The sequence below is a fragment of the Lysinibacillus cavernae genome (assembly GCF_009724685.1).
In the GTDB taxonomy this organism is placed as follows: Bacteria; Bacillota; Bacilli; order Bacillales_A; family Planococcaceae; genus Lysinibacillus; species Lysinibacillus cavernae.
Genome location: NZ_WMEF01000005.1, coordinates 1 through 57,671, shown reverse-complemented (window position 1 = coordinate 57,671; position 57,671 = coordinate 1). Strand labels below are relative to the sequence as shown.

56 protein-coding genes and 1 pseudogene are annotated in these 57,671 nt (G+C 33.7%); 38 read left to right on the top strand and 19 right to left on the bottom strand.

Annotated features, from left to right (window positions below):
* Window positions 1-373: 373 nt before the first annotated feature.
* The 5 genes from GJU32_RS12245 (at window position 374) to GJU32_RS12225 (ending at window position 5,438) form a co-directional block, all read left to right on the top strand.
* Window positions 374-799: an acyl-CoA thioesterase gene (locus tag GJU32_RS12245; protein WP_155592237.1), complete on the top strand. Its 426-nt coding sequence runs from the start codon at window positions 374-376 to the stop codon at window positions 797-799.
* 11 nt (window positions 800-810) lie between these two features.
* Window positions 811-1,185, top strand: a complete 375-nt coding sequence (locus tag GJU32_RS12240) for a DUF423 domain-containing protein (protein WP_155592236.1) — start codon at window positions 811-813, stop codon at window positions 1,183-1,185.
* Between the two features lie 166 nt (window positions 1,186-1,351).
* Complete coding sequence (locus GJU32_RS12235) at window positions 1,352-2,683, top strand: SPFH domain-containing protein (protein WP_155592235.1); 1,332 nt, start codon at window positions 1,352-1,354, stop codon at window positions 2,681-2,683.
* A 14-nt stretch (window positions 2,684-2,697) separates the two neighbouring features.
* On the top strand, window positions 2,698-3,801 hold the full coding sequence (locus GJU32_RS12230) for a TFIIB-type zinc ribbon-containing protein (protein WP_155592234.1): 1,104 nt from the start codon (window positions 2,698-2,700) through the stop codon (window positions 3,799-3,801).
* 431 nt (window positions 3,802-4,232) lie between these two features.
* Entirely contained in the window at window positions 4,233-5,438 is a 1,206-nt protein-coding gene (locus GJU32_RS12225) for an EAL-associated domain-containing protein (protein ID WP_155592233.1), read from the top strand.
* Window positions 5,439-5,766: 328 nt separating this feature from the next.
* Here GJU32_RS12225 and speG read toward each other — a convergent pair whose 3' ends face one another.
* Window positions 5,767-6,291 carry a spermidine N1-acetyltransferase gene (gene speG, locus GJU32_RS12220; protein WP_155592232.1) on the bottom strand — a complete coding sequence of 175 codons (525 nt, stop codon included), beginning with the start codon at window positions 6,289-6,291 and terminating at the stop codon, window positions 5,767-5,769.
* Between the two features lie 287 nt (window positions 6,292-6,578).
* Between speG and GJU32_RS12215 the strand changes: the two genes are divergently transcribed.
* Entirely contained in the window at window positions 6,579-8,048 is a 1,470-nt protein-coding gene (locus GJU32_RS12215) for an aminoacyl-histidine dipeptidase (RefSeq protein ID WP_155592231.1), read from the top strand.
* A gap of 328 nt (window positions 8,049-8,376) precedes the next feature.
* Entirely contained in the window at window positions 8,377-8,568 is a 192-nt protein-coding gene (locus GJU32_RS12210; RefSeq protein ID WP_155592230.1) for a hypothetical protein, read from the top strand.
* A 76-nt stretch (window positions 8,569-8,644) separates the two neighbouring features.
* On the opposite strand, the gene GJU32_RS12205 is transcribed toward GJU32_RS12210, so the two are convergent.
* Window positions 8,645-8,986, bottom strand: a complete 342-nt coding sequence (locus tag GJU32_RS12205; protein WP_155592229.1) for a hypothetical protein — start codon at window positions 8,984-8,986, stop codon at window positions 8,645-8,647.
* Between the two features lie 283 nt (window positions 8,987-9,269).
* Between GJU32_RS12205 and GJU32_RS12200 the strand changes: the two genes are divergently transcribed.
* From GJU32_RS12200 to GJU32_RS12190, 3 genes are all read left to right on the top strand, one after another.
* Complete coding sequence (locus GJU32_RS12200; protein WP_155592228.1) at window positions 9,270-9,464, top strand: transcriptional regulator; 195 nt, start codon at window positions 9,270-9,272, stop codon at window positions 9,462-9,464.
* Between the two features lie 481 nt (window positions 9,465-9,945).
* On the top strand, window positions 9,946-10,800 hold the full coding sequence (locus GJU32_RS12195) for a malate synthase (protein ID WP_155592227.1): 855 nt from the start codon (window positions 9,946-9,948) through the stop codon (window positions 10,798-10,800).
* 743 nt (window positions 10,801-11,543) lie between these two features.
* The gene (locus tag GJU32_RS12190) at window positions 11,544-11,729 is read left to right on the top strand and encodes a hypothetical protein (protein WP_155592226.1); all 186 of its coding nucleotides are present in this window, start codon (window positions 11,544-11,546) and stop codon (window positions 11,727-11,729) included.
* Between the two features lie 355 nt (window positions 11,730-12,084).
* Here GJU32_RS12190 and GJU32_RS12185 read toward each other — a convergent pair whose 3' ends face one another.
* Window positions 12,085-13,530: an MDR family MFS transporter gene (locus GJU32_RS12185; RefSeq protein WP_155592225.1), complete on the bottom strand. Its 1,446-nt coding sequence runs from the start codon at window positions 13,528-13,530 to the stop codon at window positions 12,085-12,087.
* A gap of 143 nt (window positions 13,531-13,673) precedes the next feature.
* Between GJU32_RS12185 and GJU32_RS12180 the strand changes: the two genes are divergently transcribed.
* The 6 genes from GJU32_RS12180 to GJU32_RS12155 all read left to right on the top strand — a co-directional run bounded on the left by GJU32_RS12180 (window position 13,674) and on the right by GJU32_RS12155 (window position 20,124).
* A complete protein-coding gene (locus GJU32_RS12180; protein WP_155592224.1) occupies window positions 13,674-14,243 on the top strand; it encodes a TetR/AcrR family transcriptional regulator in 570 nt (189 codons plus the stop codon).
* Between the two features lie 368 nt (window positions 14,244-14,611).
* On the top strand, window positions 14,612-14,995 hold the full coding sequence (locus tag GJU32_RS12175; RefSeq protein ID WP_155592223.1) for a BlaI/MecI/CopY family transcriptional regulator: 384 nt from the start codon (window positions 14,612-14,614) through the stop codon (window positions 14,993-14,995).
* Window positions 14,992-16,593, top strand: coding sequence for a M56 family metallopeptidase (locus tag GJU32_RS12170; RefSeq protein ID WP_155592222.1), 1,602 nt, complete (start codon window positions 14,992-14,994; stop codon window positions 16,591-16,593). The genes GJU32_RS12175 and GJU32_RS12170 overlap by 4 nt, the downstream gene beginning before the upstream one ends.
* Window positions 16,594-16,819: 226 nt before the next feature.
* On the top strand, window positions 16,820-18,709 hold the full coding sequence (locus GJU32_RS12165) for an acyltransferase family protein (RefSeq protein ID WP_155592221.1): 1,890 nt from the start codon (window positions 16,820-16,822) through the stop codon (window positions 18,707-18,709).
* A 245-nt stretch (window positions 18,710-18,954) separates the two neighbouring features.
* On the top strand, window positions 18,955-19,149 hold the full coding sequence (locus tag GJU32_RS12160; protein ID WP_155592220.1) for a hypothetical protein: 195 nt from the start codon (window positions 18,955-18,957) through the stop codon (window positions 19,147-19,149).
* Between the two features lie 642 nt (window positions 19,150-19,791).
* A complete protein-coding gene (locus tag GJU32_RS12155; protein ID WP_230875032.1) occupies window positions 19,792-20,124 on the top strand; it encodes a hypothetical protein in 333 nt (110 codons plus the stop codon).
* 458 nt (window positions 20,125-20,582) lie between these two features.
* Here the strand turns inward: GJU32_RS12155 and GJU32_RS12150 are convergent, their stop codons facing one another.
* The gene (locus tag GJU32_RS12150; RefSeq protein WP_155592218.1) at window positions 20,583-21,026 is read right to left on the bottom strand and encodes a hypothetical protein; all 444 of its coding nucleotides are present in this window, start codon (window positions 21,024-21,026) and stop codon (window positions 20,583-20,585) included.
* 438 nt (window positions 21,027-21,464) lie between these two features.
* Between GJU32_RS12150 and GJU32_RS12145 the strand changes: the two genes are divergently transcribed.
* From GJU32_RS12145 to GJU32_RS12135, 3 genes are all read left to right on the top strand, one after another.
* Window positions 21,465-22,286 carry a MerR family transcriptional regulator gene (locus GJU32_RS12145; RefSeq protein ID WP_155592217.1) on the top strand — a complete coding sequence of 274 codons (822 nt, stop codon included), beginning with the start codon at window positions 21,465-21,467 and terminating at the stop codon, window positions 22,284-22,286.
* Between the two features lie 80 nt (window positions 22,287-22,366).
* A complete protein-coding gene (locus tag GJU32_RS12140; protein WP_155592216.1) occupies window positions 22,367-23,509 on the top strand; it encodes an agmatine deiminase family protein in 1,143 nt (380 codons plus the stop codon).
* Window positions 23,510-24,448: 939 nt separating this feature from the next.
* Window positions 24,449-24,841, top strand: a complete 393-nt coding sequence (locus GJU32_RS12135; RefSeq protein ID WP_155592215.1) for a RidA family protein — start codon at window positions 24,449-24,451, stop codon at window positions 24,839-24,841.
* A gap of 244 nt (window positions 24,842-25,085) precedes the next feature.
* Here GJU32_RS12135 and GJU32_RS12130 read toward each other — a convergent pair whose 3' ends face one another.
* Both GJU32_RS12130 and GJU32_RS12125 read right to left on the bottom strand, forming a co-directional pair.
* A complete protein-coding gene (locus tag GJU32_RS12130) occupies window positions 25,086-26,126 on the bottom strand; it encodes a DUF418 domain-containing protein (protein ID WP_155592214.1) in 1,041 nt (346 codons plus the stop codon).
* A 98-nt stretch (window positions 26,127-26,224) separates the two neighbouring features.
* Window positions 26,225-27,175, bottom strand: a complete 951-nt coding sequence (locus GJU32_RS12125) for a helix-turn-helix transcriptional regulator (protein WP_155592213.1) — start codon at window positions 27,173-27,175, stop codon at window positions 26,225-26,227.
* A 100-nt stretch (window positions 27,176-27,275) separates the two neighbouring features.
* On the opposite strand from GJU32_RS12125, the gene GJU32_RS12120 reads away from it, so the two are divergent.
* On the top strand, window positions 27,276-27,830 hold the full coding sequence (locus tag GJU32_RS12120; protein WP_155592212.1) for a dihydrofolate reductase family protein: 555 nt from the start codon (window positions 27,276-27,278) through the stop codon (window positions 27,828-27,830).
* Between the two features lie 574 nt (window positions 27,831-28,404).
* Here the strand turns inward: GJU32_RS12120 and GJU32_RS12115 are convergent.
* The 3 genes from GJU32_RS12115 to GJU32_RS12105 all read right to left on the bottom strand — a co-directional run bounded on the left by GJU32_RS12115 (window position 28,405) and on the right by GJU32_RS12105 (window position 32,746).
* Window positions 28,405-29,904 carry an SH3 domain-containing protein gene (locus GJU32_RS12115; RefSeq protein WP_155592211.1) on the bottom strand — a complete coding sequence of 500 codons (1,500 nt, stop codon included), beginning with the start codon at window positions 29,902-29,904 and terminating at the stop codon, window positions 28,405-28,407.
* A gap of 1,003 nt (window positions 29,905-30,907) precedes the next feature.
* Window positions 30,908-31,933, bottom strand: coding sequence for a serine hydrolase domain-containing protein (locus GJU32_RS12110; protein ID WP_196426678.1), 1,026 nt, complete (start codon window positions 31,931-31,933; stop codon window positions 30,908-30,910).
* A gap of 48 nt (window positions 31,934-31,981) precedes the next feature.
* A complete protein-coding gene (locus tag GJU32_RS12105) occupies window positions 31,982-32,746 on the bottom strand; it encodes a class I SAM-dependent methyltransferase (RefSeq protein WP_155592210.1) in 765 nt (254 codons plus the stop codon).
* A gap of 85 nt (window positions 32,747-32,831) precedes the next feature.
* Between GJU32_RS12105 and GJU32_RS12100 the strand changes: the two genes are divergently transcribed.
* Window positions 32,832-32,990: a hypothetical protein gene (locus tag GJU32_RS12100; protein WP_155592209.1), complete on the top strand. Its 159-nt coding sequence runs from the start codon at window positions 32,832-32,834 to the stop codon at window positions 32,988-32,990.
* A gap of 170 nt (window positions 32,991-33,160) precedes the next feature.
* Here GJU32_RS12100 and ku read toward each other — a convergent pair whose 3' ends face one another.
* Window positions 33,161-33,982 carry a non-homologous end joining protein Ku gene (gene ku / locus GJU32_RS12095; protein WP_155592208.1) on the bottom strand — a complete coding sequence of 274 codons (822 nt, stop codon included), beginning with the start codon at window positions 33,980-33,982 and terminating at the stop codon, window positions 33,161-33,163.
* A 227-nt stretch (window positions 33,983-34,209) separates the two neighbouring features.
* Here ku and ligD point away from each other — a divergent pair, with 227 nt between their 5' ends.
* From ligD to GJU32_RS12075, 3 genes and pseudogenes are all read left to right on the top strand, one after another.
* Window positions 34,210-35,418, top strand: a complete 1,209-nt coding sequence (gene ligD / locus GJU32_RS12090) for a DNA ligase D (protein ID WP_155592207.1) — start codon at window positions 34,210-34,212, stop codon at window positions 35,416-35,418.
* Between the two features lie 175 nt (window positions 35,419-35,593).
* A pseudogene (locus GJU32_RS23375) lies at window positions 35,594-36,046 on the top strand (spore germination protein).
* A 638-nt stretch (window positions 36,047-36,684) separates the two neighbouring features.
* Complete coding sequence (locus tag GJU32_RS12075; protein ID WP_155592205.1) at window positions 36,685-37,290, top strand: hypothetical protein; 606 nt, start codon at window positions 36,685-36,687, stop codon at window positions 37,288-37,290.
* A gap of 379 nt (window positions 37,291-37,669) precedes the next feature.
* Here GJU32_RS12075 and GJU32_RS12070 read toward each other — a convergent pair whose 3' ends face one another.
* A complete protein-coding gene (locus GJU32_RS12070) occupies window positions 37,670-37,867 on the bottom strand; it encodes a hypothetical protein (RefSeq protein ID WP_155592204.1) in 198 nt (65 codons plus the stop codon).
* Between the two features lie 154 nt (window positions 37,868-38,021).
* On the opposite strand from GJU32_RS12070, the gene GJU32_RS12065 reads away from it, so the two are divergent.
* The 3 genes from GJU32_RS12065 (at window position 38,022) to GJU32_RS12055 (ending at window position 39,404) form a co-directional block, all read left to right on the top strand.
* Window positions 38,022-38,183: a hypothetical protein gene (locus GJU32_RS12065; protein ID WP_155592203.1), complete on the top strand. Its 162-nt coding sequence runs from the start codon at window positions 38,022-38,024 to the stop codon at window positions 38,181-38,183.
* A 36-nt stretch (window positions 38,184-38,219) separates the two neighbouring features.
* The gene (locus GJU32_RS12060; protein WP_196426676.1) at window positions 38,220-38,705 is read left to right on the top strand and encodes a hypothetical protein; all 486 of its coding nucleotides are present in this window, start codon (window positions 38,220-38,222) and stop codon (window positions 38,703-38,705) included.
* A 243-nt stretch (window positions 38,706-38,948) separates the two neighbouring features.
* Window positions 38,949-39,404, top strand: coding sequence for a GNAT family N-acetyltransferase (locus GJU32_RS12055; RefSeq protein WP_155592201.1), 456 nt, complete (start codon window positions 38,949-38,951; stop codon window positions 39,402-39,404).
* Window positions 39,405-39,552: 148 nt separating this feature from the next.
* Here GJU32_RS12055 and GJU32_RS12050 read toward each other — a convergent pair whose 3' ends face one another.
* The 4 genes from GJU32_RS12050 to GJU32_RS12040 form a co-directional block, all read right to left on the bottom strand.
* Window positions 39,553-40,905, bottom strand: a complete 1,353-nt coding sequence (locus tag GJU32_RS12050; RefSeq protein ID WP_155592200.1) for a lytic polysaccharide monooxygenase — start codon at window positions 40,903-40,905, stop codon at window positions 39,553-39,555.
* 303 nt (window positions 40,906-41,208) lie between these two features.
* Window positions 41,209-41,376, bottom strand: a complete 168-nt coding sequence (locus GJU32_RS23175) for a hypothetical protein (RefSeq protein ID WP_196426675.1) — start codon at window positions 41,374-41,376, stop codon at window positions 41,209-41,211.
* A gap of 494 nt (window positions 41,377-41,870) precedes the next feature.
* Complete coding sequence (locus GJU32_RS12045) at window positions 41,871-42,812, bottom strand: ATP-dependent DNA ligase (protein WP_230875031.1); 942 nt, start codon at window positions 42,810-42,812, stop codon at window positions 41,871-41,873.
* 296 nt (window positions 42,813-43,108) lie between these two features.
* The gene (locus GJU32_RS12040; protein WP_155592199.1) at window positions 43,109-44,071 is read right to left on the bottom strand and encodes an MBL fold metallo-hydrolase; all 963 of its coding nucleotides are present in this window, start codon (window positions 44,069-44,071) and stop codon (window positions 43,109-43,111) included.
* 135 nt (window positions 44,072-44,206) lie between these two features.
* On the opposite strand from GJU32_RS12040, the gene GJU32_RS12035 reads away from it, so the two are divergent.
* The 5 genes from GJU32_RS12035 (at window position 44,207) to GJU32_RS12020 (ending at window position 48,213) form a co-directional block, all read left to right on the top strand.
* Complete coding sequence (locus GJU32_RS12035; RefSeq protein WP_155592198.1) at window positions 44,207-45,682, top strand: methyl-accepting chemotaxis protein; 1,476 nt, start codon at window positions 44,207-44,209, stop codon at window positions 45,680-45,682.
* 76 nt (window positions 45,683-45,758) lie between these two features.
* Window positions 45,759-45,893: a hypothetical protein gene (locus tag GJU32_RS23600; protein WP_274381817.1), complete on the top strand. Its 135-nt coding sequence runs from the start codon at window positions 45,759-45,761 to the stop codon at window positions 45,891-45,893.
* A 139-nt stretch (window positions 45,894-46,032) separates the two neighbouring features.
* A complete protein-coding gene (locus tag GJU32_RS12030) occupies window positions 46,033-46,506 on the top strand; it encodes a GNAT family N-acetyltransferase (RefSeq protein WP_155592197.1) in 474 nt (157 codons plus the stop codon).
* Between the two features lie 46 nt (window positions 46,507-46,552).
* Complete coding sequence (locus tag GJU32_RS12025; protein WP_155592196.1) at window positions 46,553-47,209, top strand: hypothetical protein; 657 nt, start codon at window positions 46,553-46,555, stop codon at window positions 47,207-47,209.
* Window positions 47,210-47,457: 248 nt separating this feature from the next.
* Entirely contained in the window at window positions 47,458-48,213 is a 756-nt protein-coding gene (locus tag GJU32_RS12020) for an SDR family oxidoreductase (RefSeq protein ID WP_155592195.1), read from the top strand.
* Between the two features lie 85 nt (window positions 48,214-48,298).
* Here the strand turns inward: GJU32_RS12020 and GJU32_RS12015 are convergent, their stop codons facing one another.
* Window positions 48,299-49,285, bottom strand: coding sequence for a YhdH/YhfP family quinone oxidoreductase (locus GJU32_RS12015; protein ID WP_155592194.1), 987 nt, complete (start codon window positions 49,283-49,285; stop codon window positions 48,299-48,301).
* Window positions 49,286-49,392: 107 nt separating this feature from the next.
* Here GJU32_RS12015 and GJU32_RS12010 point away from each other — a divergent pair, with 107 nt between their 5' ends.
* The 4 genes from GJU32_RS12010 (at window position 49,393) to GJU32_RS11995 (ending at window position 52,676) form a co-directional block, all read left to right on the top strand.
* Window positions 49,393-49,812 (top strand): MarR family winged helix-turn-helix transcriptional regulator, encoded by a 420-nt coding sequence (locus GJU32_RS12010; protein WP_155592193.1) that lies wholly within the window; start codon window positions 49,393-49,395, stop codon window positions 49,810-49,812.
* A 175-nt stretch (window positions 49,813-49,987) separates the two neighbouring features.
* Window positions 49,988-51,016, top strand: a complete 1,029-nt coding sequence (locus GJU32_RS12005; protein ID WP_155592192.1) for a DUF1835 domain-containing protein — start codon at window positions 49,988-49,990, stop codon at window positions 51,014-51,016.
* A 53-nt stretch (window positions 51,017-51,069) separates the two neighbouring features.
* Window positions 51,070-52,095 carry a serine hydrolase domain-containing protein gene (locus GJU32_RS12000; RefSeq protein WP_155592191.1) on the top strand — a complete coding sequence of 342 codons (1,026 nt, stop codon included), beginning with the start codon at window positions 51,070-51,072 and terminating at the stop codon, window positions 52,093-52,095.
* 26 nt (window positions 52,096-52,121) lie between these two features.
* Window positions 52,122-52,676, top strand: coding sequence for a tetratricopeptide repeat protein (locus GJU32_RS11995; RefSeq protein ID WP_230875029.1), 555 nt, complete (start codon window positions 52,122-52,124; stop codon window positions 52,674-52,676).
* 200 nt (window positions 52,677-52,876) lie between these two features.
* Here the strand turns inward: GJU32_RS11995 and GJU32_RS11990 are convergent, their stop codons facing one another.
* Window positions 52,877-53,083 (bottom strand): hypothetical protein, encoded by a 207-nt coding sequence (locus tag GJU32_RS11990; protein ID WP_155592190.1) that lies wholly within the window; start codon window positions 53,081-53,083, stop codon window positions 52,877-52,879.
* Window positions 53,084-54,141: 1,058 nt separating this feature from the next.
* Here GJU32_RS11990 and GJU32_RS11980 point away from each other — a divergent pair.
* Together GJU32_RS11980 and GJU32_RS23170 are read left to right on the top strand one after the other, a co-directional pair.
* The gene (locus GJU32_RS11980; protein ID WP_155592188.1) at window positions 54,142-54,462 is read left to right on the top strand and encodes a hypothetical protein; all 321 of its coding nucleotides are present in this window, start codon (window positions 54,142-54,144) and stop codon (window positions 54,460-54,462) included.
* Window positions 54,463-54,624: 162 nt separating this feature from the next.
* On the top strand, window positions 54,625-54,795 hold the full coding sequence (locus tag GJU32_RS23170; RefSeq protein WP_196426674.1) for a hypothetical protein: 171 nt from the start codon (window positions 54,625-54,627) through the stop codon (window positions 54,793-54,795).
* Between the two features lie 570 nt (window positions 54,796-55,365).
* Here the strand turns inward: GJU32_RS23170 and GJU32_RS11975 are convergent.
* Both GJU32_RS11975 and GJU32_RS11970 read right to left on the bottom strand, forming a co-directional pair.
* Window positions 55,366-56,316: a tyrosine-type recombinase/integrase gene (locus GJU32_RS11975; RefSeq protein WP_155592187.1), complete on the bottom strand. Its 951-nt coding sequence runs from the start codon at window positions 56,314-56,316 to the stop codon at window positions 55,366-55,368.
* 842 nt (window positions 56,317-57,158) lie between these two features.
* On the bottom strand, window positions 57,159-57,671 hold a 513-nt coding region (locus GJU32_RS11970), incomplete at its 5' end, for an IS110 family RNA-guided transposase (protein ID WP_155592186.1).

Sequence of the window (57,671 nt, the reverse complement as noted above, 5' to 3'; positions counted from 1 at the left end):
TTTGCATCAAATTCTTCTTGTGTTAAAATATGAGCTTCTATTAGTACAAATAAAAGCATTGGAATTTACAATAATTGAACATTTTAGAAATAAGAAGTCAGTGGTAATGTAGGTATTAATATGTTTTTGAGTCAAAGCTACTCATTCGAGTGACTTATGCTCGTGTATGTTTATTTAACTATTCATAAAGTGGTACCCCACTTAAAAGTAGTTATATGAGTTTATATGGAATTAAGTTACTCATTGGAAAAATCCATTTTAATTTAAATATCAAGAAAAGCATCCCTCTATTTTTCACCGTTCCAGTTTCCTTAGAGCAAAAACCCCACCAAATCAACACTTTTACGCTATAATGTAGGACGAGGTGAAGAAAATGTTTGTGAGTGAGAAACAGATTGAAATTCGATATGCAGAGACAGACCAAATGGGCGTTGTCTATCATGCAAACTACATCATTTGGATGGAGATTGGACGTACGCAGCTTGTGAGTGATGCAGGTTTTGAGTATGCTGCATTAGAAAAAGATGGCTATGTATCGCCTGTAATGGATTTATCGATATCCTATAAAGCTGCGATGCATTATGGTCAGGTGGCGACGGTGCGCACTTGGATAGAAAAGCATGACCGTTTACGGACAACCTATGGTTATGAAATTTTACATGAGGACGGCACGGTAGCAGCCACAGCTCAATCCGTACATATTCTTGCGCAGAAGGATACATTGCGTCCGGTATCTTTGAGTAAAATTGATCCTGCTTGGGATGCCAAATATAAAGAAATTGCCGTTGAGGCAAAATAGGAGAGCAATAGATGGAAATATTTTTAGCATTAGGCGCGATTTTGGCATGTCTTGGGGTTGTTTTAGGTGCTTTTGGGGCACATGCCTTGAAGGATAAGTTTGCATCACCTCATTATGCTGCCATCTGGGAAACTGCTGTGCAATATCAGATGTACCATGCTCTAGGAATCATTGGGCTTGGTATTCTATCCAATGAGGCACTTTTAGGAAGTTCTAGTCTGCTTTCTTGGGCAGGTTATCTAATGTTTACAGGGATTGTATTTTTCTCTGGTAGTTTATATGTACTAGCTGTGACAGGTGTGAAAAAGTTAGGTGCGATTACACCAATCGGTGGGGTGTTATTTATCGTGGCATGGGTGCTTGTTGTGATAGCAGCATTCTCTTAATAAATGGAATAAAACGAGACGGTTCCTTCTGATTTATGCCAGAGGGGCCTCTCGTTTTTTTACAAGCATACGAAGAAAAATGAAACAATTTGCCTGATTTTACGTATTACCTATTGTTTATCGATGATAAAATAGGCTAAACATCAATGTAAAGGTGGGAACGATTATGGGTTTATTAAAAGCGGGAGTTGGCGCATTAACAGGCGTTTTAGAGGATCAATGGCGTGAATATTTCTATTGTGAGGCATTATCCGCGGATGTTCTAGTGACAAAAGGTGTTAAACGTACTTCCAAACGAGGTTCAAATAAAGGGAATGACAATATTATAAGCAACGGTTCTATTATTGCTATAAATGAAGGGCAATGTATGATGATTGTTGAGCAGGGAAAGATTGTAGAATTTTCTTCAGAAGCTGGCGAATATGTTTATGACACATCAACAGAACCTTCGATTATGTATGGTTCAGACTTATCACAGGGGATTATGGAGACATTCAAGCAGATAGGGAAGCGTTTCACATTTGGAGGAGAACCTGCGAAAGATCAGCGAGTTTATTATTTTAATAAGAAGGAAATTGTTGGGAACAAATATGGAACTCCTGCACCGATTCCTTTCCGTGTCATTGATCGTAATATTGGGTTAGATATTGATATTGCTATCCGTTGTCATGGGGAATATTCTTATAAAATCATCGATCCATTATTATTCTATACAAATGTTTGTGGAAATGTTGAGCGTGAATATACACGTGATCTTATTGATAGTCAGTTAAAATCAGAATTAATGACAGCGTTACAGCCAGCTTTCGCACAAATTTCAGCAAGTGGCGTTCGTTATAGTGAAATACCTGCACATACGGTTGCATTAGCTGACGCCCTTAATAAGGTATTATCAGAAAAATGGCTTGTAACACGTGGTTTGGCTGTTGTATCTTTTGGCATTAGTACGCTTAAAGCTTCTGAAGAAGATGAAGCAATGATTAAACAATTACAACGCAATGCTGTAATGCGTGATCCAGGAATGGCTGCAGCTCATTTAACCAGTGCACAGGCAGATGCAATGATTGCAGCTGCTCACAATGATGGTGGAGCGATGGCAGGATTTATGGGAATGAATATGGCTGCACAAGCTGGTGGTGTCAATGCTAGTCAACTCTATCAAATAAACGAGCAAAATAAGCAAGTTGAAAAGGCACAAGCTGCGATGCAAAGTCAAACAGCGAAAGCTCCTGACGCTTGGACATGTGCGTGTGGTCATGAAAATACGGGGAAATTTTGTTCAAACTGTGGTGCTGCAAAACCAGTTGAAGAGGGCTGGACATGTACGTGTGGAGCAGTGAATAAAGGTAAGTTCTGCAGCGAATGTGGGACAAAAAAACCAGCAGAAGCTTTACTCTATGCATGTGATAAATGTGGATGGGCACCAGAGAACCCAGCAAATCCTCCTAAATTCTGTCCAGAATGCGGCGATGTTTTTGATGAGAATGACGTCAAGTAAGGAGATGATAACCCATGTCAACGCAAGAAGTTGAAAATGTCAAACAAGTGAAGCTTGACTTTGATGCTGAATGTCCGTCATGTAGTGCGTCGATTGAATTTAATCCTGCTACAGGTAAGTTGACTTGTCCGTATTGTGGCTTTGAGACTGAAATTGCTATGCCGGAGCAAGAAGAGGAAAAAGTTGCGCAGGAAATGAACTTCTTACAAGCAGAAGAACGTGGGAATTTCAATTGGGGCGTGGAGAAAAAAACGGTCATTTGTGAAGCTTGTGCGGCTGAAACGATCTATGATGCCTTGCAGGTTGCTGATAGTTGTCCTTACTGTGGTTCCAATCAAGTCATGGAGGCTAGTGCTGAAAATACGCTTGCACCAAACGGCGTATGTGCATTTGAAATATCGGATAAGCAAGCTGGGGAACATTTTCAAAAATGGATTAAAGGAAGATGGTTTACGCCGAAAGCTGCCAAAATAAGTGCAAAACCTGATGCCTTTAAAGGCGTATATCTGCCATATTGGACGTTTGATTCCAAAACAAGCTCTAGATATTCGGCGAGGTATGGTCGTCATCGAACGGTTACAGATAAAGATGGTAATACGCATACGGAAACCGATTGGTATTCGACAAGTGGCTTTTATCAAGAATTTATCGACGATCACTTAGTGAGTGCAACGACACGATACGATCGAGACATGATGCGGAAGATTGAACCTTTTAATCTCCTAAATAATAAGGCCTATAAACCAGAATATGTAGCTGGTTTTTTGTCAGAGCGTTACAGTGTTGGTTTGCAGAATGGATGGAGCCAAGCAAAAAGTGAAATCCATGATCATCTTAATGCGCAGATCACTTCCAAAATTCGGTGGGAAAACAGTGCAGATGTAGTATCAAATTTACGTTTTTCCACAAACCATGATGATATTACATACAAATATTTAATGTTACCGATTTGGCTGTCCGCCTTCCGTTATAAGGAGAAGATTTATCGCTTCATGGTCAATGGACAAACGGGTCGAGTAGGTGGAGATGCCCCTATTTCGCCACTACGCGTCACAATAGCTGTTATTTTTTCTTTAATAATAATCGCATTGATTTGGTATTTTTTTATATTTGAATAATAATAAGCAGTATGCCAGTAGGAGCCTAGAGCTGTCTTTTTGGTATACTGTTTTTTTCATGGAATTGTCCATAAGTAATGGGTAAATGACTGAATTATTCTGTATGGATAGGGTCATTATCACGAATTGTCATGGCCGTCACGGAAACATGTTGCATAAATTATAGTGAGAGAACAGCCTTGCATAAATGACATGTTGGTTAGTGCGAAAGCATAAAAATGACCAGATAGAGTAAAAAGCAACCGACAATGTCTGAAAGCCGAGGTAAAAAAATTAGGACAGATTTGCCATAAATTATGGTGAGTGAAGTTGCGATTTTACTTTAAACAACTTATTATACAGTCAGAGAGCTTTTTTAAAGTTATTGATGGTATATGTAATGTTATTTTTGAATAACAATAAAAAGGTTATTCATAATGGAGGTTTCGAAGATGGATGCAATTGAAGTGTTAACGAATTTAGATCAAATACATGGGTATTATCAACCGATATTTAGCGCAGACGCGCATACGGTGATAGCCTACGAAATTTCCGGACATCTACAAATTGAAGGGCAACAAATTAATTTAAAGGATTTCGTCAACAATGAAGATATCCCAGAAGAATATCGAATTGATATGGAACATAAAATTTTACATGCAGCATTAACCAAAATTGATGAGATTGCATCAGATGTTGATATTTACATTCCAAGTAATCCAAATATATTGATGCAAGATTTTGGTGAAAGTCATTTTAGTATTATTCAACAATATATAGGTGAAGAAGCTTTACACCGTATCGTACTTGTCGTATCAGAGCATCGTTTTATGGGAGATATTAATAAATTACATCACGCCCTACGTTATTTTACAACGTTTGGGGTGAAAATTGCTGTTCAGGAAGTAGGGGCGGAAAGTCATTTAGAGCATATTGCTTTATTGGCGCCGCAAATTTTAAAGGTCAATACACGTGATTTAAATTATGATTCTTGGTCAGCTCAATCCGACATGATTTCTGCAATTGGCAGCCTTGCTTATAAAATTGGGGCAAATCTTTTATTTGAAGATATCGAAACGGTTTATCAGCTACAATTTGCCTGGAAAAATGGCGGTAGATTCTATCAAGGCCCATACCTAGCTAATCCAGCGATGACCTTTGTCGATAAAGACATATTAAAGGAACGCTTTAAAAAAGAATGCCAGCAATTTATTACTTCAGAAAAGAAAATGCTGGAGGCGCAATATTTGCAGTTGAAAAAATTAAGAGAGGAACTGGAGGCAATAGTTCACCGTGTGAAACCAACGAGTGACAATATCCCACATTTAGAATATTTGGCTGAATTAATGGATAACTATTCCTTCCGACTATATATTTGTAATGAAGACGGTTTCCAATTAACACCGAACGTTATGCGAATAGAGGGGAACTGGGAATTACAGCCTCGAGCAATCAATAAAAACTGGAGTTGGCGCCCTTATTTCCTACAAACGATTATTAAAATGCGTAATGATCAAAGTGGAGAAATCTCAGAATTATATCGTGATATTGAAACAGGGGAAATAACAAGAACATTCTCCATCGCCATCAACGAACATGAATATTTGTTTGTTGACCTTTCCTATGATTATCTTTATGAGCACAGTATTTTTAGGTAAGCATTTAAACCCTTATTTATTAAGGGTGTGGGGTATAATCATTGATTGTACCCCACTTTGTACCCTAAAATTAAAGATTAAAGTGATTTAAATCGTTCTTTAATAATGAAAAAAATCGAATTGCCTTTATTTCCTCATCAGCGAAGGATTACGCATTTACCCTCATAACCTTTTCATGGGTATCCCCAATAATTTTTTCAACTGTTGTGTCAGCAGTTCCCTCAACAATTTGAATATTTCCAAATGTGTGGCGGATTTTATAAATCAGTAATTTTAAAAAATAGCAGCCTTGTTTTTATATCAAATATTTTTTCCTAGTACTACTGATTTAGGTAGGAGTTGTTTCACCATTGAACTCATATTGCATAATACACATACGGAGAACATCTCGATAAGAACCCTCAGTAAAAAATTCCTCCCTGAGTTCTCCTTCAATACTAAAGCCCGCCTTTTTATATATATGAATGGCTTTTTCATTTTGTTTATCGACTAATAAATATAATTTGTGTAGATTTAAAATATTGAATGCATAATTCATAGCTAGGAAAGTAGAAGTGTAGGCGTATCCTTGTCCTTGACAGCTAGGATCAATGATAATTTGAAATTCAGCATTACGGTGTATTAGATCAATTTCTACTAGTTCGACTAGTCCAATAATATTTTTTTCCTCTTCAACAATAAAGCGTCTCTCACTTTGTTTATGAATATGTTTTTCAAATAAATCTTGCAACTCAACAAAAGATTCATAAGGTTCTTCAAACCAATATGACATAATTTTAGAGTCATTATTTAATTTATGAACATATTTTAAATCTTCTCTCTCCAATGGTCGTAACTTTATACATTTTTTCATCTTATATTTCCTCCAAAATAAATAATTAAAACAATTGATTGTTCTTATAAAGATTTTAGAGTGTATAGTTACTATATAGTCAAATTAATTACATATAGGGATAGCCATTAAGGTGACTCATTGTAGGAGAAATTTCTAAGCAGGGCATTGATTCTATTATCTATTTTACAGCAAGAGTAAAAGATATTCACATATTTGCATATTTATGTTTACTTTAGAAATTGTATTTGTAATCATGGAAGTAGTCATTATCTATTGGTCGAAAAAAATAGAAAAGGGTGAGTAAAATGTATAATAGCTTGGTTGAATTAACAAAACATCCTGTGTTTCATTATTTTGCGGAGATATCTAATATCCCCCGTGGTTCGGCGAATGAAAAAGGGATTAGCGACTACTTAGTTCGTTTTGCTAGAGAACGTAATCTTGAAGTTATACAAGATGAAGCATTTAATGTAATTATCAAAAAAGCAGCCACATCAGGCTATGAAAACGTACCGACTGTAATTATTCAGGGGCATATGGATATGGTTTGTGAAAAAAATAAAGGCAACAGTCATGATTTTGATAAAGATCCTTTACAGTTAAGAATTGTAGGGGAAATGCTGTATGCTACAGATACTACTTTAGGTGCAGATAATGGGATTGCCGTCGCTTATTCCTTGGCTTTGTTGGATTCTTCTGACATTCCCCATCCTTCTCTTGAAATACTTATTACGACAGAAGAAGAAACAACTATGAGAGGGGCTCATGCAGTCGACCCAGTTCATCTCGAAGGTAAATTTCTTATTAATATTGATTCAGAAGAAGATAGAAAGTTGTTAGTAAGTAGTGCAGGTGGAGTTATTGTTACTCAAAAAATCCCTATTGTTTGGGACAATTCTCCAGAAAATGCTGTAACGTATTATTTGAGTATTTGTGGGCTACAAGGAGGACATTCTGGTATATCTATTGATAAAGGAAGAGGCAATGCCATTAAATTATTAGGGAGAGTCCTATATGATTTATCAAATGATTTTCCTTACTTTATACATGAAATTAAAGGGGGAGTAAAAGTAAACGCCATTCCCCGTGAAGCAGAAGTCATAATACAACTTCATCCAGATATAGTTGAGGAATTTTTCATAAAAATAGAAGCATGGAATAGAATGCTAAAAAATGAATTACAGACTTCCGATCCAAATATTAGTATTAGACTTGAACGGATTGATACTACTGTGGGAAAAGTTTTTTCAAAAACAACAAAGGAGAAAGCTATTGCTGCTCTCATGTTAATACCAAATGGTGTTCAAAGTAGAAGTATGGAAGTTGAAGGTCTAGTTGAGAGTTCAACAAATTTAGGAGTCGTAAATACATACGACACAGTGATAAAGTATGAAAGTGAAACAAGAAGTTCGATTAAAAGCCTAAAGGACTCAATAATTAATCAGGCACAGATAATCGCTGGTATGCTTGGCGGTGATTTATCTACGGATTCAGATTATCCAGAATGGCCATATCGTCCTGAATCAAAACTTAGAAACGTATTTGAAGAAGCTTATAAAGAGAAATATGGTACAGATATTGAAATCATTGCAGTACATGCCGGGATAGAATGTGGTATTTTAGTAGATAAAATTCCAGACTTAGATGCCATTTCTATTGGTCCTGATATATTTTATGTGCATACCCCTAATGAACATTTAAGTATTCCTTCAACAATACAAAATTGGGAATACTTTCTTTACACTTTGAAAAAAATGAAAAATTTTCATTGGTAAAACAAAGCCTTAATGGGCTTATCAAAACGGCTTGAATGAAAGTGTAACTTATGTAGAACTTTATGATTGATTCTTATCAAATGGATATAGAGGTGCAGAAGGCGGATTATATGGTTAAGTAAATGGGGTAGCGCCTAACTATGGAACATTATATATGTAATTTTTTCATGGAAAATAATTATAATAATATATACAAAAAATAGACAACTGTGTTAGTCTTCTGTTTATCTACTAAATCCATATACAACAAAATATATTCAAGGGAACAAAAATTGGAGGAAATATAAAGGGGTGGTCTTTATCACCAGGTGCAACAAAGAGGATTTTAATGTTTTCAGAGCCCTTTAATGAATCTAATGTTAAATATGGTATTACCAAAATATCCAGATTAAAATCAGTTGTTCATTTTGGTAACCCTGCGAAAATGGTGATAGAAGCAGTAATAAGAGATGGTAAAGCCATTGATACAGCATCAAAAGGAATTGTAAGTAAAGCTGATGAGACTTTCTATTACGAATAGTTATGCGAATTAAACTAAAACCAATCCTAAATAATAACTCGGAAAAGTTGTTATTTAGGGTTTTTTTAAAGTAAATTCATTCTTTATGGATAGTTATGAATTGAATATCATTTAAATCATTAGTAATGAGTTTTTTTTCTTTTGGTTTAAAAGTACAAATAATACTGTCAGAGAAAGTATCATTAATTGTTACATCAAAACTGGAAATGTGATGGAGTAGTTTTTGTAAGTTTACGATAAATTGTTGATCAGTAGGGTTAGAATACATTTCTTTTTGTATGAATTTAATTATTTCTGCTTTAATAAATTGAATATCTTCGTCAGTTGCAATACGACCAATTGTTTCGTTATTATTTTCGCTTAATATTCTTTCGATTTCTTCTTGAGTAAGATCCCTTTCAGCTCCTTCTTTAGTCATCTCATCACTCCTTAAAAAATGTTTAAATATACTATAGGTAAATAATTGAAATGTAAAGAGGTACCCGATGTTAAGGTACGCTAATCAAGTACTAAAAACACAGGTAGAAGAATTACTTATTAGCCATATGAACAAATGACCAGGCGCTCAATTGAAAGTGAGTACCAGGTCTTTTTTTATTTCCATAAATTTCATCTTGTCCAAATACAATTATTTTTTCTAATTAATATACAAACAAAGTTCTTGTGTAAATTAACATCTCACGTATTAGGAAGGAACTTAGATGAGAAAACAACTGATTAAAGAAATGCGACGTTCTAAAAATGGATCTGTAACAAAAAGACAAATAAAGGTCATAAAAATCGTTGGCGATTCATTGCAAGCATTCTGTTACATGAGACAAACAAAGCTTACGTTTTTAATCAGTCATGCTCTTTCTGCTGTTCCAGTTATTTATAAGCAGCGTGGCGTTGTATGAACTACGAAGGCATGCTAGATAGATCAATCATTTGTATAGACATGAAAAAATGTTAGAAGGGTTAGATATACTGAAAGATCCAATCACAGTTGTTGCCAATTTTAATCAACCAGGTAGTGGTGTTAGCAGCATCCTCAGTCATGAAAGAGCGATTCTCTTCACCGATTTTCATAGTATCTGATCAAAGTGAATTCAAAGAATAAATTTATATTTTACCCTATGGAAAAATAAGTTGTCAACAATAAATTTGTGAAATTATAAATAAATGTTATAATAGTCTTACAATTATTTTTTAAAATCGTATTTCGAATTCCGATGTCCTTTTTTGCAGATAGAATTTGGGTACGTTTTTTTAATATCCTTTTATAAGCCAAAGAAAAAATTAAAAAGTTATGAGCTTTTAAGGAAGTTAGTTGAATAAAAATATTAATTTACTATCTAATTGTAACCGGGCTTTTATTCCTTAAGGAGGACTAGAATAATGAATCTAATCAATAAGAAAGTTACTCACAAGCGTTTTGGCATAGGTAGTATAGTTAAGCATAATGATTCTAGTATTGAAATACATTTCGCATCGGAAAATAAAAAGTTTGTTTTCCCTGATGTATTTGGAAAGCATCTAAAACTACACGATAAAAGTGATGCTAAGTCACTTGAAGAAATTATACAAAAAAAGGAAAATGAACGTAAAGAGGAGGAATTGAAGAAGGAAGAGGAAAAAAAACTACAACGAAAAAAACTGGCACTTCGCTTGGAACATGAAAAACTTATGAAAAACCATAAACTTCATCCCTCATCACAAATGGTTTTTTGGTGTGACACGGAAGAAGAGTATAGTTCTTTTTCAGAGTGGAAAGTTTTTTCAGGAATATTGAAAAGTGGTAATAACAAAGGAAAGCCAAACAAGCCGAGCCGCTTGCACCCAAATAGCGCTGTACTATTAACAGCAATAGATTCCGGCATGCCTGAAAAAGACAGACGTATCTTAGGTGTCTATATGGTGAAAGAGGATTTTGTCGGTAAAATTTGTGAAGATGGATATATTCCTGCTCATTCAATATACAGAATTCAACTTACAAAACAGGAATCGGATCAGTTATTTTTCTGGAAGTATTATACAAATGAAAAATCCCCTGAAAAAATGATATGGAAAACAGGTAAATACCGTTATTTTGAAAATTTATGGATGGCTCAAATATTGCTTGATATAGTTTCATTGAAAGTTGACCCAAATGAACGAGAGCTGGCACAACAATTTTTTAAACATTTTTGTAAAATGAATCAAATTTCAGCTCAAGAATTACCAAAACCTAATGGTGTATTAATGCGTATTTAGACGTTAGCTCAAAGATTATACGAATGTCTAGCACCTAGTTTCATTTAAACAGTATGTTTGATTGTAACTGCTGGGATTGTATGTGTCATAGTTAACCTAATTTGAAATTTGAAATTAGAGGCAATGAACAGTTTTATATAAAAAAAGGAAGTCACTCATTCATAAAAATGAGTGACATATACATAAATTTATTTAATAATTTTAGTGTTAAAAATAATGAATACTTCGGGTGAAGAAACATACACTTGCCCGGATTTGATTTATATTAGTGGTACAAAACAGCAAAAATTACTGTACCACAAATGTACCCCAATTCATTTTCCTTTAATACCTTAAATGAGTATCGTAGGATATATAGTTTTTTTGAGAAAAAGCTATATTCTCAATGTTTTTAAAATCATTAAACCTTAATAACAAAATTGCCATTTATGAACACTTTAGGTAGTACTACAAATACTTATATAACAACATTTCAGGGGTACAAATTGCATAGTATCTATTGCATCTTTAAAGGATATTCTTGCGATTATGAGTGATAATGGTGTAATATAGCTTCAACAAATAACGCGAGCTTTGACATGAAAATTAATAACGTTAATTGTTAAGCATTAATAGGACAGTTACACTTTACAAAATAGTACAACATCAGATGACTGAGGATTTTGCAGTTCTGCATAATTCTCCTGAATTTTAGTATTTTAAAGTTGTAATTATTCAAGTTATAAACAAAAAGGACGGATCTAATGAAATATAATAAATCAATTATGCTAAAGCTTATCAATGAACATCGAGCGTTGCATGATGAATTAAAAAAGCTAAAATCTGAAATGGGTTTAGAGAAAAATTACGCAGTAAAGGCATTGTATCATTCATTCGTTGCAGAGGATGGTCCTTATATGAAAGAATACCAGGATTTAGAGCGATTATAAAAAAATCGTTGTGCCACTAACAAATGTTGGAAAGATAAGTAAAAATCTTTAGTTTATTTAAAACCACACTTTGGAGTGGTACGGAGAATCGTATCATAAGTAAGTGCAGTTTTTAGAGGAGTATCATTCAAATAAAGAATGATGCTCTTTAATTTTAGATAGAGATCTAAGTTAAAATAGTGATCAAGCCATTCATTTCGAGTGGCTTTTTATTTTTAGCGCCTTGAAATTCAAATAACCAAGCACTCATTAATGATATGGTCCCCTTAGATAAACAAATTTAATTTTTTAATTTGTCTACCTAGGGAGCATATCAAAATTTTGAGCCTGGGCTTTTAATTTAGTTATCTTGATATTAGTTTTTCTTTTTTTGATCTTTAATAAACAGTGATACTACTAAAGCAATTACTATTAAATATAACGCCATCATAAATGAATCGTGGAAGCCAGATGTTAATCCATTTATTTTTTCAATTGGATTGGAAGGATGGTTTGATTCTTCCATATAGGCGGATGTACCAGAGGACATCTTAGAAATCCCTAAAGCGGTGCCAATTGCGCCAGCTACTTGCGATAAGGTATTGAATATTGCTGTACCATGGGGATACAGATTAGGTGTTAATTGATTTAAACCAAATGTTTGAGAGGTCATGACAAAAATAATACCTAACATTAGCAAACTGTGCATAACAATAAGTTGCAAAACGGATGTATCTTTATCAAGAGTTGTAAATAAAAATACGCCTAACGCTACTAGAATAATACCAGGAATAATAATTGACTTGGCTCTGTACTTGTCGAACAAGCTTCCAGCAATAGGTCCCATTATACCACTGATAATACTTCCAGGTAGCATGATTAATCCTGATTTAAAAGCTGTTACCAATAAGACTGTTTGTAAAAACATAGGTAACAACGCCATAGTAGAAAACATAGTCATCATAACGATGAACATTATCACTACGGGTAAAGTGAACATTGGAAAGCTAAATGCTCGAAGGTCTAGTATGGGATTTTCAATTTTTAATTGCCGTATTGTAAAAAACAATAATGATAAAACGCCGATTATTATTGCTAATAAAACTTTTAAATCTGACCAGCCTAAGTCACCAGAAGCACTAAAACTATATACAATACCGCCAAAACCTAATGTCGATAATATAATTGATAAATAATCAACTTTTGGTCTCTTGAGCTCTGTAACATTTTGTAGATATTTAAATGCAATAAGGATTGATATGACCGTTAAAGGAATGACCATATAGAATAACCAACGCCATTCCAATGAATCAATAATAACACCTGATAATGTGGGACCGATTGCTGGTGCAAAAAGCATAACAAGACCAACTAGCCCCATCGCAGCGCCACGTTTTTCAGATGGGTAAATTATTAAGATCGTATTCATCAATAGAGGAAGCATTAACCCTGTACCAAATGCTTGAATTATTCGCCCTATTAATAAAAAGAAAAAAGATGGTGATAGGGCTGCTATTATAGTTCCTATTAAGAATGTTAGCATTGCAGATAAGAACATCTGCCTTGTAGTAAACCATTGCTGTAACAGTGCAGTGATAGGTACTAAAATACCAACAACTAGCATGTAGGCTGTTGTAAGCCACTGAATTGTAGACGCTGTTACATTCAATTCTGTCATTAAAACAGGTAAAGCGTTACCAAGCAATGTTTCGTTCAAAAGGGAAACAAATGCACCCAAAATTAATGCGAATATGATCGGACCTTGTTTTAAGTTTGTAAGATTAAGCTGATGGTTAGTAGGACTCGTGGATGACAGATTCATGAATGTTTACCTTCGCTTTCATATAATTTTATACACTATAGATAAACTACTGTATGTAAATTAATATATATATGTAGATTATATTTAGGAAGATTCAGATTAGTTAACATGTATAAATAAACTACAAATTAGGAGAAGTGTAGATGAAATTGAATGAAGAACAAATTGATTTGAGGATTAGACGTACACATAAATTATTATGGCAGTCATTGTATGAACTGATGACTGATTGTAAACAAAAATATAGTACGATTACAATCAATCAAATATGTGACCGTGCTATGGTTCATCGTACAACTTTCTACAAACATTTTGAGGATAAAAATGATTTATTGAAGGTTGGAATTTATCAACTAGGAGAAGAGATGGAAAAAATACCTATTAATGATAGGTTGACAAAACCTTTTAAAGTACTGGAACAGCTTTTAAATCACCAAGTATTAGGTGGGATTTTACAGGTGCAAATGCATGATAGTCAATTTATGGCATGTATACAAACCTTAAATGTTAAGAACCAAAAAGAAGAGAAGCATGAACTGTATCGACTTTTCAATGATTCTTCAATCCCTGAAGAAATAGTGATTGAATTCTACTCAGGGATTATTGAAAAGTTATACATTTGGTGGTTAAAGAATAGTGAAAGGGTAACTGCTGAAGAAATGGATCATTACTTTCATAAAATGATCAATCAAAATGTATTTGATTTAAAATAAATGCTGGAGATACATTGGTAATGTTGAATGGATACAAATATAACATGAGTTGACGTTGGTTGGTTAGTTTTGCAAGAGCAAGTCAATTCCAATTTTTAAAAGCCCCCAATTACATGGAGGCTTTTTATATTTTCAAGTATAAATTTAAAAGAAACTGCATATTGATTAATCTTTTTTTGAATGTAATAACGCTTAAAATGACATTATTCATCCTGCTTCATTTGGATTGAAAATTCATTTGAGGTATACAGATGATGGGTATTTTTGACCATTTTTTTCTTAAAGAATAATATCTATTGACTTTCATATTCTACAAATGCAGAATATGAAACAGAACGTTCTGCATTTGTAGAAGAAAGGGAGTCATAATGAAAAGATTACCAGATTCAGAATTAGAATTAATGTTGATTGTTTGGGATGCTACTGAAGCAGTAAGTAGAATCTATATTCAAGAACATCTAGAGAAAACAAAAGAACTAGCACCCACAACTATTCTCTCGTTCTTGTCTAGATTAGAGGCAAAAGGTTTTTTAAAAATTGAAAAAAGAGGCAAAGTAAACTTTTACAGTCCCCTTGTTACTCAAGAAGAATATGCAAACAATGAAAGTAAGACAATATTGGAGAGGTTTTTTGGTAATTCAGTTAAAAATTTTGTTGTGCATTTAAATAATGCAAAATCAGTAAATGAAGAGCAAATACAAGAATTAAAGGATTTTTTAGATGATTTACCTTCGGAGGATAAAAAAGAATGATTCAAAATTTATTTTTGAATATCTTAGAAATTTCCTTAATAATGTCGGTTGTTATCCTAATCATGTATGCAATAACCCCTATACTGGACAAAAAGTATGTTGCTAGATGGAAATATTATGTATGGCTAGTTATTACGATTCGCTTGTTAATACCAATTACATATACGATTCCTGACGCACCATTCCATGTTAGTGCAGTACAAATTTCACCTGAATCCAATCACCTAAATGAGTTGTTAACAAACGATATTATCAGTGATGAAATACAAAGTCCTAAAGTAATAGAAAATCAAAATGAAAAAAAGGAAAGTTTTTTTGATGAAATGTCACTATTACATATTGGTACAGTTCTATGGGTTGTAGGGGCATTACTATTTTCATTTTACCATGTATTTGGTTATATAATTTTTGTTAAGAACATTAAACGTTGGTCTATAGAAGCAGGTCCTAATGAGAGGAAGATATTTTCCGAGTTAAAAGGTAGTCTGGGAATAAAAAGAAAAGTTAGTTTGCGTAAATCAACAAAGATCCAATCTCCTATGATGTTTGGGATGTTTAAACCAACAGTTGTAATTCCTTGTATTGAGTATTCAGAAACAGACTTATATCTAATATTGAAGCATGAGTTGATTCATTATAAACGACATGATATTGAACTAAAAGTGATGTTATTTATAGTAAGGACATTATATTGGTTTAATCCATTTGTTCACCTCATGTCCAAAAAGTTTGATGAAACAATTGAAATGATTTGTGATGAGTATGTAATAAGTGGAAAAGATAGTATTTATAAAAAAAGGTATATGGAAACCATTTTACACTCTATTAAACAACCAAGTAATAGAAAGAGTGTATTTACATCCAATTTTAATGGAGGGATAAAGATAGTGAAAAAAAGATTTCAAAACATTACATTTAGTGGTAATAAAAAGAAAGGTATTACAGTACTAGCTATATTTTTAGTTTGTTGCATGGCATCAAGTTCACTAGTAGTATTCGGTGCAGATGGAAAAATAATCGATAATGAATCATTAAAAGTCAAGGCAGCAGAGCAGGGAAAGGTAGAATCGCAAGAAACTAAAAAAATAAACGAGAAAATTGTAGGTATTCTGGCAGAACCACAACCCAATGCACAATTAGAGAAAATAATTGTTGAATATTTACAAATTCCAAATGAATTTTTAGAAACAACAAAATACTACTACAATTATGTGGACTTAGATGAAGATGGAAATGAAGAAATCTTTACTGTATTGATGGGACCATATACAAGTGGTACAGGCGGTAGTACTGCACTACTCTTGAAACAGCAAGATACTGGTGAATGGCAAGTGAAACAAGAGTTTACACTTATTCAAACACCGATCATTATAAGTGATAAAGTTACAAATGGAAACAAAGAAATCATTGTGATGAACGCTGGAGGAGGAGCAAAAGGCAATTATGTTGTACTTTCTACCAAAGGTGATAGTTATACAGCTGTAAATGAAGGAACTGTTATTCAGGGACTAGAAGGCGTTACTGGAAAAGCAATTATAAGCAATGATTTATTGAAGGATATGGAAGATGGGAAAGCATTGTACCTTCATAAAGAGTAGATATTAAAACTTTTAAATATATTCATCATCCACTGATTTTCTTATATGAAAAGACAGTGGATGGGAGTATAAAGCCTTAAAAACAATTAACAGACAACTGCTCCATCGAATTTAATATGTATGTTTTTTATGAAGGCTTGTAGAAAAGTAGTTTACTTTAAATTACAGTATTTAAACTACTATTGAAAACAAGATTGTGGTTGCAAAAATTTTTGGAGGAATTGTTATGGGTAGACAGCCACACAATCACCGTCATATCTCTGGCTTAGACGGACTTCGAGCTTTAGCAGTATCGTCTGTCATTTTTTATCATTTTAACTTCCAGTGGGCCAAAGGTGGATTCCTAGGAGTTGATATTTTTTTTGTTCTATCGGGTTATCTTATAACATCAACTATATTGCCAGTAGAAGGGGATAAGATAACCGTGAATTTACGGAAATTTTGGATTAATCGATTTAGAAGATTAATTCCTGCGGTATATTTTATGGTCATTTCAATCTTTATATGGGTGATATTGTTTAACCCAGAACTTATAAATAAACTAAGGGGAGATGCTCTAGCTTCATTTTTTTATTCTAGTAACTGGTGGTTTATTTTCCATAAAACATCTTACTTTGATAGTTTTGGCTCTCCTTCCCCTTTAAAAAACCTTTGGTCATTGGCGATTGAAGAACAGTTTTACTTACTATGGCCAGTCATATTGTTAATGGGACTTTTCATTTTAAAAAAACAAAGTAAATTTTCAATCTTCGTTATGATGGGGGCCATATATTCAGCAATATTAATGAGTCTACTCTATGTACCAGGAAATGATCCGAGTAGGATATACTATGGTACAGATACTAGGGTATTTGAATTATTAATAGGTTGTTGGCTTGCTTTGATATGGTCAATGAAAAGACTTTCATCTAAAAAATTATCTGATGGGCATATAAAAAAATTAAATATCATAAGTTTCATATCCCTGACAATTATAATTTTGTCGATATGTTTAGTAGATGAATATCAAACTTTTTTATATAGAGGGGGTATGTTCCTTTTTTGCATAAATGCAGCTATACTAATAGCTTGTGTCTGTCATCCATCCAGCCTTTTAAGTAAACTACTATCATTTAAGCCGCTTTGTTGGATTGGTTCAAGATCCTATGGAATTTATCTTTGGCATTATCCAGTTATAGTATTGGGTACACCTATTCAAGAAATAGGAAATCTAGTATTTTGGCGCTTCGGTTTGCTGATCGCCTTAACTTTAATCATCGCAGAATTTTCATATCGTTATATTGAAATGCCTATTAAAAAAAACGGTTTCGGTTTATATATACGATGGATAATAAACCATTTGAAATGGAAAGATACTTCAATAGTTCATAAATTATCAACAGTATTCTTTGTTCTAATTTCTATTATGTTTATTGCGGGCATTACAGGTTTGATACAAAATGAACAAAGTGAAACATTAAAATCATCTCAAGAAGTAGTAAAAATAAATAGTGATAGGAAAACTGATGCTAGTACGAATGCTATTGAAAATTCAAGTAGAAAAATAACGCAAGAAAATGATGTTAATCAAGATAGCGAAAATAAAATAGCGCAAGAAAACAAACAGGATAAAGAATCATCCAAGTTGGAGCAAAATGAAAGAAGTGCAAAAACTTTTAAGGGAATACTAGCCATTGGGGATTCTGTTATGATTAATATTGCACCTAATTTAACTGAAATTTATCCAAATATAACCATTGATGCGAAAGTTGGCAGACAAATGTCTCAAGCTGCTCAAATAGCTTCCAATTACTCTGATTACAATGATAAAGATAAAGCAGTTATCATCCAACTGGGGACAAATGGTTATTTTACTGACACTCAACTTGATTCATTGTTAAATACTTTTTCTAATGCAAATGTTTATCTAGTAAATACACGTGTACCACGCCCCTGGGAAGATAAAGTAAATGATGCGTTAATTAAAAAAGCAAAACAAAATAATAAAGTAACCTTGATTGATTGGTATTCTGTTGCTATAGGTCATCCAGAATATTTTGCAAAAGATGGAGTACATCTTGTATCAAAAGGAACTGAAATTTTATCAAACCTAATTCGCCAAACAATTAAAAAATAATTGATGGGTTAGCACGCGTGGCAATGTTTCAAAAAGGACTGGGAACAATCATAATCCATTTTAAGAATGTAAGAATGATAGATTTGTTAAATACAATAAAATTATTATTAAAAGCCTTCAATTGTTTGGAGGCTTTTTACTTTCACATCATGCAAGAGGCGAGGTCTTTACATAAAAACTTCTTTCATTTTACATAATTTAGAAAATTAGTATATATTAAATATAACAATTAGGAGGTATTCAATTTGAAAACGATCAGTGTACCCTATTCTTATATGTTAGTCGCTTTGGTTTCATTAATTGGACTATTTAATTATTCTAATAAATCTGCATTATTTTTAGTTTTACTAAGTATTAGTTTAATAGGTTCTTTATTTTTAATATATTGGGACAGAGATAAATTCTACAAAAATGTAAATCAACGAAATAAAGATAAATAGTAGTTAGGTGCTATTTTAAAGAACATTTGAATTTCTTAGAAAAGTTATTATTATCATGATAGCTACAGGTATAAATTCGGTTCTTTCCTCTTCAAGGATGGTGCTTTTTTATAGAGGAATATTTACACTATTTTATGTATTGCTTGGCGGAACACTTGCGTTCTATCAACATTGTAATAAAAAATATGGGACGCACTCAATATTATTGTTTATTATTATAAATAAATAGTAATAGTGTTAAAAATGGTATTTTTTATACGATAATTATTAATGTGTTACAAATAATGTAAAAGGAGATGTTGCGTATAAAGAAATATTTACTAACTGAATTTTAACAAGTGGCTTGTTGGGGCTAAATACAGCTAAAGCCTGAGAAGTAGAAAAAGATAAAGTTAAAGAAGAAGTAAAAATTAGTCCAGTCCTAAGAGGTCTAGCACCACCATTAACATCTGTTTATATTGACAAAGTAGCATCTCAAGTTGGAACAATCAATCAACAAACTGAGGATATGCATTTTATAAGTTTAATTCTACTTCACAAAGTTCCCCATGGATCACTGGATCACCATTGAAAAAACTATAAATATTCTTCATTAATAATTTAGGAATCCAATGAAGGGCGGTGTATTTAAAAATGGTTTCTATGGAAGATATGAGTATTAGGTTAACTATCCTTCGAGGAGCTTACGGTTATAAAGGTTTTACTGAACAAGTTGGCGAGAATATGTATAAAACTGATTTGAAAGCTTTTCAAGAAACAATAGAAAATGCAAAAGAACCGATAGACACTAGTAAAGTTTCAAAGTTATCATCCAATCAAATTGAAGTTTTACAAGGTTCTCCAAGTGGTAGTTGGTTGATTCCTTTACTGAATAGAATGGGACAATTAGGAATGATAGATTTACGTGAGGGACTAGTCAACCCTAAAATATTCCAATATACTTCGACAATGCATGCTTATAAAAGATCTATTTAAGCTAGGTTAAAATAATAGGCATTAACAAGAAAGGATAAATCCTTTTTGTTAATGCCTTTTCCATGCGCTGACCTAAAAAATGAGACTTCGTTGAAAAACGGGTATTGTACCTAATCAAATCAACGTGACCATGCGGTATCGTTTTTATAGGAATCAATCAATAGAGTTTAAAATAGGGGGAAACAACATTTTCTATATGCCATCCAGAATATTTTGCAAAAAACGGTGTACATCTGGTCTCAAAAGGTACTGAAATCTTATTGACCTAATTCGTCAAACAGTCAAAACTAGTACAATGTTTCAATAAACACTTAAATGCCATAATTCATTATTAAAAGCCTCAAATAATACGTTAAGCCCTGTAATCAGTTTATACTAGCTTTCTTGTAGAGTAGAAGAATTTAAAGACGCTTTTATACGTTTATTTTTGATGAAAATAAAAACGTTTGAGGCTCTATTTATTCCTCTATAATACTAGGCTTATCGAATGAAACAATATCAATTATATGATCTAAACAAACAATCTGATAGTGGAATAGCTCTTTATAGGAATAGATTTCCTGAGCGATAGTTCCGTTACTTATAAAATCTAAATAACTAGATTTTGTAAATAAACGTACTGCGTGTCCCGTAAATTCATCCTCTTGATTTACAAAATGAAAGGACTCATCGGAAACAGAATAGGATACATAAGAATCGAATTCTATATTTAATACTGGTAATGTCTTATCAATTTCAATTGGATAGACATTATATAATGTATGTTCAGCAAAGTTTACATCCTCGCTTTTGGAACTTAAGACTGCCCTATTTATAGAAACTCTCAATGAGTTTGTGCCTGGCTCCATTATCTTATCTAAAAAAATATAACCTTCCTGCTGCATTAAATCCTCATAATTCATAAAATCACCCTTCCATATTTATAGTTAAGGTTTTGGTCATTTTATAATTAGAAAGTTAAAATGTCAATAAATAAAAGGTGATAAAGAATAAAATTTTATTGTTTTTCGATAAAAAATAGATATTTGGAGTTTGTGATTATGACAGAAAGTAAACAACAATGATATTAGGAGTACTTAGTTTTTGGATTATTAGGTTGTATTAATGGGGCAGGGGGAATTTTAGTCCTTCTTCATAAGTTTAGATGACCTCTTTAATTTTTTTTATAATTAATTTCTTCCTTCTAAGTCTATTTTGACAGTAACTTATCCTCAAATCTGTCTTTTGATCTTTATGTTCTTTAAGCTTTCTTGCTTTTTGTGAGAAGCTATTGTTATCATAGGCTTCAGACATTCTACTAGCGATTTTACTTAAAAAATTACAAAAAGTAAGGGAGAAATATGTATACGATTAGCAAATTTTCACAGCTTTGCAAAATGAGTGCGCGCATGTTAAGACACTATGACAAGGAAGAACTTTTGAAACCAGAACTTGTAGATACAACAAACGGTTACAGATATTATGACCCGAGTCAATTAGATAAGGCATTACGAATCAAGAAACTTAAAGAATATAGGTTTTCCTTACCCGAAATTAGAACAATTCTCCAATCAGACAGTACAATATTTACAGGAATGATACAAACGAAAATAGATGAAATATCAAACGAAATGAGTCAGAATAGACAAATTATTGCAGAGATGCAAGAATTGATTGAAAAGAAAGTGGATTTATTACAGGGTATAGGAAGGTCGTATGATATATTGCTTGGGATGCGAAACGAGACGAGTGTCGTAAGTCAAAGATTGCATATTAATCTAGATGATATGGACAGGTATATTGATTCCCTTTACGATAGCGCAGAAGAAAGTAATATTCAGTTACTTGGTGTTCCCTCCACCATTTTTTTTGATGAAGAGTTTTCTCCTGAACAATGTGATGTTGAATTAATGATTCCAATTATTTGTAGAAAGGACGAAAAAATATCAAGCGAATGGCAAATAAAATTACTCCCCCAAAAAATGGTTGCTACTACTTTGCATATAGGAAGCTATGACTATATCGGATATGCGCATATGGCACTTGAAGAGTGGGTAGCAAGCAATGGCTACATTTTGGAAGGTCCACCATATGAAACCTACTTGAAAGGTTCGGAATGTGACTGTCATATTGAGGAGTACGTGACGCAAATTAATTTTCCCGTCATTAAAAAGCCAATGTAATAATTGCTTGACCTTCACATTATGTCAAACCTTATGCTACTTCTAAGAGAAAACTATCACAACATAAGGAGATCTTGGATATGAAAAAAATTATTGCATGTTGCACAGGGGCTGTATTAACAGCAGGGTTTATTATGGGAGGTTGTAATCCAAGTAAAGTACAGGGGAGCCAATTTGAGCAAAATCAAGTTGTAGGTAAGTATACAATGCCTGATGAAAGCAGCAAACATGAAGGTACCTGGTTGCAATGGCCTCATTCCTTTACATATGGTAAGGACTATGCGGAAAAGATTGAACCCATTTGGATTGAAATGACGGCAGCGCTTAGCGATGGAGAAAATGTCCATATTATCGCGTATGATGAATATGAAAAGAATTATATTTATGACCTTCTGTATGATGAGGGGGTAAATATGAACAAAATCGATTTTTATATTGTACCTACTGATGATGTATGGGCAAGAGATACGGCACCGATTTTTGTATACGATAAAGATAACAATTTAAAGCTCATGGATTGGGGATTTAATGGATGGGGTAAGAAAACACAATATAAAAATGATGCATTAATACCAAGTGCTCTTAGTAAGCAGTTAGGTATGGAACGAATCAATCTGAATAGTGTGGTGCTCGAAGGTGGAGCATTTGAACTGGATGGTAATGGTACTTTTTTATCCACACGTAGCGCTGTCATCAATAAAAATCGAAATCCTAAAAAATCAGAATCAGAAATTGAAGACTATGTGAGTAAAAATCTCGGTGCTAGTCATTTTATTTGGTTAGATGGTGTACCAAACCTAGACATTACAGATTTTCATATTGATGGTTTTGCAAAATTCCATAATAAGTCCACTATCATTACAATGAAAAAGGATGATTTAGAAGAATGGGGTCTTTCTAATAGGGATATTAAAACATTAATGAATGCAAAGAATTCTTTCGATGAGCCATATGAGTATGTTTATTTACCAATTAGTAAAAATAATGTAATTTTAGATAACGGAAAGAACTTAGGGTATAAAGGTTCATATGTAAATTATTATATTGGCAATACAGTTGTATTAGTTCCGAATTATAATGACCCTAATGATAAAATAGCAAACGATATAATCCAAAAGCTTTATCCTAATCGAGAAGTGATTGGTATTGATGTAAGGGAACTTTATAAAGATGGTGGTATGATTCATTGTGTCACACAACAACAACCAATCGATTTAAAGTGATAGAGCCTCTACATCTCAATATAATGGATAACACACCTACGATAATTGTTTTATATTAATGTTTTAACAAGTAGTGATTTCTGTTTTGACCTATAGAAAGCTTCAAGACCACTCTGTGTTGAGTGGTCTTGTTTTTTTATGTATTTAATTTATCAGTGGAGGTCAAAGCAACAGAAATCGCTCAAAAGGATAATCGCTATGAACTTCAGGTGATGAATAAATGGGTTTAGTCACATTTATGAACATAGCGATTTCCTATAATAATTATTTACTTATTTTGTAAATATCAAACATGAAAAGATCACTTCTTTAGCGAACTGATCAATAAATGAAAGTTGTGTTTCGTTGGAAGATTAAAGTAATAGACGATAAGATATTTCTATGAACGGAATTCAATTTTATTTTAGTCACCTTTTTTATCTACTAATGTGTGCATAATACGAACACAATAACTTTAGATAATCTGTTTAGAAATTGTTTAAAGTACTATGTTATCTTAGTAATGAACACGCATAGTAACCGAAAAACTAGGTAATCCAATTAGGGATGCCTAGTTTTTTAGGACGAAGCATATGTTGAAAAATGAAAAGGGCCACTTGGGATGAAGTGACCCTAGTAACAATTTCGGAGGTGTAAGGCTAATTTAGCTTTACACTATTATGTATATGCTGTGTTGTTATTGTTAAATAGTTAATTGCCTGAGAAATAAAAATAAGAAGAACATAAATAGTATCGGCTTTTAATTGATTGTTCAGGATAGAAATGGTAAAGTAAAAATAACTTTTGGCAAAAGGAGGAGAATTTACATGAAAAAAAGATCTATTCGTTTTTTAAGCATGGGTATTGGATTCTCCACTGCTGTTTTTTTCTAAAATCTATACTTCAAGGGATAAGTATGCCCTTTTATAGAAAAACAGTAGCCTAAAGGAGAATAGAACTATGAAAACAAAATTAGTACGTAAAAATCCAATGCAGGCACCTAGCCCTGTTGGAAAATATAGTCATGTAACGATCATTCCGAAAGATGCAACGATGTATGCATTTTCTGGACAAATTGGTGTTGGTCAAGATGATCAATTGCCACAGACTTTATTGGAACAAATTACAAATACATTTCAAAATATTGAAACGATTTTAGCAGCTGAGGGATTGGATGCCACTCATGTGGTAAAGGCTAACATTTGGGCGACAGAGGAGATTGATTGGAGTCATTTTTACCATGAGTGGGAAAAAATGTTTGGTGATTCCTATCCCTCTATGACCATTGCCTACGTGTCAGCTCTGGGACTACCAGACATTAAAATAGAGATTGAAATTTGGGCGGCTAAATAAAATAAAAAAATCGATAATATCCAAGAGGGTATTGTCGATTTTTTCGTATAGGTAGGTAAGAGGCAGGTGAATATTTTTACTGGCACACAATAAAAAGGTCACTTATGTTTCGATAAGTGACCAAATAAAATGGGGATATGTTTCTTGCTGAAGATATGAGCAAAGATGGAAAGCGAGTAGGGTACATTACCAATATATGACGTTTAACGCCATGCTGATAGGTATTTATCATTGACTAAAATAATTAGTGCCCTTTTTTACCTTGTCTAAGGGGTGAGACTGTCCAGTAGGTACCCATTCGCCAGAGCCATTCCATAGGACCAAAGCGGAAAAAGTGTAACCATAGCTTACTAAATAGCAATTGGAAAACATAAATACCTAGACAAATCCACAGAGATTCGATAAAACGAAGGTGGCCAATTAGATTAAATGCATGACCAATTAATAGAATGAGTGCTGTTTGCCCTAAATAATTGGTAAGAGCCATTCGCCCATATGCTTTTAACGGTGATAATAGTCGTTGAAATAGTGAGCTCTGTAGGAATAGGATGATTGTTCCCATATAAAACACTGAAACAATTGGGCTAAACTGTAGGCCAATTAACGCAAATTGCTCTATATTGGTGATATGTTCTTCCATTTGTTCCTTGGACAAATTATTCAGATTGTCGATGGCTTCAGGGACATATTGCCATTGATAAAGCCAGCTACCAATGCTAATACAGAACATACCAATCGTCACTAGCATGATTTTATTACGATGAACATCAATATTTTCAAATAAGCGGTATTGACCAACAGCTAGGCCAAGTAAAATTAGCGGAAATGGCATCGCAATTTTAATGCCAAAATAAGCTGTAATGGCTAATAGGGCTAAACCAATGATTAGATTGATTTCTTTTCGTACTTTATAAAAAGGCATGGCTACAAAACCAAAGATAGCATAAATGGTTAATGCTTCTCCAGGTTGAAAATAGGCATGGACTAGTCCCATGAGTAATAAAATCAAAAGTCGACGGCTGAATAATGCATAAGCTTTTTTATTTTTAGCCACTGCACGTGATATAAAGAGATAAAACCCTATACCAAATAAAAATGAAAAAATGATAAAAAACTTACCCTCTACAAAAAGTGTTAAAAAGCGACTATAGGTAATATCACTCGTTAATTTAGGTGGATCAATCCACATTAATGATGGGATATTCACTAAAATAATGCCGAGTAAGGCGAACCCTCTTAAATAATCTAATGTATCAATTCGTTTGTTGTTGTCAGTTGGTTGCAACGGTCATCTCCTCCTTCAAAACCAAGTATAAGGAAGTTCTCTAAAAAGTAGTAGCGAAGAAGGTTACGTGAATCTGACAAAATTGTCATATAGAGAAATCAGCTATTGCTTTGCTTTGGGTATATCGCTAATAGGTCGTGCGCATGCTTACGTAAAAGTTGAATTAATTCTTGAGGTTCTTTGACAATGGCGTGTTGCCCAAGGCGATAGAAAAGGGAGCTATTAAAGGTAAGCTCTCCTTTATCGATCATAGTATCAATATGGCCAGTACCATCGCTATGTCGAACAACAGCCTTTTCAAGATTGGGCTCACTTAAACATTGTCGAACACCTTCTCTTGATAATTCAACATATAAACGAATAGGCTGTTGAAGCTCAAAAGCACTCTCTAGCCATTGTTGCAAATTAATCGTAGTCTCCTTGCTTTTGTCGTTGGCTAAAATGGAAAGTATACGATCTACACGAAATAGTAAGATTTTTTTATTTTGTAAATGAAGTGCTGGCATATACCATAAACCATCATGAGCGTACATGCCAATCGGCTGGACATGCTTGGTCGAGATTCCCGATTTCGAATCATATTGGATTTGTAATTGAGATTGGTTAATAATGGCTTCTAAAACGTCTGTTAATAATGGTGTTGTAACAGTTCTTTTTGGGTTCCAGAAGGCAATATAAGATTGAAGAGAATCTATTTTTTTCTTCGCTTCCTTCTGCAAGGAGTCATAAAGCTTTTGCGATACAGATTTGATTTCGGCATTAAACGGTAAATCACGATAATAGTGCAGAGATTGGAATGCGAAGAAAATAGCAACCGCTTCTTCCTCAGTAAATAAAATAGGAGGGAGAATGGCGTTTGAAAGTACTGTGTAACCACCATTCCTCCCTTGTTCCGCATAGATTGGTAACCCCATATCACTTAAATCTAAAAGATAACGATGCACCGTTCGCACCGAAATATTGAATGTATCGGCAATTTCCTGTGCAGTAAATTTCTTTTTATCACTAACAAATAACAAGATATCAATTAATCGTTTGGCTTTGGACATATTTTTTCACCTTTTTATTTAATCATGCCAATAGTTGTCATGTTTTAAGTCTAGTATAGAGATTGTGTAAGTGATTTTCAAAAGAAGAGGAGTTGACGAGATGTCACGAGAAATAGTGGTATTTATCGCAATGAGTTTAGATGGGTTTATCGCAAAGGAAAATGATGATTTACAGTGGCTAGAAGAAACAGAGGGGGAAGGAGATGGTGGCTATTCCGATATGTATCAAACCATTGATACCGTTATTATGGGAAAAAGAACATATGATTACATTTTGGATCATAGCGATACTTTCCCGTATCCTGATAAGAAATGCTATGTGTTCACAACATCTCAAATTGGTGAAGATGAGCATGTGACGTTTGTTAAAGAGGATGTTGTCGCATTTACCAAACAATTAAAAGAACAAAATGGTGCAAAAATTTGGATGGTTGGTGGAGCGGGCATACTGGATGCCTTTTTACAAGAACAGTTAATTGATGAATGGATTATTACTATTACACCACATTTGCTGGGCTCAGGGATACCATTGTTTAAATCCCGACGTCCGTTCGAGGATTTACAGCTGCTAGAGACAAAGCGATATGGTCAAATGGTGCAAATGCATTATCAAGTAAGGAAAGAGGCTTTACTCTGTAAGATTAAGTACAAGTAATTGTACATTATGTCTTATTTAATAGTGTTTCACTTTTTATAATAAAGATTGATAATTTGTAATAAAGTTTGATTAAAAACATCTTACCTCTATAGATTTTTAGAGGTGAGGTTTTTTTATTAGAAATTTATGACAGTATCACTTTGGAGATTGTGAAGAAATGTACTTAAACTAACTGGGCAGTTTAGTTGAAGAAGGTATTAATGAAAAAGAAGGTAAGGTGTCTTCATTAATTTAAGGGGCGTAAGATAAAAGTTTGAGAAAAATAGTATTAATGTTATTCACATCAATTATTTTAACAGCTTGTAACTCTAGTAATTCAACACTAAGCATTAGCGAATGAGAAGTTGTACCAGACGAGTTTGTGAAATAATGCACTTACTTAAACTAACAGGTGCTTTCTTTCAATATGAACAGGACTTGTGTTTATGATTGATTATCAAATATGCAAGTCCTTTTGTTATGCTTTCACAGCCTCTCCCGTAACTCCACATATGGCTTTATAGCACCATTTAGACAACCATATAAAAGAAAGGTGACTTTTATAGTCACCTTTTCACTTATATGTAGCAATTTATTTATTGAATATTTGCTCATAACGGTGGAAGAATGCCACTGCGTGCGCTCTTGTTAGAGAATCATTTGGTTTAAACTCTGCATCCGTTTTAGTAGTTGTTAAGTCGAAGTCACGTAGAAACTGGATGGCTTCTGGCTGAGATACTGTTTTTCCATAATGCATAGATGCTAGGAAACGAGCAAAATTACCACGTGTGATGTCTTTGACTGCATATACCTGTTTAGACGCTGATTTACCACCAAGCGTTGGTAGAGCGTACTTATTTGCTAGTTGATAGTTTACATCTGCACTCCATGAAGAACTAGGTTTTGTTGAAGCTAATTCATCAGACTTAAAGTAACGAAAAAGTACAGATAACATCTGATCTTCTGTTAAATTTGTGTTTGGTTTCAGTAAGTTTTCGTATTTCTTTGTTGCAGGGTTGTATACGTTTTGATAACCACTGATAAGACCTTTGTTTACTGCCCATTGAAAATCCTCTGCCCAGTACTGGTCTGCCTTGTAATCAGCGAACTTTGATACATCTATACTACCTACTGGAGTTGTAGGTGTTGGTGTTGAAGCTGAGTAGTTTAAATAACTTGATGCTACATACCCCTCTGTCCCGTCATTTCTTTTTACAGGATACCAAACAAAATGGTTTTTCTTCGTTGATACTGCTTCATATTCAAAAGGGCCCGTAATGGTAACAATTTCGCCTTTACGTAAAGTACCCATAGAAGGACTATCCGTAGTAGGTCTTGTCCTAACTGTTACATCAGTTGTTGCACTAACTTTTTGATTTGTTTTAAAAAAGTACTTTGATTTTGTTAATGGTAAATCAAAATCATAGTTCATCGCTGAAAATTTAATATTTTCCCTGCTGTTAGAGTCATATTGAAAATGTTTGCGTGTAAAAGGCAGCTCTGTTAAGTCTATTAATTCCAATTTCTCAATAATTCGGAGAATTCTTTCTTGATAGGCATTTGCATTTCTTTCACCAGTTGCTTGGACAAATGGACTATTTACTGGCTTAGTACCGTTATAAGCCATGATAGCGAAGTACCAATGTTCTAATACATCTCTTTCCTCACCGTTGATGCTAGGCAAATCCTTCCGCTTAAACATATCATCTAGGGTCTCTACACCAGCTCGAATATTATAGACAATATCGCTTTTTAGTCTATCTTGATTGTAGCCAGCTTGATTTGTAATTTGCATAATGCCAATTCCATTATCAGCTGTCACAATTGCTTCACCATTACTATCGAAATGACGCCAATTTCCACTTTCACCTTCCGCTATTGCCTTCACAATTTCAGGAGGAACATTATAACTCAGTGCTGTTTCCGTTAACAAACAGTTCATTGTGGAATAATCAGGGTTGACCTTCGATGCCGAATCATACTTACATGTATTTGCAATATCATTAGCTAATACATTTTTATCTATATTTATAGTTAGAGAGAGGGCACCAATGACAATAACACTAATCAATGGTTTCAATATCTTTTTCATATCTGGTTATTACACTTCCTTTCATATTTTCCAAAGTTTAAAGATTCAGATATATGTTATCATAAACCCAATATTTGGGATAGGGGTAATTTTCAATGTTTCTTTCATTTAACAGGGTTGAGTGATAAATGATAGCCCTAACATATATTGATTCGGTGAAAGGGTGTAAATAGTGATTGTTGGATTTTTGTGAAATAAGTAAGCTTCCTAAAGTCCATTGATACAAGCCCAAGCCCAATCCAAATCTATATCTACGCCGCATCTGCGGAAGATGTATTTGCCCTGAGAACCGACCTGAGAGCAGTCCATGTAACTAAGTGTACGTCTATCTAATACTCGATTCGTCTCAGGGCTGTTCCGAGAAGATAGACAAGAGAAAAAGCACACCAACTAATGATGTGCTACCACAATCTCATCATAACTTTTTTATAAGCTTATACTTCTCTACACCAACATTTGTAAACATGTTACACTATACCAAACAACTGATTGTTCAGTTATTCAACTAACGGGTCCTTTAATTGAAGATTCGCATCCAGAAATAATCAATCTTTATTATAAAAACCAAACTAGATAAATAAAGAACCAACTGTTTTGATCAACCTTTGTTTCAAAACAGTTGGTTTCTTTCTGTATAAAATCAGCGTTTGCAACTTACTTTTAATTGAACTTTATTAAAAAGCTACATTCTATATAAAAATAAAAGCAGAACTAGTCCTTCAACTAATTCTGCAAAAAACTATTATAATGTGTAACATTCTATTTGTCGTGTTGTTAAATCTATAACGGTGAAAATAACTTGACTTTTAATAAAAAAGTAGTAGCTTCTTTTTTATCCTTTGGTAAGGAGTTGACCGCTTGTATTGCCTTTTTCAATGAATGATCAAACACCCTCTTAAAATAGAGGAACACCGTCAAAAAGCGTTATGTCCTGTGGCAATGACGGTATGATCAACATCATGTTGCCCCACAGCCTCCGGTGGCTAACTAAGTAAGATTACGTCTAGGCGTAATTGATTTGATTAACAAATGAGCGATAGATGTCACCTATAAATCCTTGCATTTGATGGACACCTGTATCTGTGTTAGACATGACAACAAAGCCTTTTTCTAAATAGGGGTAAGCAACTAGCATACATTGATACCCAACACCCCAACCAAGCGAGGACATTTCAAGTTTCTTGCTAGTGCCATCAAGAAATACGCCAAGCCCCATCCATTCCTTGCAGCCTTGAGGATGAATTAGTTCATGAATCGAAGTCAATCCTAATTTACTTTTTCCTTTTAAGGCTTGCATCACCTCTATTAACAGTTTGGCTAAATCTGACGGTGTTGTCCAGATCCCACAAGCTGCAGGGTACGGGTATAACGGATATTTTTGAGGTGTTAAGGTGCCATCTTTGTTATGCCCACAAGCCGTATTGACGGTTGGGAGTTTCGAGGAAAAAAAGCTATTCGTCATGGCTAATGGTTGAAAAATAATATCTGTCATTAGTGATGGAAATGACGTGTTTGTGGCTTCCTCGACAAGCAATTGAACGATGCAAAAGCCTGCATCGGAGTAATGAAATTCTAGCCCGGGCTCAAAAGAACTCTTGATTGGTGTGGGACAATAAGGCGTAGTACCTTGTAATAAATCGTTCATTGAGGGCCATTGTGCAAATGAAAATAAGGGCGAAAAGCTGTTATCAGGGTCAACAATACCAGATTGATGACTTAATAAATGTCGTAAAGTCACTTTTTTTACGTGAGTATAGTCATTATCAGGCATCTTCCAAGACACAAGCTTATCATTAATATTCTCATCTAAATCCAATAGCCCACCCTCTACCAGCTTCAGTACTAAAATACTTGTAAGCAATTTACTGATAGAACAGGCATTAAAAATGGTTTCTTCATTTATTTCTTTAGATGTCCCGACCTCTAACTCGCCAAAGCACTCTGTTTTCTGAATCACACCATCTTCAATATAGGCTAAACTTAGCCCAACTATTTGTTGCTGCGACATACGTTCATGAATAGTAATCATTTAATGGACTCCTAGTGTTTTTCTATTTATTATAACACGAAAGGGAACTTACGTTCTTTTTTGCGATAAACGTGCATGGACTATCATAGAGGGGCTTTGGGCATGAAAGTCACTTTTTTGCCAAGAACCGTATAGATGTAGTATTTCAAAGCCGTTTTGCTGTAAGAGTCTAGTCATTTCCAGTGGATATGTATAGCGCAGTAAGATGGAATCTTCAAAAGTTGTATGGTCTTGGTGATGAACAGCCTGACATGATAGGACTTGCGTCACTGGATCATATTCTTCACGATGGAAGGTGATTCGTCTCACACCATTGCTAGTGACCGTCTGTTCCTCGTATTCATCAATGATAGAAAGCTCACTTAAAATAGCATTTCTCATATCGAAAAGAAATTCGCCACCTGGTTGTAAATGTTTTTTGACAGATTGCAATAACGCATTTTGACTTTCATTTGTTAAAAAATGTTGAAAGGAATTGCCTGTCATATAAATGAATGTTGTTGTGATAGGTAATTGTAACTGTGTACAATCTTGTACCTTAAATTGCACTTTCACATCTTCTTTCTGTGCTTTTTCGATTGCGTGCTGTATCATTCCTTCATGAAGATCCACCCCATAAACAGGAATTCCTTGCGCAGCTAAAGGGATGGCTAAGCGACCAGTACCACAGGCTAATTCGATAATGGGCTCTTTTTTTGTACCAAGATAGTGCAGAATATAGTGGAGATCGTCTTGATAATGTGAATAGAGGGAATCATATTCGGTTGGATTGTTATATTTTTGTAGATTATTTTCGAATTCATGTTGATACATGTCCTACCTCCTATTTTGCATTGCTAGAGTCATTGTATAATAAAGGGAATATTTCTACAAAGATACAAGTATAGGTGTTGAGGAGATGACGAAGCCAATCCAACAAAGAATACATATTACTTGGGGCTGTTACAACATTAGCGGGGAATTATCTAAAACCTATAAGATCTGGTTAACAGAAGGACAGATTAAAAAAGGATCATTCGCAAAGCATAATCCAAAACGAACACTTGGATTCATGTAGGGATTCATCATGAGAAGTGGGTTCTTTAAATATTCCAGGAAAGCCTGCATCAACGAACTTTTTCTATTTTCTTAAATGGATTAATTTTTGGTTATTCCGCACAAAAAAGATTTGGAAAGCTATCTTTGACAATTCGAAAGCGTATCCTGATGAGCGGATACGCTTTCCTTTTAAGCATTTTTCTTTGTGCGTGTGGTACGTTTTCTTGTAGCTGGCTTTTTCGTTTTATCTAAGGAAGCTTGCAGTGCTGTCATTAAATCTGTGACATTATCAGGTATTGGGTGCTGTTTATCACTTGTGGCAATCGTATTGGTTGCTTTCTTTTCTTCAATTAATTCTAGTAGAGCATTGCGATAATCGTCTGTATATTTTTCAGGATTAAATGTAGTTGTCAATTGATCCACCAGCATTAGCGCTGTTTCAAGTTCCTTTGGCACAACGTCTTGTTCACTTGGAATACTCGGCACATCTCCAACACTTCTGACTTCATCAGGATAATGAATGGTTTCCATCACGAGCGCATTTTGATAAACGCGCACGATAGCAAGCTGTTCTTTTGAACGAATAATAATTTTAGCAATCCCAATTTTCCCTGATTGCTCTAGAGTTTTACGCAATAAAGAATAGGCTTTAGCCCCAGTTGAATCGGGAGAAAGGAAATAAGTACGCTCAAAATAAATCGGGTCGATTTCTGTTAATTGTACAAAATCAATAATTTCCACGGCTTTTTCTTCATTTTCCTTACGTAAGCTTTCTAAATCCTCTTGATCCAATACGACAAATTTATTTTTCGTGTATTCATAAGCCTTGACAATATCTTCGTCTTTTACTTCTTGATTGCAGCCTTCACAAACCTTCTTGTAGCTAATCGGTGTATGGCATTCTTTGTGAAGTTGTCGCATTTTGATATCTTTATTTTCAGTAGCGGCATGGAGTTTCACGGGTATATTGACAAGTCCAAAGGAAATACTGCCTTTCCACACTGTATGCATTTTTGTCACCTCGTTTTTCTTACTATGATATAATTTGCTGCTTTTTATGTATCGTAAATTGAAAACGTCAAACAATGTAGATAAAAACCTAATAGAGATGAGTGGCTATATGAAGTGTTATCAGGAATCTTTTTTTAAAAATAAGATTTACTCGTATTTTTACTTTGTTTATATACAAACTATGAAGAAAAATCCTAAGGATTAACGACCAAAAGAGGAGAGGAAAAATGCCTTATACGGCTTTCTTTACAATAATTGGGTTCTGTTTTAAAAGTTTTGAATATGACGTTGCAGTTGTCCAGAACAATATTATAAATACTGTTGGCTCATTTAAAGATGGGCTAAATAAAGTAGAGAATAAAGCGTTACTTGATACACTTATGGGAAATAAAATTTCTCATGACAAAAATTATTTGAAAGTATCACCTGGGATTTGTGTAGAATTGCAATATTCTCATTTTAAAGATGGAAAGGTTCATAACTTAAGTTTTCTAAGATTTTCTTTAGAAAAATCCTGGCAAGAGTGTACTTGGCAACAACTATTGGATAATAAAATGCACATCCGAACAGAAATAACTCACCCAGATAAGAGGTTGTTCATTGATAATTTAATGACAAAAAAAGATTATATAAAGTATTTACAGGAAATTGCACCTTATATGTTACCATTTCTAAAAAATCGTTTATTAACAGTTATTCGCTACCCGCATGGTTTATTTGGTGAGTCCTTTTATCAAAAAGAATGTCCTGATTACGCCCCAGCATATATAGAAACCTATAAAGAAGGTAGTATTAATCACATTTTATGTAATAGTGAAGAAGCATTAATTTGGCTAGGGAATCAACTTGCATTTGAATTCCATGTTCCTTTTGAAACTATTTTTTCTAAAAAAAATCCAACAGAAATAGTGTTTGATTTAGATCCGCCCTCAAAAGATCATTTTAAACAATCAATTTATGCAGCTAACATGCTAAAAGAAATATTTGATAACTTGAATCTGACTTCCTTCGTTAAAACGTCCGGCAATAAAGGTATGCAGGTATACATTCCTTTATCTGAAACTGTATTTTCCTATAGTGATGTTCGATTGTTTACAGAGTTTATAGCTAAGTATTTAATATCACTTGAGCCGAATCTTTTTACTATTGAAAGGTTAAAGAAAAATCGTTCAGATAAGCTATACATTGATTACGTACAACATGGTAGTGGGAAAACAATAATTGCACCATTTTCTATTAGAGGAAATAATGGTGGCACAGTAGCATGTCCTCTATACTGGGAAGAAGTAAATGACAATTTAAGTCCGGATATTTTTACTATAAATGAGGTTATTTCTAAAATAGGGATTTATGGAAACCCTTTTGATGAATTTTTTAGTACTACTAATAATACTCAGCCATTTAAACGTGTATTAGATTTTATTAGTAAAAGATAAGGGATAGCTCCACATTACTGAATACAAAGATTCAATACGCGTAAAAAATTCAGTCATCTGTAAAATGATAACCAATGGATATCTTGACAGTAACTTCTTTAAAGTATTACTAAAGAGGTTATTTTTGGTGATTTTGTTTATAGTTTAGTCAAATTAGTGGGAGCAACATCAAAGAATACGAAGGTTATTACCTGTTGGACTTGAAATAATTTTTATGTTGTTAATGTTTGAATTATTACGTGAAGCTAATCTCCGTCTTCCTGTTATTATAGGAGGAACTCTGAGTATAGTAGGGGGCTTAATAATTGGCAATGCAGCCATTAAGATTGGATTAACCACTGCACCGATGCTTGTGATTATCGCTGTTTCAAGTATTGCAGCATTAACACTTGTCAATTAATCCTTTGTACAAGCGATAAGTATTTTTAGGTTCATTGTAATTATAGGGTCTGCAACAATCGGTCTATTTGGATTTTTCATTTCGTTGTTTGGAATTGTTCTTTACCTTGAAAAATTTTTTGGCGTACCTTATTTAAGTGTGGGAGCAGTTTTGAGTTGGTCCAATGTCAAAAAAATATATTTTTACTTCTTTCTGCAAAAGGATATAGAGAACGACCAAAATTTTTAAAGACACAGGATAAGATACGGACAAACGAAAAAACTAAACTTTTTAGTGTAAAAGCTGAGATTACTCATAATTGTTATGAGTGTTTGGCTTTTTTTATTTTGATTTTTACTGGATACCTCCGACAAAATTAATTTAGTAAAGATTATGAAGAAATTTACTTAAACTAACGGAGCAAGGTAGTGCAAGAAGTAATGGTTTCTTGTGGTGAAATTTGTATTGAACGAAGGTGAAAAGGAGAAACGATGAAAAAAACTTTTAATAAGTTAGATAAGATACAAATTGTTATTGCTAGTATCGCATTACTACTAGTCATACTTGGGTTTGCTTATGATAATTTAACAGAAGCCGCATTCATTTTAATATTTATAAGTTTTCTTATAAATGACGTAATAGATTTAAGAAAAGGCAAGAAATCCATTTTTTTATATTTGAAAATAATCATGAAGGTACTAATAATTTTCCTTTTAATCCATATGTTATGTACTAATGGGGCAGGGTAGTAGAACAAGCAAAATGTATTTTGGTTTGTTTTAAAAATAAAACTTAGTTAAAATTAGAATATTTTATTTTCGAACGTATTAAGTAAAGAAGGAAGTTAACAAAAACAAAAATAATCAAGTAACTCTAGGGGGGGAATTATGACAATTTCTACAATAGTTTTGGGTTGGATAGGAATATTGATATTTTTAATTATTGTTTTTACATTTCAAAAGCTGGTTAAAAATAACGAGTTTGCTTTTATGCATAACTTAATGGCATTAATGTATGCAATGTGGTTTCCTTTACCACTGGCATTGTACCGATTATTAAATTCGGAATTTCTACAAGTTGGTACACTATTTGGCTTAGTTTATTTAATTATGCTAGTGATTACAATGACACTTCAAACAGGTCACATTACATATATAGTAAAACATAATGGTAATAAATCCATTACAGATAAACAAGGAGATTATATGATGGCAACATTATCTAATCCTTTCGAGGGATTGGCAAATGTTTTCAAAAGTATTTGGGCATTATTTTTAGGAATTACTTTCTGGAATAGTGGAGAAATATTAATGGCAAGTATTATGTTTTTATTCAGTATACTAATTTTTTATTATTTACTTATTGTACTGGACACAAGTTTAGTAAAGCGAATCAAGTTTTTTTCAAAGGCAAAAGCCAATACTTTTCTTATTAATCTTGAAACATTATTTTTCTTCATAGTATTGATGAGTTATATTACCTTTAATTCTTGATGAAAGGAACGAACTTTGTGAAGAATTTTACTTAGCTAATGGGTAGCAAGAGTTGAAGGAGGCAGTTGTCATAAAAAAAGTTTTTTAACGAAGCATTTAGCTAAACAAGTAATAATGAAAAGAATTGAAAAGAATAAAATAATTAAAAAAAGCATTCAGGGAAAGTAGGGACTGACCCTCGTTCACCCTTGAATGCTTTTTTTCCTCTTTTATTTAGAGTTGATTTCCTCGTCCAGCTGTAAGCCCAACTTTAATTCCGTGGGGAAGGGTGCCCGTTAAGGGAAAGATATCTTAAATGATATCTTTGGTAATCTTCTCTTTTTTAATCATTTTTAACAAAACCAACAGCTTTGCTTCCCACTATTGCCCGTATAGTATGTTAGACACCCATTTTTCTACGAGTATTGCTTGTTTTTTTCGTTTGCTGGCTTTTCATTTTTTTTGTTGAAAGGTCGGCATTCTTTTTTCCTTTATTATTAGAAGAGGAATGGTTCTTTTTGTTTTCAAGCTGCTGTTTCACGGCCTCTTGCAGGCTCATTTTTTTTTGAGGTACTTCAGAATGATTATTCTCAGTCATAGGAAATGCTCCTTTTTTGAATATGGTAGTTAGTCCAGTATAATCTATTTTCTATCATTTGTGAAACTTTCCACTTTGCTTTTTTACTAACGGTGCAGGTTAGTGGAATAAACAGTCAGTTATAGCGAACACTTAAATATGAGGTGTTTTTTTTATGAAAAAGGTTATTGTGTTAATTATTGCGATTTCTCTTTTTATCGTTTTATCAAAAACTAAAGCAATGATAAATGAATATGAAGAAATTACAAAATCTGATAAAACAGATGTTACCCTTTATGCTAAAAAGATGAATGAAGTATATACAGACAGATTTTAATATTGTTTTTAAAGGTGGTGACCTTACAAGACCTTATTGGATAAATACAACAAGATATATGAGGACATCAATAAAGATGGAATAAATGAGTTAATCATAATTTTGACCAAGGGTATTGGTACTGGAATTTTAGAACAAGAAGCTCACGTTTTCCATATCCAAGATCAAAGAATAAATAAGGAATTTGTTGAAGTACCAGTTGAAGTGCTTGTTGATGACCCAATAGCAATAGTGTTAAAAAACGTAAAGACCGAGTTATTATCTAATAAAGCAATTATTAGTATTGGTGAAAAGAAAGATGTAATTGATACCAAACATTTAAAAATTGAGCCGAATCATTTATTTCCAGATATATACTTTGGCAATCTTATCAGCTTTGAAATAAACGATAAGCAACTTATTGCGAAAATAGGAGGTCAAATTTCTCAAGCAAGTGGAAGTATAGGTGATATTCAAATTACTTATATTTTTAAGGATGAAATGTATCAAGCAAAATCAATCGAATTTAAACCAAATGAATAAAGTATTCTTATACTCAATGAAAGAACCTAATCATCTTTCATTTTATTTTAAGTAGGGAAATTATAGGAAAAATGGTATAATTGAAAAGTCTTAAAATTAATTGATATAATTTTAGGCAATAGTTGTTAGAGGAGGCGTTCATGATGACAGATAACAGATATTACATTATTAATGATTGCAAGGGGATAACGACTAATTAACAAAGTTGTTTAGCGTTTCCCCGAATTTTGAAAGGGGAAAATTATGATTAAAGAAAATGTGAAAATCGTAGAATTAAATGCAGAAAACTGGTACGACTGTTGTGAATTAGAGGTATCAACAGAACAAAAAGAATACATGGAACCCAATGCCATATCAATAGCTCAGTCAAAGTTTGAGCCTACGTTAAAACCATACGCTATTTATTTTAAAGAAAAAGTGGTTGGCTTTTTGATGTACAATTCTGTTCGAGAAGAACTTGATGGTTATTGGGTATATAGAATAATGGTGGATAAGGAATACCAAGGCAAGGGTATAGGTAAAGCAGCAACTAAGTTAATGATTTCAGAGATGGCTAAATTACCAAATTCAAAAAAAATTGTTGTAGGTTATCATCCTGAAAATTTGGGAGCACATAATTTATACTCGAGTTTGGGATTTATTGATGATGGTGATAGGTTCGGTAAGGAAATGGCAGTTATAAAAAATATAACCGAGTGACAGGTTGATAGAATATTTCAAGAAGAAAGGACCATTCTTTGGCCCTTTCTTCTTTTTTTACTAAATTATATGGGTAAAATTCGCAACAGATGGCTGCATAGTTTTTAAAAAGTCGACATAAACAAATTTTTTATTAGGACTCTTCTTTTTATTGAATTTCTTTCCATAAAGACAATGCGTTTATCCAATTTGGATCTCCGTATCCTTGATAGCTTTGGACAGCTTCATATAGCTTACCTTGATACTCTACTTTATCTCCTTTTGTGTACGCCTTCAATGGACTCCATTGCTCATAAGACGCCCCTAGCTCTTTTGTAGTCACAGTTAAAATTGAACTTTTATTAGATTCATTTCCAGCTGCATCCATGGCAGTTACTGCATACATATATGTTGTATTTGATTGGAGGTTCTTGGCCATAAATGATGTAGTTTTCGATGTCCCAACAACAGTCATTTGATCTACTTTTGTTCCTTGATATATAACATAATGGTCAACTGCTACATTATCCTCTGATGCACTCCACATTAAGTCTACACTTGAAGATGTTACGCCCATTGTGTGTAGTGCAGTTGGTTGCGTTGGTGTTTCTGTATCTGGAACAGCATTCATTGTCTCTACAACTACAGACTCACTTTCTTTAGAAACATTTCCAGCTGCATCCACCGCTTTAACCGTATATGTATATTTTGTACTCGCTTTTAAATTTTTATCTGTGAATGTTGTTCCTGGTACCACACCAACTACTTTATCATCACGTAATACCTGATATTCTTTTACACTCACATTGTCTGTAGAAGGATTCCATTTTAGCTCGGCACTGTTAGAAGTAACTTTCGTTGCATGTAATTCATTTGGCTGTGTTGGAGCTTCTATATCAATGTTTCCATTATTAACTAAGTTAACGTCAATTACATTATAGAATGCATTTGAAGTATCAGCTACATCCCAAACAGCTAGAATAATGTGATAGCCACTACGATCAGTTGGTACGTAAACTGTATGAGTTAAATTATTCGACGCGGCAGAACCATTGTGCTCAACAGTTCCAATTGGCTCAAGATCTGCACGGGTTAAAGGCTTATTTGGATTCCATCCACTTTTTGTAATATAATAGTGCCATTTGCTTGTTAAATGTGGCGCAGTATACTTCCATGTAAAGGTATTTGAACCTCCTGTAATCGTATTCTTAAACCAACGATCTGCGGTTTGTTGATCGAGGATGCCACCAAACAGACCTCCTGCAGATGCAATTTTACCATCAGCCGGTCCACTTTGTGGAAATCCTTTTGGTGCCTCTAGACTCTGTGGTTCATACATTATGTTTCCACACATTAGGTTAAGTGCGCCAAAATTTTGACTACATAAAGCGGCTCGGCTAGTTGGTTTTTCAACAAACCCATGGGCATATGCATTTGGAGCCATTGAAGTCCCCATGATTCCTGCTGCTAATATGGCAGCACTTATTCCTTTTTTGCTTAATTTTGTGAATTTAGTTTGCATATAACTAGTCTCCTTATATTGAAATTGTATTGCAACTAGTATGATAGCAATATATTAATAATTATTCAAAGTATGCATATGTAGGATGAAAGTCTAGTTATACAAATGTAGTTTTTAAAAAATAATTAGATATATAGTCCTTTATTGAATAAATATATTAGTTTTCGTATTGTTTTCTATTAAAAATGCTATGTATTTTAATGAAATCTTCAATTTTATTAAAATTTGTCAATTTACGTACATTTACTCTACTCATTCATAGAGTGAATATATTGAGGGTAGCAGCGTTAATCGCTGATTTGCCTATTGAAGTACCAGGAGTTGTAGTAGAACGTCGATGTGGATCGGGTCAACCACAGCTTCTGCAAGCAATCCAAGTAATTTATCAAACTCCCAAAAGGTCAATAAAAAAGCGACAATTGCAAATCCTGTGTTGCTAATCAAACCAATTAAGAATTCATATTCCCTCAATCGAGTCCCTCCTTTCTTTAATAAAGGGAAATTTGGAATCAATTTAACAACCACTTTTCCAAAAAAATGTTTCCCAAACATTTTAAGTTTATATAACAACAGAAAAGGGCAGTAACGATGAAGGGGCAACCTTTGTCATTAATGCCTTTCCATTTAAATTGAAAATTATTGTATATAAAGAAAAAATTTTCTATGCAGGTAATGCTTACTTTTGCTGCCATGAATCTAAAGAAACTGGCTACTTGGACGTGGCAGGTAAAAAGAGTTCTTATGCTTGAAGAGTATGTTTAAGCGGGTAGAAAATCACCATTTTTAAACATATTCAAAGAAGAAAAATGACAAAAGGAATCGAGTGTGAACTTCTCGATTCCTTTTGTCGACAGTTTGGGACAGAACCATAATAAATGGCTCTGTCTTTTATATTTCTAGTGAAATTGTTTAGTTAATCATTAAATAATTTAGTTTTATTCAATATGTCTTTCGGTGTAATGTACTTAAATCTGGTGAAATCTGCATTTTTCTGGATTTATTGATACAAACGCTTCGATGGTTGGATGTCTTAACTTTTTACAATTGATCCATTCAAGAAAGTGAACTTTCACTGTAAAAAGAGGGTCTAACCAAACATTATCTGTAACGTCGAAATTTTCAAAAGGTGATTTTTCTCTTATAATTGAAATTATACTTTTCGTAAAATGTAACCAATCTTCTTTCGTTAAATTTCCAGAACCTACGCTACCTATATAAATTAACTGGTTTTGGTCATTATATAAGCCTAAGTGTAATGATTTAACTAATGAATTATTTAAGGTTACTCCTCCTATTACTGCAATAATATCTTGATTTTTCTTTTTCTTTAGCCATCGTCTATCCTTGCCATTAATAGTATAAGTACTATTTAAATCTTTGAAAACAACACCTTCAAGGTCATTTTCAATGCATGCATCGAAAAGTGCTTGTGTATCCGTAAAATTTTCAACAACATTTATATGTGTATTAGGAATAATCATTTCTCTTAAAATTTTTTGTCGTTCTGATAGGGGTAAGTGTGTAATCCATTTATCATCAATTGAAAGAATATCAAAAACCATATAGGCAATGGGAACATTTTCAAGGACTTCTTTGTTTTTCTCTATGTTTCTAATTCTGTCTCGTTTCATTACCTCGTAAAATGAGGGAACACCATTTTTAAAAGCAATTACTTCACCATCAATAATAAATTTATTAGTTTTTGAATACTCTTCTGGGATTAGTAATTCTGGATATTGCTTTGAACGTTCATTCAAGTTACGATTAAAAACTTGCGTTGTGTTATCTGACGAGTACACCAAAATCCTAGTTCCATCCCACTTAACTTGTCCAACCCAATTGTCCGCTGTAGGAATTTCCAATGTAGTCATCGGCTCAAAAGGTTTGATAGGCTTTATTGTTGTCATAGTAATTTCCTTTTTTATAGCTAGCATTAACAACTATAAAGATTTTAATGTTCTTTCATAAAGATTTTTTCTTTCAACTGTGATTGGGATGGGGTCAATGGTCGTTTAAAACCTGAGTTCTTTACGATTCCTGCTGTAATGGAACGCATGAAAAAAAGTGATTAATCCCATTAAATACTTTCAAGAGGTAGGGAAGCAACAGGATTTTCAAGCTGACCTGAACTATTTTTAATCTTAAGGTATTAAACGAACAAGGAGGTGTCTGCAAATGACTGATGAGACACCTCTTTTTCTATTTATAGTGGCACCTCCGCATTTACTTTTTCTAAATAATCCAGTATCCCCATTGACGATACAATGGTATCAAATGGAATCGTTTGATAGACTGGATGATTATCCGAAATACCATTTTCCTGTAAATAGCTAAATAAAAGCTCTTTTAAGCGAGCATCTAAGAATTGGACTTGTTCCTGGAAATGGCTTGATGCTGCTTGTGCTTTTCTACCTTCTGCTAAAAAGAGAGGGGTCCAATAGCGTACTTGACGATAGGCCTCTGGTGGATTTTTATAAGCACCATAATGGCCAAAATATAATTCATTTGCTTGTAGCTTTTCGTACAATTGAATGGATTGCTCCATTGTTTCAGGATTGTACTGGTTAGGCGAAGTTGATGGGATAATTAAATCTATCGCTTCTCCATCCATTTCTGGATAACGAACGCCTGTAGTATCACCTACAAACAAGCCATTTGTAGCGGAATAAAACATCGAAACATGATGTTTTGCATGGCCTTCTGTATGATAGAACGTTAAATAATGTTGACCTAGCTGAAGACGTTGTTCATGACTAACTTCTATAATTCGCTTAGCATCAATGGGCACAATCGGATCAAAGAGTCGGTCAAATTCAGCATCATAGACTCCTTTTGCACTGAAAATAAGACGACTAGGATCAATCATATGAGCCGAACCTCGTGGATGGACGACCAATTTGGCATTGGGACAGCTTTGCAAAAATAAACCTGCGCCACCAGCGTGATCTAAATGAATATGTGTCACGATGACATAGTGAATATCCTCTAAAGCAATATTTAATTCCTTTAATCCTTCCTTTATGTAAGGAACAGATGGACTGGCAGAAGTTTCGATTAAGGCGATTTTTTCATCTATTAGTAGGTAGGAGCTTGTTCGCTGCTCCCGATTTAAATCATGTGTATCAATACAATAAAAATTTGGTGCGATTTGTTGGACTCTACTCAATTCAATTTCCCCTTTTATTTCTTCAATGTACAAAATATGCTTTTACATGCAATATTTAGCTACAAAAAGTAGTAGTTATACTATATAATAATAGAAAATCAAACTGAATGTCCATTCATTTTTAGGGGGATAGCAATGGAGAATAAAGTTCGTTACGATACACGGAAAGTCCACCGTGTCAATTTGGCTATTATTTCAATTTTGGCCATTCTAATTTGTGGGCCCATGATTCTATCGAAAGGAATACTATTTTTATTTATCGGACTAGCTGTCATCACATTGGCAGTATGCAATTATTTATTACCCATTAAAACCTATGTTAAAGGTTTTATCTTTGGTCTAATTCCATCTAGTGTAGTCTTTACATTATTTTTGCTTGATAGTTTTTCATTAAATAAACATTATATTTTACTGTGTACGGTTGCCATTATCGCGCTGTATTTTAAAAAAGAATTGATCGTATTCTTTGGCATACTGACAAACGTTAGTTTTTTCATTTTATATTTGGTCAACTCGCAATCTTTGTTGGGGCCATTTGATGACATTATTGTCTTTGTGACGCTTTTAGCGATTATGAATGGAGTAATCATTGCCTTTTATTTACTTGCAAAATGGGGTAATGAGCTGATTGAACATGCGGAAATTCAGCAAAATGAAGTGCGAGCGTCTTACAATCAATTACAAAATACGTTTCAAGAAATCGAAAAAAGCAGTCGTGCCTTGGACGAGCATGTAACGCAATTCCAGCAAACTATGCAAAGGATTTCAGGCTCAAGCAAGCAAATATTGTTAGCGACAGAAGATATTTCTGCCAGTATTCAACAAGAGGCTTCCAGTTTACAAATGATTCACGGAACAATGAGCGATTCTGTTCATTTTGTTAATGAAACATTGACGATTTCGAAGGACACAGTAGCGAAATCTAACGATCTTCAGCATGAAGTGTTGATAGGGTGGGACAAAATGCAGGACGCGATGGCCCAAATAAGTGTAATGAGTCATGCGATGAGCTCAACAGCAGAAACCGTAAACGAGCTTCAGCATAGTTTGCAAACGGTGGATAGCTTATTAAAGGGAATCACACATATTGCAGAACAGACAAATTTATTGGCACTAAACGCGGCTATTGAAGCGGCTAGGGCAGGAGAGCATGGAAAAGGGTTTGCCATTGTGGCAGATGAGGTGCGTAAGCTAGCAGAGGAAAGTGCTGCCATTACTGTGAGCATAACTAATGTAACGAAAACCTTATTTGAAAAATCAACAGAGGCTCATCACCGTTCTGACGAAGGTGAACAAGCATTACAGCATGGTGAAAGGCTATTGCAGGATGTCAGTCAATTCTTTACTATTTTGAAAGAAACATTTACGCAAACGAATACTGATTTGACAAGGGGGATGCACGAATTAAGCAGTGCCATTAAACAATTCGAGGCGATACAAATGCAAATTGAAAAGCTTAATAAAATGACAGAGCAAAATGCAGCATCCACTGGCGACATATTGCATTCAGTGGAGGATGAAAATCAACTATTGGTGATGATGACAGAAACAACGAATCGTATTCAGACTTTAAGCGATACGTTAAAGTCTTTAGTGATGGCAAAGGTTTAATTGAAACATTGATTTTGAAATAAATGGTAGGGTAAAATAATAGTATGATTAAACATCCTAGATGGAGGGTATGTAGATGTTATTCATCAGTATTGTTTTATCCATACCCGTTTATGGTTATTGTATGTGGTGCTTGTATAATCCAGAGGAAAGTTATCTCTTTTTTGAGCGCTGGCGTTATAAAGAAACACCAGAGTTATCAGATTTGTAAATTAAATTCATACGTATTGGTAGCGTGTTTGCACTGGTGATTGTAATTATTTATTTAATTGTGGTAGCTGTGCATGCATTCACCCCTTCAGCGCCGTTGCCAAATATCAACGTATGAGTAGAAAAGGAGGAAGGATTCCATGAACATTCGTAGCTTACAAAGTTCAGATTATTATACTTTATCTCCACTAATCAATGAGTGGTGGGGTGGAAGGGAAATGTCAGATAAGTTACCCAAATTATTTTTTGATCACTTTACAAATACAAGCCTTATTATGGAAAAGGATGGCGAAATTATCGGTTTTCTTGTAGGATTTTTATCTCAGTCCAACTCCAATGAAGCATTTATCCATTTTGTTGGGGTTCATCCTGATTATAGAAAACAGAATATTGCGAAAAGGTTGTATGACGTATTCTTTCATGTAGTGAAGCAGTATCATCGTAATATTGTTAAATGTGTCACGTCACCTATTAACGAAATTTCGATTGCCTTTCACACGAACATGGGATTTAGAATGGAGAAAGGTGACAAGGAAATGAATGCCATGTCCATCCATAGCAATTATGGTGGAGAAAATCAAGACCGCGTCTTGTTCTATAAAATTATACAGTAATTTACGAAACAGGAGTCGCATATAGTCCCGAATAAGGGGGCTATAGATGTTTATCAAAAGGATATTTACGTTATGGTTTCTACTTTCATTCCTTGTATGTGGGGCATTTGTTTTTTTCGCAAATGCACCTATTCAATATGCTGAAAAATCAAATGTGCCAATGTCACGACCGAGCAATAATGAATTATTGAGTTATATTCAGCAATATCAATTTTTAATCAGTGATATTTCTAATGCCTTACGTAAAGAATCCTATCATTCTCTAGTAGACTATGGTGTTCTGCCGAATGGGAAAATCGAACTTCTTGTGTCATTACCCGACAAGGTCGATAACATGACAAAGCAAAATATAGAAGAAACGATGCTGGCTGTTATCAAAGAACATGATTTACATCAGATTTCTTTTCAACTAACGCTAAAGAGTCTCTATGAGCCTTCAGATACTCTTTCGACTCGCCTCAGCTATAATGATGTCATGGCAAATCTATTTGAAGCAATGATTGAACAAAATTATGATACCTTCAGCATCGATCACAGTATTACATCAGAGAATATTCATATACTAATCAATTTGACAGAGGAGAAAAATGAAGCGTTACAAAAGCAGGTTCAACAGTTAGCCGAAGACACAATTAGGGAACATCACTTTGATTTACAAAGGTTTACTATTGAAGTTCAACGTAACATAAAAAATACTAATTAGCGGCTATGGTTTGTCAAATGGGGCACGTATGATGGGGTAAGAGACATAGAAAGTGGATTAAGTATCTATAAATTTTGTTCAATGAAAATAATGAGACAACCTTATCCACTTAATGGGGCAGTATGTCTATTTGTTGGGGGTTGATGATGAGTATAACAGTGGTGGGTAATTTCCAAAAGCTGGGCAGACCATCGTGGTTATGCTCTTTTTTATCTACATAACATCTCTTTTTAAACGGGGGTAAATAGATGGGTAATTTCCAAAATAATATCGCAATCATTACAGGAGCAAGTCATCCAAGTGATATAGGAACAGCTATTTGTAGAAAATTAGCTGCGGATGGTGTAAATATTTTTTTTACACACTGGCATGCGAATCCTGAGTGGATTGACGAATTCAAGAATGAGATTTTGAGTATGGGTGTTTCTAGTGAAGAAATGACGATTGATTTATCAGATCGACAGGCAGCAAAAACAATACTTCATACGGTCGTCGAAAAACTAGGTATACCTTCTATCTTAGTAAATAATGCAGCTCATTCAACGCAGGATGGTTATTTACTGTTAGACGCACAAACACTTGACGAACACTACGCAGTGAATATGAGATCAACTTTTCTTCTTTGTGTTGAATTTGCACGTCTATTTCAAAATTCCAACTTACAATCGGGTAGAATTATTAATATGACATCGGGTCAAGATTTAGGGCCCATGGTTGGGGAACTCGCCTATGTATCTACAAAAGGAGCTATTTCAGCCTTTACTAGATCATTAGCACAAGAGCTTGCTCCATTTGACATAACAGTTAATGCTGTTAATCCAGGACCAACAGACTCCACTTGGATGAATGACGAGATTAGAAACTATTTGTTACCAAAATTTCCAATGGGGCGAATCGGAACGCCAGATGATGTAGCAAGAATGATTAGCTTCCTTGCAAGTGATGAGGCTAAATGGATAACTGGACAAATACTCCATTCAGAAGGCGGATTTCTGCGAGGGTAGAGTGAAAAAAATAAATTGTCTGATGAAATAAGGGGCAATAAAAAGAACACAAATGGAATGTAACATTTGTGTTCTTTCATTATTATTAAAGTTTTATAATCGTTCTTCCTAAATGTTGACCATTTTTGATAGCATCAATTGTTTTAGGCACATCTTTAAGTGAAATTGCATTAGTTAGTGCGTCTTTACTGACGTTCCACTCTTTAGACATTTTCACCCATACGTTTTCTCGATTTTCAATTGGTACATTCACTGAATCAATTCCTAAAAGGTTAATTCCTCTAAGGATAAATGGCAATACTGTTGTTGTTAGATGAATGCCTCCTGCATTTCCACACATACTCATGCTTCCGCCATAAGAAATTTGTGGAATCAATGCAGATGCCACTTCACCACCTACAGTGTCTAATACATAGTCATATTTCTGCTTATTTAATGGTTTTTGTATTCCACCCAATCCACTAGCAAAAATGACTTCAGTTGCTCCTAAGGATTTTGCTACTTCTACTTGATGCTCTTTTCTTACCAACGCAGTGATGTTTTTATAGCCAATTTTAGATAGGATTTGTAATGCAATACTTCCGACGCCACCAGTCGATCCAGTCACAAGTATACTAGGATTATTCTTTACGTTCATTCCATTTTGTTCTAAAGCCATAATAGAAAGCCCAGCAGTGTAACCTGCTGTTCCAAAAATCATGGCATCCTTTAAATCTAATTGGTCTGGCAATGGTACGATCCATTCGGCAGGGACTCTAGCATATTCGGCAAATCCGCCTGTATGATTCATTCCCATAGCAAAGCCAGTTACAATGACCTGCTGTCCAGGTTCAAATTGAGTATTCTTCGATTGAACAACTGTGCCACTTAAGTCAATACCAGGAATCATCGGATAGTTTCGAATAACACCACCATTTTTCTGAACTGCTAGCATATCCTTATAGTTGATGGAAGAATAAGCTACCTGAATCAGCACGTCTCCTTCAGATAAGTTATCAAAAGTTATCTGTTCTAATTCATAAATAATTTGTTCATCCTTTTCTTTCACAACAATTGCTTTAAAAGAATCCAATTAATACATCCCCTTTTAATTCTGCTACAAAATAGTTTTGGTGCAGAAGTGTTTTCTGTTCAAAGTTATCATGATAAGATTGTGATTGTCAATATGGAGGAGATAATATGGAATTACAGGAATGCATAAATTTTTTGTTGAGTACTAGTCAAAATAAAGTATTTAAATACTTCAGTAAACTTTTAGAAGAGTATGGAGTGACACCTGCTCAATATGGTGTATTAAATTGTTTATGGCATGAGGGACAGCTCTTTCCTAAGCAAATCGGGGAGCTATTATATTTAGAAGCGCCTACAATTTCAGGTATTTTAGATAAAATGCAGAAAGCTGACCTGGTTGAACGATCAATTGATCCAGAAAACCGTCGAGCTGTTTTAGTAGTGGCTACTCCAAAAGCGAATGAACTGAAGGAGAAAATAGAAAAAGCAACAGCTGAATTAAATCAAACAGTTCTTCAAAATTTGTCAAACGATGAACAAGTTGTTCTCAAAAAGGCTTTGTCCACGATTATGAATTCTCAATTTTAATGTTCCTAAAAAGCAAATTGCAGCTACGCTACAGCTGAGATTTGGTTAGGGTGATACAGGCACATCTACAATAGGTAAGTGGTTTTTCGAATAAACGTTGCATGTATTTAACATACAAAGCTATGTCCTAACATCTAGAAAATTTTGTTAAAATTTACGTAAGGAGGCAGGTAAGTTGATAAGAGAATTAAAAGAATTTGTGTTAGAGTCAAGCGAGGATGAAGTGAAGTCCCTATTATTTCAAATGCTACTTAGAATAAGTATAGAGGAACAGAATGAGCAAGACCTTGCAAAAGATCTAAAAAAGTTTTATCGCGATTTTCTAATCTTTAAACAAGAGCAAAATAAACTCGAAAATGAAAAAGACTATCAAGCTGTACATGTTGTATTTGGCGATTCTTCATCGGGTAGTTTAAAATTGGCACTTAAGGATATGGAAGAAGAAAAGGTAATTTGCTTATCGGATAATTTTTCAATTGGTCCTATATGGAAATTAGAGGAAGAGGAGGGGCTTGCTCAAAGGCATAAATGGTTAATGAATCATATCAATATCGACGAAGACTATTTATTTAAATATCAGTATGTATTTAAAAATACACTTTTACAGATACATGCTATCCCTGAACATGTAAGAATTATAATCTGGGCTGGTGAAAATTCTGATGAACAAACTGCTTTAAGATATGTTCTTTATTTATTGAAAGATAGAGCAAACAACATTATTTTTATCAATACAACTACAAATTATAATAAATATTTTACAAAAACTAATTTAGCTTTACCGCCTAAACATACAGGAGAAGTTGCATCAGATAAGTTAAGAAAAATATATGAAAGAAATAGATCGAGTCAGCCCTTATCTCAAGAAGAACGAAAAAAATACGAACATGATTGGTTAACATTATCTAATGACAGAGACAATCTCAGAGTATGGGAAAATAAGCGTATTTGCAATGTAGATGAAGACTATTACGACGACTATATAATACATACAGCGAAAAGATTACATGTTGAGAGGAATTTTTTAAAATCCGCAAGACTAATAGGGGAAATTATCGGTCATTTGAATCAGGCTATTGGTGATCAATATTTTGACTATAGATTGATTCATTTAATCTTACAAGGAGTTTTTGAAATAGAAGGGGTGCCGAAAGCAATGAGGTTTTATAGTGTGAAACTCCGTAAAGATTCCGAGTTGGATTGATGTAAACGAGCTTATTATGTAGTTTAAAACCCTATAGAAAGGTGTTGTGTTGAATGTTCGCTAATTCATTTGAAAAAGTAATAAATTCTGTAAAAAGTACATTTCATGCTCTTGATTGTACAGGAGCTGCTCTCGTTTTGTTTCAGAATAATGAATTGCAAGTGGAACAATATTGGGGGAAGAATTCAGATCAGAAAAATGCACGTTCTATTCAAGCTGATACAAAATTTCATCTTGCTTCATGCCGTAAAAGCTATATTGCGTTTGCAGTGGCATATGCAATCTATCATGGTGATATTCAATCAATTGATGATGAGATATCTTTATATCTATTGCCTGAACAACAAAAGGAAGTATTTAATGGTATTACAATTCGACACTTAGTAACGCATTCACATGGACTCGAATACATAGAAGGAGAGGATATACGTACATTTGCTCCAGGCACTAATTGGGCCTATCGAGGTAGAAATATAGAATTAATCTCAGAAATCATAAAATTTGCAACAAAGCGAACGATTGCTGAAATTGTTAATGAAGAGGTTTTCAAACCATTAAACTTTGTTGAAACGAATTGGTACAACACATTTGATGATACCTTCGTTGAAGTCATTCGAGAACAGAATGAACGATTTTGGTCAGCTTCTACAAATATAGACGGTAGTCAAATGAATATGTATGCATCTGCACGTGAATTAGCGCAGTGGGGGTTACTTCACTTAAATGAGGGGAAAATCGATAGTAAACGAATGATTCATCCAGAAATCCTAAAGTTAGCTACTACCATACATAGCCCTACATTCTCAAATCCTGATCTACCTGAAAACGGTTTTTTCTGGTACGTAAAAGGATCTCAGGCGAATCGTTCTGAAATAGGTGCCTTTGTACCGAATGGAGCTTTTCAAATTTTAGGTTATACAACGGTCACACTTCTAGTTATTCCAAGTGAAAAAATCGTAGCAGTTAGAGCATTTAATAGTTTTGGATCACCAAAGGGATATGATTACTTAGTGGATGTTCGAAATTTTGGGAATTCAATTATGATAGATTTAAATGAAATGGACAATGATTCACAGTGAAATTGTTTTAATTGGCGGTGGAGTGATTGAAATTATTAGATATTCCATATAATTTAGATTTTTACTTTGATAAGCATTTAAGAGAAGTTCCCATTTCAAAAAATGATATGATTAAAGGTATTGATTTTTTAAAAAATGAAATTCTTAGCCACTGTGATAATGGCCAAGAATTAGCTAGCATATATGGTCTGATTGGTGTCTATTCAAGAATTATCAATAAAATAGAAGAAAGTAAAAAATACCTTAGTTTAGCAATTGAACTGAATAGACAATTAGGAAATCATAAGCGTATATTTGTCAATGAGTTACGCCTTGCACACACATATCAATGGGAAAAAAACTTTCAAGAATCCAATAAAATATTTAAGAAACTGATGGAGCAATCAGAAAATAATAGCGATAATCATTATTTGGACTTTGTCTACCAGCATTACGGTAAAAACTTATATGACCAAAGTGATTACCGATTAGCGCTAACATACTTTGAAAAAGCATTAAGACTCAGGGTCAATAAGGGAAATCAAGAACTTATCGATTCTACTGAATATGCAATTTCCATTTGTAATGAGCAGATAAAGTAAAAATGGCCAACGTATATACCCGTGGTACACGTTCAATTAAATGGTGTAAAAGGAATAGTAAACTTCAAAATGTTAGTATCACTATTGCATAGTCGGAAATAACCGGGACTATTTTAGCCCATATTGTTTAATTAATTCGCTGCACATATAACAAACATGAAATATAAAACTGCTTCCACCAAGTGATAGATCAGTGTTTTCTATTTGAATTTTTCGGGCTTAGATACTTTGAATGAAACCACTTCACCACAATTTTTGCAAAAGGACAAAGTAAGTGGGGAGCCAGAATTAATCAAAGATCCTACGGGTCTAACATTACTTTCGGTAGATAATTTTCCATGACCAAGTTGACCAGTTGCAAAAGTGTCGTTACCACAAGCCCTGCAAACTAAATCTTCATTTTCCACATAATCACCTCATAATGTAAATTATGTAAATTGTAACATAAAAAAAAGCCGCAGTGTCGTCACACACTACAGCAAAATAATGAATTTTGAGGAGAATTTGCAGTGAAATAGTTGATTAGAAATCTTCTATTAGCTTTTTTCCGTTTCATCTTTTTTACTTCGAAGTAGCAATGCCATGAATAAAAAGCTTGCGACCCAAAAGGAAAAGAATAAATTTTCGAGCAAAGCCCAATTACCATTTTTGAAATAATCCCATACAGTTGTAAATAAAAACAATGTGACAAAGAAAGCGATATATAAGCATTTTCCGAATGTAGTCAATGAGAGCACCTCTATTTGATTTATGTAAATAAACATATAGTGCGGAATAAATACTATGTAAGGGTCACTGGACTGGAAGTGACCCTAAGTAACAAATGGGGAGGCCGTGACGGTCAACTAGCGCCACAACCTAATAAGTGCGTGCGATACACTCAATGATAATTTGTGCAAATCAACGTTATCTATACATAAAAAAAGCCGCAGCGTCGTCGCACGCTACAGCTTGAATTGGTTTTGACCTTTTATGGCTTAGTCATATAATGATTATACCACAAAAGCGTACAATACCATGTTAAAAGGGTAAGTAATTACTCACTAGAATTTGTTACAGTAGTTTGAATCAATCAAGGCAGCCAGTAGCAAAGGATAACTACAGTTACATTGAGTCTAAAACAGTATGTAGCGCTATGACGAGTTTTATTAGGAACAAGATTTATCAATTCATTAATTTCATCTTTTAATCACATAATTGCCATTCTCGTGATACTTTGTGATGAAAAGTAACAAACTATTCTTCTAATACACTTCTGTCGATCCCTTGTTTTTAGCTATTTCCGCTAAAGAAAGATCTTGATTTTTCAACAATGTATAAATTTCTTCGTTTTTATTGAATTCTATCACCATATGGTGTTTTTGTTACATTTATTTTGTGAACTATATAAAATTTTTATTGCCATTATCAGAACGTAGGTTCTATAATATATGCAAACGGACGTTCTGGTGAAGGGAGAATATAAATGGCAATCATATATCAGTTTTCAAATAAAACATTTAGAGAAATTACAAATGAAAGAATAAACGTAATGAAAATTGCAACTGGTTTTATGGGAGGTATTGTAAAGGTCTATGAACGAGAGGGGACAGTCATTATTCATAGCGAAAATAAAAAGTCCAGCCATGCAAGTATTTCAACCAAAAACGGCCAAGTTAAAGAATGGGAAATGAGATATGCGATTGAACACATTTTAAAACGAAATGTTACGGATGTAAGTATACGTGTTAGTGATACAGGCGTTGTCCATATTCGGAATAAAGAAATTACTTCACTCCCTAATTAAAGAAAAGCCTCTCATTAAAATAAATAAGCGTTGTCCATTATTTTTCGATTTTAAGGTAGGTAGAGCCAATTGATGTTTGGAATCTCAAAACAAATCGATATCTATAAACTATAAGAGGGATACTCAAAACTAAGTAGAATTATTAAGTTTGGAGGAAAATCTATGATAAAAAAAATAGGAATTGGTTTGTTTATCATTGGTGTAGTCATGGCGTTAATAGGTATGCCTTATTTATTGGGATATTCAACAAATGAATTTTTAAAGTATCCTTTGTATTTAGGAATGATAGTAATGGTTGCCTCTTTCCCTACAAAATTAGCAAAAAGAAAGTAATTTGGATTAATGATCTAAAGCCATTGAGACTTCTTTTTATTTTAGTATTGCAATGTTAATCAAAACATTCATTTCATCTATTGAATAATGACGTAATTAGCAATTGTCCCTTTATCCTCCCTTGGTATTTATTTGTAATAATAAAAGTGGATCAATAGTGTAGAATGTTGTCAGTACATAAAAACCACAATAAAAATGAAACAGTATGTGCCAAAGAAAAAATAGTAACTTTAAGCATTTTTAATCGTTTCTTCTATATAAAATAGTACTTGTCCAAACCTTCTTTATTTACATTATTACGAACTGGGGTACTTTTTTATAAAAAATTTGCAGGTACCCCTGTAAGTGCCTACAAAGTGCCCCAGTTAAATACACTTAGTTACAAAGGTATAGAAACCCTCATTAATACAAAACCTTGATATTATGCACATCAAAAAATTAAAAATATCATGGTAGAAAGCAAGGTCATAAGTTATGCTTATCAGTATATTTTTTAAACCCCTTGATACTAAAGGGGTTAGGGGAGGTAAGTATAAACTGTACCCCAATCCGTACCCCAATTTTAATTGTTTATAGAGATTTATCAAAATTTAAGATTTGGTTCATCACTTGCATGGCCTGTTTTTCTCTTTCAGCAAAAGAATGCGCATATGTTTTTAGCAATGTTGAATTAGTCATGCCAAGAATTTTTGCAACTGTTGTAGGTGGTGTTCCTGAAGCTATAGAGATAGTAGCAAATGTATGTCTCAAGCCATGCGGAGAAATTAATTTTACACCATAAATCTCATGCATTTGTATCAAAGTTAGTCTGGCAACCTCCTGATTTAAAGGTTTACAAGTATTACTGATAAAAACTAAGTCATCATCTTGATATTGTTTCCCATAGGCTAGTTTTTTTTCAATACACCATTTCCTATATCGCTCTAACTGCTTTGCTAAATCATCTGTCATATCAATGGAACGTATACTATTAATTGTTTTTGCAGATCTTTCCCCATAAAAATCGCGAGTCCGACTAATATAAATAATTTTTTTTGTAAAATCCACTTCAGACCATCGTAGAGCCTTCGCTTCTCCTCGTCTCATCCCTGTAGCAGCTAGAAGTGCTATTAAAGTATATCTTGAAATATCACAAAATTGTCTAATGCAGTTTAACAAATGTGTTAACTCAGTCGGTGTTAAATAATTTCCTTCAACTTCATCATTATTTTGTTTCTCCACACGTGGTAACTCAGCCTTCGCTATTCGATTTTTATCGATTATTTCATCTTCCACCGCTGCATTTATACAACCTATAAAAAAATTATGATATGTTGCAATGCTTTTTGGGGCAGCAATAGGTATTAATCTATCAATAAATTGTGATTGATAGATGCTTTTTGTAAGTCGAGAAAGTTTAAATTGCCCAATTAAAGGCTTTATAAAAGAGTCAATAATATTACGATATGTTTTAGGTGTAGTTCCTTTCCATTTTGATTTTTTTCGATCGTAATATATGTCTACCCAATGTGAGACGGTCACGTTATCATTTAGCGCAATCTTTTCTCCTCCATTTAAAATTGTACCTTTTAAAGTAATTAGAGCTTTTTCAGCATCAAGTATAGTGTCAAAATTATATTTCGATTTCTCTCTACGCTTGCTGTTATGATCATAGTAATTGTAACGATATGCATATTTCTTTTTTTTATCGGTATCAATATACCAATATATATCCTCTTTTTTGTTACATTTAGTTTGTATCTAGCCATTATTGTTCACTTCCTATCTAACTGACCCGGACAGGTACATAAATTAGAGTTTAAGGACAATTAAAACATCACTCCTTTCACAGTAATTTGAAGCAGATAACCTATATTAAACTCACTTATGAACAGTCCTATATTTATCATCTCATATTTTAAAAGGTAAGATTATGCAACCTCTGCATAATCTGCTTATTGTTATATTGTGTTAATCTCCTATAAGCAAAATCGTATTCTACGTTAAAGATTTGCATTACTTGCATAATGGTTTGTGCTGTATGATTAAGTATCGACAATGATTCCAACAAAGTAAGGAATACAAGCGTTGTTGTATCTTTAAAACAAAGTTTAACCGTTTGTAATAAAGTTGTACCGTTTTGAAAAAAGTTATACCGTTTATAAAAAAGATGAACTGTTTTTTAGATCTTATAATTTATAATAGTTTGAACAGAAATCCTGTTATATGCAGGATTTTCTCCTTATTCAGCAAAACCAGCTAATAGTTGTCAAGATTTTTCAATAAAAATATTAAAACCTACATGATATACTAAAAAAGGGTATATCAAATAAGCCTTCCTCTTATAAATGGAAGGTTTTGTTTAATGTACTTAGATATAGTTTTTAAACCGCATTTTGGAAGGTTTCTTTCCTTTTTAGTAGGGCATATATCCAATGTAAAAGCTTATTAGCACATGCAATAATTGCTACTCTAAAAGGTTTTCCTTCTTCTCGTTTTTTATCGTAGAACTCTCTTAATTTCTTATTTCTAGGGATTATTTCATCACTTGTTTTTTGCTTACGCGCATCTCTTATACCGCATTGTACAGCCATAAACAACGCTTGCCTTAACCGGCTTGAACCTCTTTTGGTTATACGGTTTATTGAGGCAGTAAACCTCCCGGAAGAGTATACGCTTGGATCTATCCCAGCGAATGCTACTAGCTTTTTAGGATGATTAAACCGCTCTATCTCTCCAATTTCGGAGATGATTGTTGCCGCAATCTTTTCTCCAACACCAGGGATAGACTGGATGATCTCATATTCTTCAATTTCTTTAGCGAGAGCATCTATTTCTGCTGCTAACTTTGATAGATGCTCTTGATATTGAAGAACAATGTTAATAAACATTCTTAG

Coding starts and splice junctions, on each gene's coding strand:
- GJU32_RS12245 (WP_155592237.1), top strand. CDS start 374: ATGTTTGTGAGTGAGAAACAGATTGAAATTCGATATGCAGAGACAGAC.
- GJU32_RS12240 (WP_155592236.1), top strand. CDS start 811: ATGGAAATATTTTTAGCATTAGGCGCGATTTTGGCATGTCTTGGGGTT.
- GJU32_RS12235 (WP_155592235.1), top strand. CDS start 1,352: ATGGGTTTATTAAAAGCGGGAGTTGGCGCATTAACAGGCGTTTTAGAG.
- GJU32_RS12230 (WP_155592234.1), top strand. CDS start 2,698: ATGTCAACGCAAGAAGTTGAAAATGTCAAACAAGTGAAGCTTGACTTT.
- GJU32_RS12225 (WP_155592233.1), top strand. CDS start 4,233: ATGGATGCAATTGAAGTGTTAACGAATTTAGATCAAATACATGGGTAT.
- speG (WP_155592232.1), bottom strand. CDS start 6,291: ATGAAAAAATGTATAAAGTTACGACCATTGGAGAGAGAAGATTTAAAA.
- GJU32_RS12215 (WP_155592231.1), top strand. CDS start 6,579: ATGTATAATAGCTTGGTTGAATTAACAAAACATCCTGTGTTTCATTAT.
- GJU32_RS12210 (WP_155592230.1), top strand. CDS start 8,377: ATGTTTTCAGAGCCCTTTAATGAATCTAATGTTAAATATGGTATTACC.
- GJU32_RS12205 (WP_155592229.1), bottom strand. CDS start 8,986: ATGACTAAAGAAGGAGCTGAAAGGGATCTTACTCAAGAAGAAATCGAA.
- GJU32_RS12200 (WP_155592228.1), top strand. CDS start 9,270: ATGAGAAAACAACTGATTAAAGAAATGCGACGTTCTAAAAATGGATCT.
- GJU32_RS12195 (WP_155592227.1), top strand. CDS start 9,946: ATGAATCTAATCAATAAGAAAGTTACTCACAAGCGTTTTGGCATAGGT.
- GJU32_RS12190 (WP_155592226.1), top strand. CDS start 11,544: ATGAAATATAATAAATCAATTATGCTAAAGCTTATCAATGAACATCGA.
- GJU32_RS12185 (WP_155592225.1), bottom strand. CDS start 13,530: ATGAATCTGTCATCCACGAGTCCTACTAACCATCAGCTTAATCTTACA.
- GJU32_RS12180 (WP_155592224.1), top strand. CDS start 13,674: ATGAAATTGAATGAAGAACAAATTGATTTGAGGATTAGACGTACACAT.
- GJU32_RS12175 (WP_155592223.1), top strand. CDS start 14,612: ATGAAAAGATTACCAGATTCAGAATTAGAATTAATGTTGATTGTTTGG.
- GJU32_RS12170 (WP_155592222.1), top strand. CDS start 14,992: ATGATTCAAAATTTATTTTTGAATATCTTAGAAATTTCCTTAATAATG.
- GJU32_RS12165 (WP_155592221.1), top strand. CDS start 16,820: ATGGGTAGACAGCCACACAATCACCGTCATATCTCTGGCTTAGACGGA.
- GJU32_RS12155 (WP_230875032.1), top strand. CDS start 19,792: ATGGAAGATATGAGTATTAGGTTAACTATCCTTCGAGGAGCTTACGGT.
- GJU32_RS12150 (WP_155592218.1), bottom strand. CDS start 21,026: ATGAATTATGAGGATTTAATGCAGCAGGAAGGTTATATTTTTTTAGAT.
- GJU32_RS12145 (WP_155592217.1), top strand. CDS start 21,465: ATGTATACGATTAGCAAATTTTCACAGCTTTGCAAAATGAGTGCGCGC.
- GJU32_RS12140 (WP_155592216.1), top strand. CDS start 22,367: ATGAAAAAAATTATTGCATGTTGCACAGGGGCTGTATTAACAGCAGGG.
- GJU32_RS12135 (WP_155592215.1), top strand. CDS start 24,449: ATGAAAACAAAATTAGTACGTAAAAATCCAATGCAGGCACCTAGCCCT.
- GJU32_RS12125 (WP_155592213.1), bottom strand. CDS start 27,175: ATGTCCAAAGCCAAACGATTAATTGATATCTTGTTATTTGTTAGTGAT.
- GJU32_RS12120 (WP_155592212.1), top strand. CDS start 27,276: ATGTCACGAGAAATAGTGGTATTTATCGCAATGAGTTTAGATGGGTTT.
- GJU32_RS12115 (WP_155592211.1), bottom strand. CDS start 29,904: ATGAAAAAGATATTGAAACCATTGATTAGTGTTATTGTCATTGGTGCC.
- GJU32_RS12110 (WP_196426678.1), bottom strand. CDS start 31,933: ATGATTACTATTCATGAACGTATGTCGCAGCAACAAATAGTTGGGCTA.
- GJU32_RS12105 (WP_155592210.1), bottom strand. CDS start 32,746: ATGTATCAACATGAATTCGAAAATAATCTACAAAAATATAACAATCCA.
- GJU32_RS12100 (WP_155592209.1), top strand. CDS start 32,832: ATGACGAAGCCAATCCAACAAAGAATACATATTACTTGGGGCTGTTAC.
- ku (WP_155592208.1), bottom strand. CDS start 33,982: ATGCATACAGTGTGGAAAGGCAGTATTTCCTTTGGACTTGTCAATATA.
- ligD (WP_155592207.1), top strand. CDS start 34,210: ATGCCTTATACGGCTTTCTTTACAATAATTGGGTTCTGTTTTAAAAGT.
- GJU32_RS12075 (WP_155592205.1), top strand. CDS start 36,685: ATGACAATTTCTACAATAGTTTTGGGTTGGATAGGAATATTGATATTT.
- GJU32_RS12070 (WP_155592204.1), bottom strand. CDS start 37,867: ATGACTGAGAATAATCATTCTGAAGTACCTCAAAAAAAAATGAGCCTG.
- GJU32_RS12065 (WP_155592203.1), top strand. CDS start 38,022: ATGAAAAAGGTTATTGTGTTAATTATTGCGATTTCTCTTTTTATCGTT.
- GJU32_RS12055 (WP_155592201.1), top strand. CDS start 38,949: ATGATTAAAGAAAATGTGAAAATCGTAGAATTAAATGCAGAAAACTGG.
- GJU32_RS12050 (WP_155592200.1), bottom strand. CDS start 40,905: ATGCAAACTAAATTCACAAAATTAAGCAAAAAAGGAATAAGTGCTGCC.
- GJU32_RS12045 (WP_230875031.1), bottom strand. CDS start 42,812: ATGACAACAATAAAGCCTATCAAACCTTTTGAGCCGATGACTACATTG.
- GJU32_RS12035 (WP_155592198.1), top strand. CDS start 44,207: ATGGAGAATAAAGTTCGTTACGATACACGGAAAGTCCACCGTGTCAAT.
- GJU32_RS23600 (WP_274381817.1), top strand. CDS start 45,759: ATGTTATTCATCAGTATTGTTTTATCCATACCCGTTTATGGTTATTGT.
- GJU32_RS12030 (WP_155592197.1), top strand. CDS start 46,033: ATGAACATTCGTAGCTTACAAAGTTCAGATTATTATACTTTATCTCCA.
- GJU32_RS12025 (WP_155592196.1), top strand. CDS start 46,553: ATGTTTATCAAAAGGATATTTACGTTATGGTTTCTACTTTCATTCCTT.
- GJU32_RS12020 (WP_155592195.1), top strand. CDS start 47,458: ATGGGTAATTTCCAAAATAATATCGCAATCATTACAGGAGCAAGTCAT.
- GJU32_RS12010 (WP_155592193.1), top strand. CDS start 49,393: ATGGAATTACAGGAATGCATAAATTTTTTGTTGAGTACTAGTCAAAAT.
- GJU32_RS12000 (WP_155592191.1), top strand. CDS start 51,070: ATGTTCGCTAATTCATTTGAAAAAGTAATAAATTCTGTAAAAAGTACA.
- GJU32_RS11980 (WP_155592188.1), top strand. CDS start 54,142: ATGGCAATCATATATCAGTTTTCAAATAAAACATTTAGAGAAATTACA.
- GJU32_RS23170 (WP_196426674.1), top strand. CDS start 54,625: ATGATAAAAAAAATAGGAATTGGTTTGTTTATCATTGGTGTAGTCATG.